Origin of the sequence: Mesorhizobium sp. L103C131B0, from assembly GCF_000502275.1 — a bacterium.
Taxonomy (GTDB): domain Bacteria; phylum Pseudomonadota; class Alphaproteobacteria; order Rhizobiales; family Rhizobiaceae; genus Mesorhizobium.
The window spans coordinates 112944-170614 of sequence record NZ_AYXC01000006.1 but is presented as its reverse complement, the minus strand read 5'-3'; the positions used below and the strand labels follow the sequence as shown (position 1 = coordinate 170614).

General features: G+C 60.4%; 55 protein-coding genes (1 of these 55 only partly in view). 23 read left to right on the top strand and 32 right to left on the bottom strand.

What is annotated here, in order from left to right:
• A protein-coding gene (locus X730_RS150520; protein ID WP_023691366.1) for a glucose 1-dehydrogenase crosses the window boundary here: on the top strand, positions 1-718 show its 3' portion. 68 nt of this gene lie to the left of the window's left edge; the window shows 718 of its 786 coding nt (coding positions 69-786); its start codon lies off the left edge, out of view; its stop codon occupies positions 716-718.
• Between the two features lie 49 nt (positions 719-767).
• Here X730_RS150520 and X730_RS150525 read toward each other — a convergent pair whose 3' ends face one another.
• Both X730_RS150525 and X730_RS150530 read right to left on the bottom strand, forming a co-directional pair.
• Positions 768-1604, bottom strand: a complete 837-nt coding sequence (locus tag X730_RS150525) for an amidohydrolase (RefSeq protein WP_023826419.1) — start codon at positions 1602-1604, stop codon at positions 768-770.
• A 68-nt stretch (positions 1605-1672) separates the two neighbouring features.
• The gene (locus X730_RS150530; protein ID WP_023826418.1) at positions 1673-3202 is read right to left on the bottom strand and encodes an MDR family MFS transporter; all 1530 of its coding nucleotides are present in this window, start codon (positions 3200-3202) and stop codon (positions 1673-1675) included.
• Between the two features lie 117 nt (positions 3203-3319).
• Between X730_RS150530 and X730_RS01000000164470 the strand changes: the two genes are divergently transcribed.
• The gene (locus tag X730_RS01000000164470; RefSeq protein ID WP_023826417.1) at positions 3320-3958 is read left to right on the top strand and encodes a MarR family winged helix-turn-helix transcriptional regulator; all 639 of its coding nucleotides are present in this window, start codon (positions 3320-3322) and stop codon (positions 3956-3958) included.
• A 74-nt stretch (positions 3959-4032) separates the two neighbouring features.
• Here the strand turns inward: X730_RS01000000164470 and X730_RS150535 are convergent, their stop codons facing one another.
• The 5 genes from X730_RS150535 to X730_RS150555 are packed head-to-tail and all read right to left on the bottom strand — an operon-like array spanning position 4033 to position 8964.
• Positions 4033-5235: a mandelate racemase/muconate lactonizing enzyme family protein gene (locus X730_RS150535; RefSeq protein WP_023826416.1), complete on the bottom strand. Its 1203-nt coding sequence runs from the start codon at positions 5233-5235 to the stop codon at positions 4033-4035.
• 8 nt (positions 5236-5243) lie between these two features.
• Positions 5244-5570 carry an NIPSNAP family protein gene (locus X730_RS150540; protein ID WP_023702115.1) on the bottom strand — a complete coding sequence of 109 codons (327 nt, stop codon included), beginning with the start codon at positions 5568-5570 and terminating at the stop codon, positions 5244-5246.
• Between the two features lie 47 nt (positions 5571-5617).
• A complete protein-coding gene (locus X730_RS150545; RefSeq protein WP_023826415.1) occupies positions 5618-6976 on the bottom strand; it encodes a mandelate racemase/muconate lactonizing enzyme family protein in 1359 nt (452 codons plus the stop codon).
• Positions 6977-7032: 56 nt separating this feature from the next.
• Positions 7033-8199: a mandelate racemase/muconate lactonizing enzyme family protein gene (locus X730_RS150550; protein WP_023826414.1), complete on the bottom strand. Its 1167-nt coding sequence runs from the start codon at positions 8197-8199 to the stop codon at positions 7033-7035.
• A gap of 54 nt (positions 8200-8253) precedes the next feature.
• On the bottom strand, positions 8254-8964 hold the full coding sequence (locus X730_RS150555) for a GntR family transcriptional regulator (protein ID WP_031196980.1): 711 nt from the start codon (positions 8962-8964) through the stop codon (positions 8254-8256).
• 205 nt (positions 8965-9169) lie between these two features.
• Here X730_RS150555 and X730_RS150560 point away from each other — a divergent pair, with 205 nt between their 5' ends.
• The 6 genes from X730_RS150560 (at position 9170) to X730_RS150585 (ending at position 15760) form a co-directional block, all read left to right on the top strand.
• Positions 9170-10648, top strand: a complete 1479-nt coding sequence (locus X730_RS150560) for a sugar ABC transporter substrate-binding protein (RefSeq protein ID WP_023712166.1) — start codon at positions 9170-9172, stop codon at positions 10646-10648.
• Positions 10649-10729: 81 nt separating this feature from the next.
• Positions 10730-11689, top strand: coding sequence for a sugar ABC transporter permease (locus X730_RS150565; protein WP_023681191.1), 960 nt, complete (start codon positions 10730-10732; stop codon positions 11687-11689).
• Complete coding sequence (locus X730_RS150570; protein ID WP_023691377.1) at positions 11686-12576, top strand: carbohydrate ABC transporter permease; 891 nt, start codon at positions 11686-11688, stop codon at positions 12574-12576. Before X730_RS150565 ends, X730_RS150570 begins: the two co-directional genes overlap by 4 nt.
• A 124-nt stretch (positions 12577-12700) precedes the next feature.
• On the top strand, positions 12701-13798 hold the full coding sequence (locus X730_RS150575) for an ABC transporter ATP-binding protein (RefSeq protein WP_023733178.1): 1098 nt from the start codon (positions 12701-12703) through the stop codon (positions 13796-13798).
• Positions 13799-13829: 31 nt separating this feature from the next.
• On the top strand, positions 13830-14993 hold the full coding sequence (locus X730_RS150580; RefSeq protein ID WP_023826410.1) for a mandelate racemase/muconate lactonizing enzyme family protein: 1164 nt from the start codon (positions 13830-13832) through the stop codon (positions 14991-14993).
• Positions 14994-15016: 23 nt separating this feature from the next.
• Positions 15017-15760, top strand: a complete 744-nt coding sequence (locus X730_RS150585) for a ribonuclease activity regulator RraA (protein WP_023826409.1) — start codon at positions 15017-15019, stop codon at positions 15758-15760.
• An 83-nt stretch (positions 15761-15843) separates the two neighbouring features.
• Here X730_RS150585 and X730_RS150590 read toward each other — a convergent pair whose 3' ends face one another.
• Positions 15844-16980, bottom strand: coding sequence for a DUF930 domain-containing protein (locus X730_RS150590; protein ID WP_023826408.1), 1137 nt, complete (start codon positions 16978-16980; stop codon positions 15844-15846).
• A 141-nt stretch (positions 16981-17121) separates the two neighbouring features.
• A complete protein-coding gene (locus tag X730_RS150595) occupies positions 17122-17277 on the bottom strand; it encodes a DUF1127 domain-containing protein (RefSeq protein ID WP_023681184.1) in 156 nt (51 codons plus the stop codon).
• Between the two features lie 235 nt (positions 17278-17512).
• Here X730_RS150595 and X730_RS150600 point away from each other — a divergent pair, with 235 nt between their 5' ends.
• The 7 genes from X730_RS150600 to X730_RS1000000169105 all read left to right on the top strand — a co-directional run bounded on the left by X730_RS150600 (position 17513) and on the right by X730_RS1000000169105 (position 23153).
• Complete coding sequence (locus X730_RS150600) at positions 17513-18382, top strand: LysR family transcriptional regulator (RefSeq protein WP_023668092.1); 870 nt, start codon at positions 17513-17515, stop codon at positions 18380-18382.
• A gap of 318 nt (positions 18383-18700) precedes the next feature.
• Positions 18701-19681, top strand: a complete 981-nt coding sequence (ftsZ, locus tag X730_RS150605; protein WP_023702103.1) for a cell division protein FtsZ — start codon at positions 18701-18703, stop codon at positions 19679-19681.
• A gap of 449 nt (positions 19682-20130) precedes the next feature.
• Positions 20131-20772: a hypothetical protein gene (locus tag X730_RS150610; protein WP_023704645.1), complete on the top strand. Its 642-nt coding sequence runs from the start codon at positions 20131-20133 to the stop codon at positions 20770-20772.
• A 183-nt stretch (positions 20773-20955) separates the two neighbouring features.
• Positions 20956-21927: an SDR family oxidoreductase gene (locus tag X730_RS150615; protein ID WP_023668089.1), complete on the top strand. Its 972-nt coding sequence runs from the start codon at positions 20956-20958 to the stop codon at positions 21925-21927.
• A gap of 269 nt (positions 21928-22196) precedes the next feature.
• Entirely contained in the window at positions 22197-22514 is a 318-nt protein-coding gene (locus X730_RS150620) for a hypothetical protein (protein ID WP_023687854.1), read from the top strand.
• A 26-nt stretch (positions 22515-22540) separates the two neighbouring features.
• Entirely contained in the window at positions 22541-22732 is a 192-nt protein-coding gene (locus tag X730_RS150625; RefSeq protein WP_023815879.1) for a hypothetical protein, read from the top strand.
• Positions 22725-23153 carry a GFA family protein gene (locus tag X730_RS1000000169105; protein WP_081726065.1) on the top strand — a complete coding sequence of 143 codons (429 nt, stop codon included), beginning with the start codon at positions 22725-22727 and terminating at the stop codon, positions 23151-23153. Before X730_RS150625 ends, X730_RS1000000169105 begins: the two co-directional genes overlap by 8 nt.
• A gap of 118 nt (positions 23154-23271) precedes the next feature.
• Here the strand turns inward: X730_RS1000000169105 and X730_RS150630 are convergent, their stop codons facing one another.
• From X730_RS150630 to X730_RS1000000165330, 5 genes are all read right to left on the bottom strand, one after another.
• Positions 23272-25308, bottom strand: coding sequence for a response regulator (locus tag X730_RS150630; RefSeq protein WP_245261366.1), 2037 nt, complete (start codon positions 25306-25308; stop codon positions 23272-23274).
• A gap of 49 nt (positions 25309-25357) precedes the next feature.
• On the bottom strand, positions 25358-31069 hold the full coding sequence (locus X730_RS150635) for a HAMP domain-containing protein (RefSeq protein WP_031198412.1): 5712 nt from the start codon (positions 31067-31069) through the stop codon (positions 25358-25360).
• Positions 31070-31515: 446 nt separating this feature from the next.
• On the bottom strand, positions 31516-31791 hold the full coding sequence (locus X730_RS150640; protein ID WP_023725485.1) for a hypothetical protein: 276 nt from the start codon (positions 31789-31791) through the stop codon (positions 31516-31518).
• Between the two features lie 296 nt (positions 31792-32087).
• A complete protein-coding gene (locus tag X730_RS150645; protein ID WP_245261365.1) occupies positions 32088-32708 on the bottom strand; it encodes an isochorismatase family cysteine hydrolase in 621 nt (206 codons plus the stop codon).
• Positions 32690-33241 carry a hypothetical protein gene (locus X730_RS1000000165330; RefSeq protein ID WP_023826405.1) on the bottom strand — a complete coding sequence of 184 codons (552 nt, stop codon included), beginning with the start codon at positions 33239-33241 and terminating at the stop codon, positions 32690-32692. The genes X730_RS150645 and X730_RS1000000165330 overlap by 19 nt, the downstream gene beginning before the upstream one ends.
• A 186-nt stretch (positions 33242-33427) precedes the next feature.
• Here X730_RS1000000165330 and X730_RS150650 point away from each other — a divergent pair, with 186 nt between their 5' ends.
• A complete protein-coding gene (locus tag X730_RS150650; protein ID WP_023826404.1) occupies positions 33428-34255 on the top strand; it encodes a Ku protein in 828 nt (275 codons plus the stop codon).
• Positions 34256-34908: 653 nt separating this feature from the next.
• Here X730_RS150650 and X730_RS150655 read toward each other — a convergent pair.
• The 5 genes from X730_RS150655 to X730_RS0133820 all read right to left on the bottom strand — a co-directional run bounded on the left by X730_RS150655 (position 34909) and on the right by X730_RS0133820 (position 38746).
• A complete protein-coding gene (locus X730_RS150655; protein WP_023826403.1) occupies positions 34909-35955 on the bottom strand; it encodes an ATP-dependent DNA ligase in 1047 nt (348 codons plus the stop codon).
• Positions 35956-36083: 128 nt separating this feature from the next.
• Positions 36084-36590 (bottom strand): ferritin-like domain-containing protein, encoded by a 507-nt coding sequence (locus X730_RS150660; RefSeq protein WP_023826402.1) that lies wholly within the window; start codon positions 36588-36590, stop codon positions 36084-36086.
• 332 nt (positions 36591-36922) lie between these two features.
• Positions 36923-37342, bottom strand: coding sequence for an HD domain-containing protein (locus tag X730_RS150665; RefSeq protein ID WP_023668074.1), 420 nt, complete (start codon positions 37340-37342; stop codon positions 36923-36925).
• A gap of 40 nt (positions 37343-37382) precedes the next feature.
• Positions 37383-37793, bottom strand: a complete 411-nt coding sequence (locus tag X730_RS150670; protein WP_031196961.1) for a DUF427 domain-containing protein — start codon at positions 37791-37793, stop codon at positions 37383-37385.
• A 632-nt stretch (positions 37794-38425) separates the two neighbouring features.
• A complete protein-coding gene (locus X730_RS0133820) occupies positions 38426-38746 on the bottom strand; it encodes a hypothetical protein (protein ID WP_031193045.1) in 321 nt (106 codons plus the stop codon).
• 202 nt (positions 38747-38948) lie between these two features.
• On the opposite strand from X730_RS0133820, the gene X730_RS0133815 reads away from it, so the two are divergent.
• A complete protein-coding gene (locus tag X730_RS0133815; RefSeq protein WP_023826400.1) occupies positions 38949-39527 on the top strand; it encodes a GNAT family N-acetyltransferase in 579 nt (192 codons plus the stop codon).
• 79 nt (positions 39528-39606) lie between these two features.
• Here X730_RS0133815 and X730_RS150675 read toward each other — a convergent pair whose 3' ends face one another.
• The 4 genes from X730_RS150675 to X730_RS0133810 are packed head-to-tail and all read right to left on the bottom strand — an operon-like array spanning position 39607 to position 41979.
• On the bottom strand, positions 39607-39939 hold the full coding sequence (locus X730_RS150675) for a hypothetical protein (protein ID WP_023681169.1): 333 nt from the start codon (positions 39937-39939) through the stop codon (positions 39607-39609).
• A 2-nt stretch (positions 39940-39941) separates the two neighbouring features.
• Positions 39942-40304, bottom strand: coding sequence for a hypothetical protein (locus tag X730_RS150680; RefSeq protein WP_245260251.1), 363 nt, complete (start codon positions 40302-40304; stop codon positions 39942-39944).
• Positions 40301-41521, bottom strand: a complete 1221-nt coding sequence (locus X730_RS150685) for a divalent metal cation transporter (protein ID WP_023826399.1) — start codon at positions 41519-41521, stop codon at positions 40301-40303. Before X730_RS150685 ends, X730_RS150680 begins: the two co-directional genes overlap by 4 nt.
• Complete coding sequence (locus tag X730_RS0133810) at positions 41518-41979, bottom strand: hypothetical protein (RefSeq protein ID WP_050586847.1); 462 nt, start codon at positions 41977-41979, stop codon at positions 41518-41520. Before X730_RS0133810 ends, X730_RS150685 begins: the two co-directional genes overlap by 4 nt.
• Before the next feature lie 529 nt (positions 41980-42508).
• On the opposite strand from X730_RS0133810, the gene X730_RS150690 reads away from it, so the two are divergent.
• A complete protein-coding gene (locus X730_RS150690; protein WP_031193044.1) occupies positions 42509-43294 on the top strand; it encodes an SDR family NAD(P)-dependent oxidoreductase in 786 nt (261 codons plus the stop codon).
• 599 nt (positions 43295-43893) lie between these two features.
• Entirely contained in the window at positions 43894-44631 is a 738-nt protein-coding gene (locus X730_RS1000000165325; RefSeq protein ID WP_196814826.1) for an SDR family NAD(P)-dependent oxidoreductase, read from the top strand.
• Between the two features lie 193 nt (positions 44632-44824).
• Here X730_RS1000000165325 and X730_RS0133800 read toward each other — a convergent pair whose 3' ends face one another.
• A complete protein-coding gene (locus X730_RS0133800) occupies positions 44825-45241 on the bottom strand; it encodes a response regulator (RefSeq protein ID WP_023696326.1) in 417 nt (138 codons plus the stop codon).
• On the bottom strand, positions 45238-48345 hold the full coding sequence (locus X730_RS150695) for a CheR family methyltransferase (RefSeq protein WP_023687842.1): 3108 nt from the start codon (positions 48343-48345) through the stop codon (positions 45238-45240). Before X730_RS150695 ends, X730_RS0133800 begins: the two co-directional genes overlap by 4 nt.
• 146 nt (positions 48346-48491) lie before the next feature.
• On the opposite strand from X730_RS150695, the gene X730_RS150700 reads away from it, so the two are divergent.
• The gene (locus X730_RS150700; protein ID WP_023668059.1) at positions 48492-49058 is read left to right on the top strand and encodes a response regulator; all 567 of its coding nucleotides are present in this window, start codon (positions 48492-48494) and stop codon (positions 49056-49058) included.
• 2 nt (positions 49059-49060) lie between these two features.
• Positions 49061-49351, top strand: a complete 291-nt coding sequence (locus tag X730_RS1000000167540; protein WP_031197822.1) for a hypothetical protein — start codon at positions 49061-49063, stop codon at positions 49349-49351.
• Positions 49352-49575: 224 nt separating this feature from the next.
• On the opposite strand, the gene X730_RS150705 is transcribed toward X730_RS1000000167540, so the two are convergent.
• The 4 genes from X730_RS150705 to X730_RS150715 all read right to left on the bottom strand — a co-directional run bounded on the left by X730_RS150705 (position 49576) and on the right by X730_RS150715 (position 52586).
• On the bottom strand, positions 49576-49839 hold the full coding sequence (locus tag X730_RS150705; RefSeq protein WP_023826397.1) for a hypothetical protein: 264 nt from the start codon (positions 49837-49839) through the stop codon (positions 49576-49578).
• A 339-nt stretch (positions 49840-50178) separates the two neighbouring features.
• Complete coding sequence (locus X730_RS1000000168175) at positions 50179-50343, bottom strand: hypothetical protein (protein ID WP_023681158.1); 165 nt, start codon at positions 50341-50343, stop codon at positions 50179-50181.
• Between the two features lie 244 nt (positions 50344-50587).
• Positions 50588-52075 carry a trehalose-6-phosphate synthase gene (locus tag X730_RS150710; RefSeq protein ID WP_245261363.1) on the bottom strand — a complete coding sequence of 496 codons (1488 nt, stop codon included), beginning with the start codon at positions 52073-52075 and terminating at the stop codon, positions 50588-50590.
• 286 nt (positions 52076-52361) lie between these two features.
• On the bottom strand, positions 52362-52586 hold the full coding sequence (locus tag X730_RS150715; RefSeq protein ID WP_023681156.1) for a hypothetical protein: 225 nt from the start codon (positions 52584-52586) through the stop codon (positions 52362-52364).
• 192 nt (positions 52587-52778) lie between these two features.
• Here X730_RS150715 and X730_RS0133795 point away from each other — a divergent pair, with 192 nt between their 5' ends.
• Together X730_RS0133795 and X730_RS0133790 are read left to right on the top strand one after the other, a co-directional pair.
• Positions 52779-53249, top strand: a complete 471-nt coding sequence (locus X730_RS0133795; RefSeq protein WP_050588111.1) for a GFA family protein — start codon at positions 52779-52781, stop codon at positions 53247-53249.
• 174 nt (positions 53250-53423) lie between these two features.
• A complete protein-coding gene (locus tag X730_RS0133790; RefSeq protein ID WP_031196950.1) occupies positions 53424-54308 on the top strand; it encodes an alpha/beta hydrolase in 885 nt (294 codons plus the stop codon).
• On the opposite strand, the gene ligD is transcribed toward X730_RS0133790, so the two are convergent.
• From ligD to X730_RS1000000167535, 3 genes are all read right to left on the bottom strand, one after another.
• Positions 54288-56930 (bottom strand): DNA ligase D, encoded by a 2643-nt coding sequence (gene ligD, locus X730_RS150720; protein WP_023826394.1) that lies wholly within the window; start codon positions 56928-56930, stop codon positions 54288-54290. The two genes, X730_RS0133790 and ligD, sit on opposite strands and share 21 nt — an antisense overlap.
• Before the next feature lie 162 nt (positions 56931-57092).
• The gene (locus X730_RS150725) at positions 57093-57386 is read right to left on the bottom strand and encodes a hypothetical protein (protein ID WP_023739550.1); all 294 of its coding nucleotides are present in this window, start codon (positions 57384-57386) and stop codon (positions 57093-57095) included.
• Positions 57383-57607: a hypothetical protein gene (locus X730_RS1000000167535; protein WP_155921617.1), complete on the bottom strand. Its 225-nt coding sequence runs from the start codon at positions 57605-57607 to the stop codon at positions 57383-57385. The genes X730_RS150725 and X730_RS1000000167535 overlap by 4 nt, the downstream gene beginning before the upstream one ends.
• Positions 57608-57671: the final 64 nt, after the last annotated feature.

Genomic DNA, 57671 nt, shown 5'->3' with positions numbered 1-57671 from the left:
ACGCCTTGCGGCCGGTGGCGCCGCAATCATCGCCTGCGGCATCGACCGCGCCGCCAACGCGGCGATGAAAGCGCAACTAGAAAGTGCTGGTGCCGCGGTGCTGGTCATCGACACCGATGTGTCCGTCTCCGATCAGGTGCGCGACGCGGTCGCGGCTGGCGTCGCGAAGTTCGGCGGCCTGGATGTCATCGTCAATTCAGCCGCCGTCCATCCCTATGGCACGGCGACGACCACCGACTGGGAAACCTGGAACCGAACGATGACGGTCAATGTCGGCTCGATCTACCTGACCGCGCATTTCGGCATTCCGGAAATGATCAAGCGCGGAGGCGGCGCCATCGTCAACGTCGCCTCGGTGCAGGGCTTTGCCTGCCAGCAGAACGTCGCCGCCTATGCCACGACCAAGGGCGCCATCCACACGCTGACGCGCTCGCTGGCGCTCGACTACGCGGCATCAGGCATCCGCGTCAATTCGGTCAGCCCGGGCTCGATCCGCACGCCGATCCTGGAGAAGGCTGCGCGCGGTGACGGCGGCAGCGATGCCGATGTCGAAGAGGCCTACAAGCGCTTCGGCGCGGCGCATCCGCTCGGCCGTATCGGCGAACCGGAGGAAGTGGCGGAACTCATCGCCTTCCTGTGCTCGTCGAAGGCCGGTTTCTGCACCGGCGCGGACTACAGGATCGATGGCGGCCTGACGGCAGGTATTGGCGTGAAGTAGCGCTATCATGGCGTTCTGCGCGCTTGCAGGCAATCGGTGTCCGACCGCGCTACAGCTTCCACATCCGCTTGGCATTGCCCGACAGCAGTTTCGTTCTCTCCTCAGGACTTGCTCCAGCGATCAACGCATGCGTCGCCGCCACCCAGGTCGCAAGGCCACCGCCAAGCGTGCACACCGGCCAGTCGCTGCCCCACACGACGCGGTCCCAGCCGAAGCAGCCGATCGTGTGCTCGACATAGGGGCGCAAGGTCTCGACTGTCCATGAGCCGGCATCGGCATAGGCGACGACGCCGGAGATCTTGCCGATGACATTGGGACGCCGCGCGATCTCGGTCATATGCTCGCGCCACGGATGTTCCGCACTGGCCTTGATGTCGGGCACGCCGCAATGGTCGAGCACGAACTGCACATCCGGCGCCAGATCGGCGAGCGCAACCGCCCTTGGAATCTGATGCGGCAGGACGACGAAGTCGAAGGTCAGGCCTGTGCCGGCAAGCCGCTTGATGTTTTCGCGAAACAGCGCGCTGTCCGAAAGCTCGTCCGGCATGACATGCAGCACGCGGCGGAACCCCTTGACGAAGGGATCGGCTTGCTGGCGCTCGAGACAGGCGGCGAAGCCGGCCTCCTCCGGACGGCAGGAGGCGATCGCCCCGCGCAACAGCGTGCCCTTTTCCAGCGACTGCGCCTTCACATGGCTGGTCTCGGCCTGGATGTCGGCTTCATCGACGTCGACCTCCATATGCAGCGCGGCCTCGATGCCGGCGCGGCGGGCCTGGATCGCATATTCTGCGTGCGGGAAATCGCGGTTGAGCGCCGGCTCGCGGCTGAGCCAGGGATAGCGCAGCGCCGACAGGTCGATCAGGTGCAGATGAGTGTCGATGATCATGGCTGTCCTCCTCGGTGATTTCAGATCATCGCCAAATGCCTAAACCCAGCGCATGGACATACTCTGGCTCAGCCCCGCTTCGGGATCTCTTTGTCCTCGAGCAGCAGCGTCAGCCCCATGGCGACGAAATAGAGCGCCGCCACCCAGATGAACATCACGTTGAAGCCACTGGAGTAATGGTCGAGCACCACTTCGCGGATCGCGCCCGGCAGGCTCGATGCGAGGTGCGGCGTCAACCCGTTCAGGCCACCCGGCAGCAGGGCGGCGGCGTCTGCAGGAAGCTCGGCTGTCTGCCGGTTCAGCGCCCAGATCATCACCGCGCCGTTCAGCGCCAGACCCAGCGATGCTCCGAGCGTCCGCGCCTGGGTGATCAGCGACGTCACCGCGCCGATATCCTGCAGGGGTGCTGCCGCCTGGATCGCCACGATCAGCACCTGGAACTGCAGGCCCATGCTGATGCCGAACACAGCCATCATCGTTGCCAGCACCCAGATCGGCGTGTGCTGGTTGGTGAGGACAAAGCCCAGCATCAGAAACCCGCCAATACCCATGGCGACCACCGGCATCCATTTGTAGCGTCCGGTTGCGGCAATTACCCGCCCGGCGACGATCGAGATGACCATCGATGTCAGCGACGCCGGCAGGAACAGGAAGCCGACTTCGGCCGGGCTGAGACCCGTCAGCGTCTGCATGTAGAGGGCGAAATAGAAGAACATGCCCAGCGTCACCGTTCCGGCGACCAGCGACACGCCCGAGACGATGCTGACCGTCGAATTGCCGAACAGCCGCAACGGCACGATCGGCTCTTCGGCCCGCCGCTCGACCATGACGAACAAGGTGATGGCGACTAGTGCCAGCAGCGGCAGCGCGAAGGTGATGAGGTCCGGTCCGCTGGGGTCGAGCACGTGGTAGCCCCAATAAACGATCGCCGTCGTGCCGGTGGCGAGCAGCACGCCGCCGAGATAGTCGATGCGGTGCCGCTTTTCGTTGAACCGGCTGCGCATGGCGAAGGCCAGCACCGCCAGCACGATGATCCCTATCGGCAAATTGACCAGGAACACCCAACGCCAGCCGAACACGCTGGTGATGTAGCCGCCGGCCAGCGGGCCGAGCACCGACGACAGCGCGAACACCGCCGAACTGTAGCCCTGATATTTGGCGCGGTCGCGCGGCGAAAACAGTTCGCCGATCATGGCGAAGGCCGAAACCATCAACCCACCCCCGCCGATACCCTGCAGCACGCGCGCGGCGATCAAGCTCTCCATCGACCATGCCATGCCGCAGACCAGCGAGCCCAGCAGGAACAGGCCGATCGCCGTCAGCACGACATTCTTGCGGCCATACATGTCGCCAAGCTTGCCGTAGAATGGCGAGACCGCGGCGGTCGAGAGCAGGTAGGCGGCACCGACCCAGCCGAACAAATGCAGATTGCCGAGTTCGCCGGCAATGGTGGGCAAGGCGGTGACGACGATCTGCATGTCGATGGTTGCCATGAACATGGCGATCAGCGCGCCGAAATAGACGATCAAGGTCGTAAGGTCGGGCCTGACTTGGGCCTCCACGGGCGCTGTGTCCGGCAGCGTCTGCTCGACAGTCATCGGTGTCTCCGTAGCTTGGGGCGCGATTTATGTCCCCACAACCAAGAGGTGTCAATCAGATATGTGCGCGTAGCATATAATTGACATCAGCATATATTCTTGCTAACGCGCTATGGGATGAGCAGCAACGCATCCGGCAGTCCGGACCGATTTCCAGCCCTGTTCCAGACGCGCGGCGACCGGGATCTCGCCGATCTGGCGCGCGGCAGCGGCCTGTCCGAACCGGCGGCCGAGGCCGTGGCCGCCATCGATGCGGTAATGAGCAAGGTGCGCCGCTCGATCAAGCGCCGCGACTTCGGCCGCATGATCCTGGCGCGCGTAGACCCTTCGCTGGAAGTGAGCCATCTCGATGCGATCAGCGCCATCGCGAACAATCCGTTTTTCAGCGCTACCCAGCAGGATGAGGTGACGGTTGGCGTCATCGCCGAGCGCCTCGAGATCGATCCGTCGCGCGCCAGCCGCATCGCGGCCGACCTCGTCGAACGCGGCTATGCCTGCCGTGTCGCATCGCAACGCGATGCCCGCCGCATCTGCCTCAAACTCACCGCCAAGGGTGAGCGCCTCGTGGCGGCGGTGCGCCAGACCAAATGGCGGATTTTCGCCGGATCGCTGGCACAGTGGGATGAGCAGGACCTAGTAAGGTTCGCCACCTTGCTGGAACGCTTCGCCGGTTGGGCCATGGACGAAGCCGGGATGAAAAGATCCGCCAAGGCCGTCAAGCAGTTGATGGACGAGATGCTGCCCGAAACGAAATAGGCGGCACGGCGTGGACGCTCACCCATGTGTGCGAGCCGTTCGATAGCCCTTGACGCTCAGGTCGCGTCGGATCGTTATCGGTCGAAGAAACCGGCGTCCTCTTCCGCCAGGTATTTCTTCGCTGCCTTGGCGTCGATGTCGAGGCCGAGTCCCGGGGCTTCGAGCAGATCCACCATGCTGTCCCTGACGATCTGCCCCTTGGGCAGGCCGATGACGATGTCCTCCCACCAGGGGTCGGAGGCGCTGGGATATTCGAAGGCGATGTAGTTGGCCGGCAGCGTGGCGCAGACATTGATCAGCGCACCGAGGCCCAGCAGACCGTTCGCCGTGCCGTGCGGCGCCATCATGATCGAGTGCATGTAGGCGTGCTCGGCCACCCATTTGAGCTCGGCGATGCCGCCGATGTCGGCGGGATCCGGACCGATGACGCGAACCGCCTGCGTCTCGATCAGTTCCTTGAAATTATGACGCAGATAGATCTGCTCTCCGGTGTGGATGGGCGTGGACGTCGATGTGGTGAGTTCGCGGTAGGCTTGCGGGTTGACCCACGGCACATAGTCGCCGGTCAACATGTCCTCCAGCCACATCAGATTGTATTTTTCGACGGCCCGCGCGAAGCGGATGGCGTCGGGCAGGAACCAGCCGGGGCCGCAATCCAGCGCCAGTGAGACCGTGTCGCCGAGCACCTCCTTCATGGCGATGACGCATTCGATCATATGCGCCATGCCGCGCTCGCTGATCTGCCCCTGGTCCATCGCGCCGTGATAGGTCGGCGGCTGACGCACGCCGTAGTGGAAGTCGGGGACGCTGGTCTTCATGTTGGAATGAAAGCTGATGCCTTGCTTGACCATGAAGAAGTTTTCCGGCCGCTCCATCATCCATTTGACGTCGGCCGCGTAATCCTCCGGCCTGTCGCCGGTGCGCTTCTTGCGGATGGAACCGTTATAGACCCGAACCTTGTCGCGCACCTTGCCGCCAAGCAGCTTGTAGACCGGGACGCCGGCGGCCTTGCCGGCGATGTCCCACAGAGCGTGCTCGATGGCGCTGACGGCGGCGCCATAGGGCTTGAACGAACCGCGCTGACGGATCTTCAGCATGCAACGTTCCACATCCGTCGGATCCTCGCCGATCAGCGCGTCGCGGAAATGCAGCACCCAGGGTTTCAGATAAGGCTTGGTGTACTCGACCTCGCCGAGGCCATGGAGGCCTTCGTCGGTGACGATGCGCACGATGGGGTGCCTGCCGATGACGGCGCACCTGAGATCGGTGATCTTCATGATGTCCTCTATTTCACCGACGAGAAGGCGGTTGGCGCGAGAAACTGGCTGGAAATATTGGCCAGGATCGGGCCATCGCGCTCAGACTCGTCGCGGGCCTCGAGCCATGCCCGATCGGTGGTGAAGGCCTTCCATTTCACTTCGCGCTCGGCAAGGGATTCCCAGGCGATGAAATAGGTCAGTCGATTGCTGCTTTCGCCGACCACCGTGGTGAAGAACCCGGCTTGGCGGATGCCGTGCTTGTCCCACAGCGCCAAGGTATGGTCGTTGAAACGCTTGAGCAGCGCCGGCAGCTGGCCCGGCACGCAGTCGTAAATGCGAAGTTCGTAGATCATGGTCCATCCTTCTGTTCACCTCTCCCTCCGAGGAGAGAAGTGTAGAGTCAGCTCCAGGTGCGGTCCCAGGAGTATTCGTCGTCCCAGTGATCGGTCGGTTGCCAGATGCCGGTGACGCCGGGCTGCAGGTGCTGGCTGATCATTTCGTCGACGATGTCGTCGATGCCCAGACCAGGCTTGTCGGGCACGGTGATGAAGCCGTCCTTGACCAGCGGCTTGGGCAGGCCGGTGACGATATCGTCCCACCAGTCGACTTCGACGCTGTGATATTCGAGCGCCATGAAGTTTTCCGTGGCTACAGCGACATGCGCGGCGGCCATTGCCGCGATCGGACTTTCCGCCATGTGAATGGCCATGGCGACGCCATGCTCCTGCGCTGCGTCGCCGATCTTCTTGGTCTCGAGAATGCCGCCGCTGGTCAGCAGATCCGGATGGATGACCGAGATGCCGGCGTTGAGCAGCGGCTGGAATGCTTCCTTGAGGTAGATGTCTTCACCGGTGCAGATCGGCACGGAGGTCGCCTGCTGCAACTGCCGATACTGCTCGGTGTACTGCCAGGGGATCACGTCCTCGAGCCAGGCCGGTGCATACTTCTCGATCCGCCGGGCCAGACGGATGCCGTCCTGCAGCGAGATGTGGCCGACATGGTCGATGGCGAGCGGGACCTCGTAGCCGATCACCTCGCGGACCTCGTGAATATATTGATCGAGCAGGTCGAGGCCCTTTTCGGTGAAATGGAGGCTGGTGAAGGGATGCGGCACGTTCTGCGCATCATAGGCGGCGTTGCGCCCCCGGCGCTCGTCCAGCGTGCGTGCCGGACCGCGCGCGGCATGGCTGCGGAAACCGTCGAGCACGCCGGCCGGCGCCACCACTGCGCCCGATATGTGCGCGATCTGCGCCAGACCGAGATCCATCTTGAGGAAGGTGAAGCCAAGATCCATCCGCGCCTTGAGCCGCTTGCCGGTCTCGGTGCCGCTGGGCTTGTCCGCGTCGGTGTCGCAATAGACCCGCACCTTGTCGCGGAACCGTCCGCCAAGCATCTGGTAGACCGGCACGCCGTAGGCCTTGCCAGCGAGATCCCACAGCGCGATCTCGACTGCCGAGACACCACCACCTTGCCGTCCATGGCCGCCAAATTGCTTGATGCGGCGGAACAGCCGGTCGACGTCGCAAGGGTTCTCGCCCAGCAACCGGCTCTTGAGCATCAGCGCATAGGTCGCGCTGGCGCCGTCGCGCACTTCGCCCAGGCCGACAATGCCCTGGTTGGTGTAGATCTTGACCAGCGCCGAGGTGAACGGTGCGCCGACGATTTCGGCGACGCGCAGGTCGGTGATGCGCAGGTCGCTCGGCCTGGAGTTCGTATTTACCCGATTGAGCGCCTCGCCGGCGCTACCCGTCTTTGCCATGGCTTATCCTCGTTCTGACTGGTGGCGCCCCGCACGCCCGGCCGGCATGAGCGTTGCTAGCCAAGCTCTATCTCGTGGGCCTGCAGGTAGTCGCGGTTCATCTCGACGCCCAGACCCGGCTTCGACGTCAGCTTGAGGCTGCCGTTCGAAACGTCGAGCGGTCTGTCGATGAGGTGATTGTATTTATCAAGGTTCCACTCGGACGTTTCGAGCTTGTAGAAGTTGGGAACCGTCATCATCACCTGCGCTCCCGCAACCACGTTGATCGGTCCGGCGGCGTCATGGGGCGAGACCGGGATGTAATAGGCTTCGCACAGGGCGGAAATCTTCTTCAGTTCGGTAATGCCGCCGGTCCAGGTGACGTCCGGCATGATGTAGTCGGCAAGCCTGTTCTCGAGCACCGGCACGAAATCCCACTTGGTGTGGCCGCGCTCGCCCCACGAGATAGGGGCGCTGACCTTCTCGCGCACTTGCTTCAGGGCATTGAGGCTCTCGGGCGGGCAAGGCTCCTCGAACCAGTCGATCTGGCCGGCTTCCTCGAGGCTTCGGCAGAGGCGAATGGCGGTGGGGACGTCGAAGCGGCCATGCGCGTCGATGAGAATGTCGACATCGGGCCCCGCCGTTTCACGGATCAAAGCCGTTAGTTCGGCAGCCTCGCGCTCGTCCTTGCGGGTCATGCCGCCATCGAGGTAGCCGTCCCGCTGTTCGCGCGCCAAGCCATCGGCGATGCGGCCCTGGTGGGGGAAAGGATCGAACTTCAGCCCGGTGTGTCCGGATTCGACGATGTCTCGAATTTCGCGGACCACAGCCTCCTTGCTGTTAAACTTGGCCTGGTTGGGATGGGTATAGAGCGCGATTTCATCGCGCACCGGTCCGCCCAGCAGCTCGTAGATCGGCTTGCCTAGAACTTTGCCGCGAATGTCCCAGAGCGCTATGTCGATAGCGCTCACGCATTCGACTGCGGCGCCGCGGCTGCCCATATAGGTGAAGCTGCGGAAAATCTTGTGCCAGAGATGCTCGATGCGCGCCGGATCCTCACCTTTGACGGCAACACCGATCTGCCGCAGGATCGTGCACAGCGCGCGGTTGGCGAGCCTTGTGGTGGTGGTGATTTCCCCCCAGCCACTCACCCCTTCGTCGGTCGTCACCTCGACGAACAGGAACTCCCCCCAATAGGAAGCATCGGACTTGATCAGCCACGGCCGAACGCTCGTGATTTTCATCTCTCAACTACCTCTGTCTGATGGCCGGACCAATGATTTTCTGGGCTGGAAGTTCTATCCGGCCCGAGCGGCGTTGCGCGCACGCATCTGTTCGAGAACGTGCCGGCCGGAACCCTCGACATGGCGGGCAATGAGTTCGGCCGCCTCGTCGGCATTTCCGGCTTTGATATGCGCGATGAGCTCGCGGTGTTCACGCATGATGGCGGCCCGCCGCGCGAGCGTGAAATTGAAACGCCGGCTCACGGCTCGCAGCACTTCGCGATGCTTCCACCAAAGCTCGGCGGCATGGCGGTTGTAGTGGCGCTGGTACATTACGGTGTGGAAGGCGGTATCCAGTTCACTGTGCCGCAATGTGTCGGTGAAGTTGTTCTCTTCGATCAGAGCCTGGATGCGTTCGAGTTCGGCGATGTCCTGGCCGGTCGCCATGTTCACGAACCATCGCGTCAGGGCCGGCTCGATCAGGACTCCGATCTCGTAGATATCCCGGACAAAATCCTGGTCTATGGGCCGGACGCGCGCGCCACGGTTGGCGACAAAGGTGACGAAGCCCTCCCCTCGCAACAGCTGCAGCGCCTCGCGTACGGGGTTGGTCGAGGTGCCGTGACGCCGGGCGAGATCGGTAACCACAAGTCGTTCGTTGGCGGCGAGCCGTCCCTCGATGATGTCTTCCCGGATCAGTTCATAAAGCGAGGCGCCCTCGCTGGACGCCCCGATGGGATCAATCCCCACGGGTGGCTCTGCTTTGAAATCGCTTGTTTCGGCCAAAGCCGGCTCCCCCGATTAGTACATCACATGCTCGATATCATACACGGGTTTTGCAAACAATGTACGATCGGGTGCGTTGACAGGCAATCCACGATCTGAAAACGTACCAGATGATCGAAGGGATACATTGAGCAGAAGGACGCATCCCGCACGGTCGAACGAGCCCCTTGGCGCACAGCGGCATGGGAGAATCTGGGAGGATACTATGACGAGGATTACACTCGGCGGTGCCGTCCTGCGCGGCACTGTCGCCACTGCTTTGATGGCGTCGCTCATGTCGGGATCGGCGCTGGGTTCGCCGCCAGTCGATTTGAGCAAGTGGTCGCCGGAATATGTGCGCTCCATCGCCGGCACACAGGATTTCGACACGGCCGCCGATTGCGGCAAGGTCACTCCGCTCGACTACAAGGGGCGACTGACGTTCTGGTATCAGGGCGTGTTCGAGGGCGACCCCGACCTGCTGCGTCAGTACTACAAGGATTTCTTCGAGACCTTCCGCAAGACCTATCCGAACATCCAGCTCGAGGATCAGGCCCTCACCTACAACGACCTTCTCGACAAGTTCCGCACGGCGCTGCTGGGCAATGCCGCGCCGATGGCGGTCCGCCTGCAAATCCTGGGTGGAACCGAGTTCGCCTCGAAGGGTTATCTGCAGCCGCTCAAGCCGGAAGATGTGGGCTATCCCACGGAGGATTTCTGGCCCGGCGCCATGAAGGCGGTAACCTGGGATGGCGTGACCTACGGCATTCCCACCAACAATGAGACGATGGCGTTCATCTGGAACGCCGACATCTTCAAGCGTGCGGGCCTCGATCCGGACAAGGCTCCGGCGACCTGGGACGACGTCGTCAAATATTCCAAGCAGATCCATGACAAGCTCGGCATTGCCGGCTACGGCCTCGTGGCGCGAAAGAACGCCGGCAACACGCCGTACCGCTTCATGCCGCAACTATGGGCCTATGGCGGCGGTGTCTTCGACGAAGCCTCCGCGAACCCGACCTATAAGGAGGTCGAACTCAATAGCCCGCAAAGCAAGGCGGCGTTGCAAGCCTCCTACGACATGTATGTTCGCGACAAGTCGGTTCCGGTTTCGGCGCTCACCAACCAGCAGGCCGATAACCAGCCCCTGTTCGTCGCCGGCCAACTCGGCATGATGGTCTCGCACCCGTCCGACTATAACGTCATGCTCGACCTGCAGAAGAAGGCAACGGGCGCCGACAAGGAGAAGGCGCAGACCGTCATCGACAACATGCGCTACGGCCTGATCCCGACCGGCCCCGACGGCAAGCGCGCTGTCGTGTTTGGCGGCTCGAACATTCACATCCTGAAGCCCGAATATGTCGAGGGCGGCAAGGTGGACGAGCCGGCCGCAAAGGCCATCATCTGCATGTGGACGAGCCCTGAATGGTCGCTGAAGATGGCGTATGCCGGCTCGAACCCGGGCAACCTCAACGGCTTCAAGACCAAATGGATGAAGGAACGTCTGGACAACATCAAGTTCCTCGATGTCACCACCTCGATGTTGCCATACGGCATTCCGTTCCCGGCGCTGCCGCAATCCCCCGAGATCATGAATATCATCGTCCCGGACATGCTGCAGAACGCCCTGACCGGAGCGATGACCGTCGACCAGGCAGCGGACGACGCGGCCGAGAAGGTGAAAAACCTGATGGACGGACTCTAGTCCGGGCCTGACCTGCGATCCGACCGGCTGCGCCGATAGTGCGTGCAGCCGGTTTGCTCCGAACAATAAGGGCACGCCATCGTGACGATCGTGACCGGCAAGGCCGAGGCTCGCCGAAGATTGCAACCCGGTAGCTCCGGCGTGCTGCGGAATATCTGGGAGCATCGCGCCGACTACGCTTACGTGCTTCCAGCGATCGCCGTGATGCTCATCGTCATCGCCTATCCGATCTACTACACGGTCGAGCTGTCGTTCTTTAAAACGCCGCCTGGCCTGCAGCTCCGCGACAAGACCTTCATCGGATTGGACAACTACACGGCCATCCTCACCAGTCAGGTGTTCTGGAAAGTCACCTTGAACACCCTGATCTGGACGATCGCATCCACCTTCGTTGCCTTTGCCTTGGGATTTGCCGCTGCGCTGGCCCTCCACCGCGAGTTTATCGGCCGGGGTGTCCTGCGCGCTATCCTGATCATTCCCTGGGTCATCAGCGCGGTTGCCGCCTCCTATATCTGGAAGTGGATCTACCATTCGGACTTCGGCATCATCGGCGCGGTGCTGGTCGGCCTCGGATTGGCCGACCGGCCGCCGAACTTCATCGACAACGTCAGCACGGTGCTGCCCTCCTTGATCGTCGTCAATATCTGGCGCGAGTTTCCGTTTGCCATGATCATGATGATGGCCGGTTTGCAGACGGTCCCCGACCAGTTGCTGCGCGCCGCGGAAGTCGACGGGGCCAATGCATGGCAGCGTTTCTGGCACGTCACCTTCCCGCATCTGCGCAACGTCTCGACGGTGACGATCCTGCTGCTCGCAGTGGCCAATTTCAATTCCTTCATCATCCCGTGGATCATGACCGGTGGCGGGCCGTCGAACGCTTCGCACATCTGGATCACCCACATTTATGAGCTCGCCTTCGGCCGGCAGCGATGGGGCGTCGCATCGGCCTATTCGGTACTCCTGTTCCTCATGCTGATGGTGCTGGGCTACTTCTACGTTCGTGCGCTGGCCGGCAACGAGCGCAAAGAGGGGAGCGCATGAGCACGATCGTCGAGACAGCCCCTCGAGGTCCGGCCCGGCGCCGCATGCGCATCGACGGATGGCGTTGGGCCGGGCGCGTCTTCCTCGTGTTCATGCTGCTTTACACCGCGTTGCCGATGATCTGGATGCTGATCACATCGATCAAGTCCGGGTTCGCGGCGATGCAGTTCCCGCCGCAATGGTGGCCGGAAGAGCCTACCCTGGCCAGCTACCAAAAGCTGCTCGATCCGCAAAACAGCGTCGGCCAGGACTTCCTGCGTTTTTTCTGGAACAGCCTCTACGTGTCCACGGTCACCACAATCCTTTCGGTGATCGTGGCCGTTCCTGCGGCCTACGCGTTTTCGCGCTTTCGTTTCCCCGGACGAAACTTCCTGTTCTTCACCGTGCTTTTGCGCAACATGTTCCCGGCGGTGATCTTTCTCGTGCCCCTCTTCATCCTGATGCGCGCGATCGGGCTGGTGAACACGCATGGCTCGCTCATTCTCACCTATCTCACCTTCGGCCTGCCGCTGGCGATCTGGCTGCTCAAGGGCTTTTACGACAACATTCCGGTGCAGCTCGAGCAGGCGGCGCGGATCGATGGGGCGACCCGGTTCCAGGCCTTCATCCTGATCGTGATGCCTCTGTCGACGCCCGGTATCATCGCCACCGCGATCTATTCCTTCATTGGCGCCTGGAACGAGTACATCTATGCCTACACCTTCCTTTCCAAGAACGAGCAGTTGACCCTGCCGGTCGGCATACAGCGTTTCTTCTCGGAGAATACGACGGACTTTCCGGGCCTGATGGCGGCCAGCTTCATGATGAGCGTGCCCGTCGTGGTGCTGTTCCTCCTCCTGCAACGATACTTCGTACGCGCCCTTACAGAAGGCGCGGTCAAACACTAGAGCCGGATGATTTCAGGTCTGTTCGACCTGAAATCTGAAGGCGCCTCTAAATCAAAGAGATAGAGCATGATGTCGTCCGAAAACCGCTTCACACTTTTCGGCATCATGCCGTAGGGAGTTGCCGATGGCCCACGTGGTCCTGAGAGATCTCGTCAAGACCTATGGCGGCTTCAAAGCTGTCAACGACGTTTCGCTGACGGTCAATGACGGCGAGTTCGTTGCGCTCGTCGGCCCTTCGGGCTGCGGCAAGACAACCACGCTCAATCTTGTCGCGGGATTGATCCCGGTCACATCGGGCGACATCGTCATCGGCGACCGCGTGGTGAACGACCTCGACCCCAAGGACCGGGATATCGCGATGGTGTTCCAGAACTACGCGCTCTACCCGCAGAAATCGGTCTACAAGAACCTGGCGTTCCCGCTGCAGATGCGCAAGCTGCCCAGGGACGAGATCGACAGGAAGGTCAAGGAAGCGGCGCGCGTGCTCGACATGACGCACCTGCTCGAGCGCAAGCCGCGCGAACTTTCAGGCGGGCAGCAGCAACGTGTCGCCTTGGGGCGCGCCCTCGTCCGCGACCCTGCCGTTTTCCTCATGGACGAGCCGCTCTCCAACCTCGACGCCAAACTGCGGGTCCAGATGCGCTCGGAGATCAAGCGCTTCCACCAGGACCTCAAGGCGACCATCATCTATGTCACGCACGACCAGCTCGAAGCCGTGACCATGGCCGACAAGATGGCGGTGATGAACGGCGGCTACCTGTTGCAATACGATTCTCCGGCGCAGGTCTTTGCCCATCCGGTGAACATGTTCGTCGCCAGCTTCATCGGCAGCCCGGCGATGAGCCTTGTTCCACTGGAGGCATCGACAGCAAACGGCAACACTGCGTTGACCGGCGCGGAGGGCTGGAGCCTTGAGCTCTCGCCGCTCAACGCCCGGAAGGTTGCGAAGGCAACGTCGAGGAAAGTCGTGCTCGGCGCACGTCACTCGACCATCAGGCTCCACAAGAGCGCGGTGCCAGGCAGCGTCCCGGCCAGGGCCTATACAGTGGAGCCGACCGGAGATGTCACCTTCGTGCAGGCGTTGCTGTCAGGCGCCATCGTCAACATCAGCGTGTCCCCCAACATCGTCGTCGCACCTGACGAGCAGATCTGGCTCGAGTTCGACCAGGAGCGGCTGCATCTGTTCGATGGCGAAACTGAACTGGCCCTCAAGGCCGGCTGAGACAAGACGGGGTTCATTGGGAACGTTGGGGATGACTGAAAAGCTTAAGATCACCGCGATCAAACCCTATCCTGTATGGGTTGGAACGCGTAATCAGATGCTCGTCAAGATCGAGACCGACCAGGGCGTCTTCGGCTGGGGCGAGAGCGGCTTGAGCGGGCGCGAAAAGGCCGTTGCCGGCGCGGTCGAGCATTATCGCGAGTTTCTCATCGGCCGCGACCCGATGCAGATCGGGCGGATCTGGCAGGAGGCATATCGCAGCCAGTACTTCGAGGGCGGGCGCGTTCTGCAGGCGGCGATTTCCGCCATCGACATCGCCCTGCACGACATCAAGGGCAAGGCGCTGGGGGTGCCTGTCTACGAACTGCTGGGCGGCAAGCAGCGCGACTGCATCCCCACCTTCGCCTCGACCGGAGACGAGGCCGAGGGCGACGTCGCCATCGAACGAGCCCGGGAGCTGCGCGCACGGGGGTGGCAGGCGATCCGCTTCTTCCCCGCAGGGCAAAGCAGCAGGGACATCTTCGAACCCCGCGAGTCGATCGGCGCTACCGCGAGCATGCTGAACAAGGCGCGCGAGGCGCTTGGCGACGACGTCGTTCTCGGCATCGACTATCATCATCGGCTGTCGGTGGCAGAGGCGGCGAGCTTCTGCAACAAGCTCGGCCGCGGCGTGCTTGATTTTCTCGAGGAGCCGATCCGCGACGAGACACCTGAAGCCTACGAATCCCTGCGCAGGATGACCGACATTCCCTTTGCCATCGGCGAGGAATTTGCCAGCAAGTGGCAGTTCCTGCCCTACATCGAGCGCGGCATCCATCAGTTCAACCGTCTCGATGTCTGCAATGTCGGCGGGCTCACCGAGGCGATGAAAGTCGCCGGCTGGAGCGAGGCGCACTATGTCGACCTGATGCCGCACAATCCGCTTGGTCCGGTGTGCACGGCCGCGACCCTGCATCTCGCCGCCGCCGTACCCAACTTCGCGTGGCTCGAGACCAGGGAACCCGAGACGAAGCTGGGCTTCGACAATTCCGACTTCTTCCCCGTGCAGCCACGGCTCGACGGTGCCGACTATCCGGTCAGCGACCTGCCGGGGCTCGGCGTCGAGGTCAACGAAGCGGCGGTCCGGGCGGAGGCTTTTCGTTTCTGGGAAGCGCCTCACCTCAGGCGCCGCGACGGGTCTGTTACGAACTGGTAGTCCCAATTGAACCGGAGTCCACAATGACGCATACCCCTGACATCACGCGGCCGCCCAAAGACCTCATTGACGCCCTGAGGGAAATCGGCGCCGCGACGGTTGCCGGCACGCTTGGCCATATGGGTTTCCGCAATCCCCACATGGTCGGTCCGGTGGCGCAGAACCGTGGGAAGTCGATCGTCGGGCCGGCGCTGACGCTGCAGTTCCTGCCGCAGCGGCCGGACCTCTTCAGCGAGGGAGAATACGCCGACCCGGAAACGCAACTGCACCGGCACGTGCTCTATCACGCGCAGGAAGGCGATGTGGTCGTCGTCGACGCGCGCGGCGACATGAGCTCGGGCGTCTTCGGCGATATGATGTCGACATATTTCAAGGGCAGAGGCGGCGGGGGCATCGTCATCGACGGCTGCATGCGCGACCGGCCCAATGTCGAGAAGCTCGATCTGCCCCTATGGCTGCGCGGCTGGACGCCCAACTACCATGTGCAAACCAGCATCTATCCGAACGCCGTCAACGTTCCGATCGCCTGCGGCGGTGTCACGGTGATCCCCGGCGACATCATAGTGGCGGACGACGACGGGGCGGTTGTGCTTCCCGTCGCAATGGCCGCAAAGGTGATCGAGGAATCCCAGAAGCATCACGATTGGGAAGAGTTCTCGCGAGAGAAGCTGATGCAGGGCGCACCGCTGCAGCGCTACTATCCGCTGCATGACGATGCCCGCGGCGAATATGAGGAGTGGCGCAAGGCCAACCGCCCGGCGGATTGAGATGCAACCACGCGGCACCCAATCACAGCGCCTTGGTGCTACATAAACCAGTCGCCCAGCGCGTGGGCATGATAACGCGCAGGCTATCCCCCCGAATGCTGCCGGCGAAGTTCCTGTTCAAGCTGAGCGCTTTCGGCTGGCGAGGCGGCAGACCCGACACGAGAGTCGAAGGACAACACTCGCGTCGCGTCGGTGTCGACCTCACACCGGAAGCTCACATGGTACCATCCGATCGTTGCGCGAAAGGCCGCATCCGGATCTATAACAATATTGCCCGACTTCAGCGGTCTCATTGGTAGCCACTCGGGAGAAAACTCGGCGCCCTTCAGCTCCTCGGCCAACACGTTGGCGCAAAGTGTGGCAACGCGCTCACCGCGAGACATGCCGTCGGTCGCGGTGGTGCCGAATGCATTGCCGGTAGCGCCGTGCGAGAAGAGCTCGCGGACGCCCGGAAGGCCCGAGTAAGCCCCGGCTGAGGCCACCTCCGTGGAGCTAGGCTTCCTGGCGCCTCCGCCTCCAGGCTTCGAGACCTTTGCAGGGCTGCGCTTCGGCGCGTTTTCGGGCCTGGCCTTCGGCGCCTGGGCCGATGCAGGAAGCTCGATCTCACCATCATCGCCGGGGGTGGCCAACGGCGTCGCGGCTGCCTGCTTGTCAGCATCTTGCGGCTCTCGTTTGTCTGCTCCCTGCTTGCTCGCGTCCTCGGTTGCCTGCTTCTCCTGGGTCGGCTCGGAGGCTGCGGTTGCCGGCTTCTCCTCGGTCTTGGTCGTACCCGCCGGCTCCCCGGAGTCTGGCGACGCGGCGGGTTTGCTCTCGACGTCCTTCGGCTCACCTGGCGGCTTCGTATCCTTGTCCTTGACCGGTGTCGGCGAATTATCCTGCGCGCTGGCTCCATCCAGGGATTTCCTGGGGCCGGTATCCTTGTCGCCGAACTGGAATACAGGTTTCAGCACCTCGAGCGCCGGCGGCTTTTCCGCTACAGGCTTTTCTACTTTCGGTTCCGGTTGCTTTTGCGCTTCAGGCTTTGGAGGCGGCGGGGGCTCAGGCTTCGGCGGTTCGGGTGGCGGGACGAGTGCGACATTGACCGGTTCCTCCTCCTGCGGCTGCTGGGCAGGAACGGGCAGGCCATAGACCAGGAACGCGGTGATGAGCGCATGCAGGACCAGCGATGCGGGCAAGGCCCACAGCAAAGTCCGCCGCCGCTCGGATGTCTCGGTCTTCATCCCTCACGATGTGGAGCGAAACTGCGGCGGCATCAAGCGTGGCAACCGTATTGGCGCATTCAGCCGCAGCTCAGCAGTGAGGAGACGACGCATGATTGCTTCTCGCCGCCGGCTCCATTCTCTGCATGCCCGCCTCCAATCTCAGCGACGCAGGCTGGCGTCGCGGGCACGCTCGCGGAGCTCTTCGCGAGAAAGGCCCGCATCCGCCAATATGCTGTCTGGAAGCCGCCTCAAGCTCGCAAGCGTCTGGCGATAGGCAAGCCAGCGGGCGAAACGGTGTCGAAGTTCATGCAACATGATCGTCTCCTTGGCGAGCGGGATACCCACGCTCTTGGATTGGTCGAAAACGCAAAGCAATCGCGCCAAGCGTATGCACGATCGAACGGATTGCGCTGACTGCCTGGCCAACCGAGGTGCCTGTCATTTTCCCGCCAGGGCAGAATTATCAAGCGCTTCCAATGCCTATATACTTGCGCGTGATGGCCGCTTCGCGCTACAGCCACGGTCGCAAGGAGTTTTTCATTTCTGCAAAATGGATATTGGCTGGGACGATCTGAGGTTGTTTCTCGACGTTGCGCGGCTGGGTGGGCTGAGCGCGGCGACGGCAACCACGCGCCTCAGCGCAGCCACACTCGGACGACGCGTCACCGCGCTCGAAAAGCAGATCGGCGAAGCGCTGTTCGTACGTCAGCAGACCGGCTACCGACTAACCCCGGTCGGTGAAGAACTGCTGCGGCGCGCCGAAGACGTCGAAGCAGCAATGCAGTCGCTAACCCGCTGGCGCGAGGGAAACCTGCCCGACCGCATTGTCCGCGTCTCGGCCGGGCCATGGACCTCGGCCTTCGTTTCCACCCATATCGGCGAAATCTGGACCGTCGATGACGGCATCAGGGTGGAACTCGTCACCACCACCGACCGGGTCGACATCGGTCGCCGCGCCGCCGATATCGGCATCCGCAGCGAGCGCCCGACCGAACAGTGGCTGGCCGGCCGTCAGAGCGGCAAGGTCGCGTATGCCATCTATTCCGGACGCCACCTGATCAACGGCATCGCCGCCGGGTTGTTCGTCGGCGTCACCGGCGAAGGGGCAAACATTGCCTCGGCGCGCTGGCTGCAAGCCCATCACGGCGATCGCATCGCCGTGCGCGGCAACAACACCCATTCAGTGCGCGAATTGGTGGCCGCAGGCGCCGGCCTTTCGATCTTTCCGTGCTTCGTCGGTGACAGCGATCCGCGGCTGGTTCGCGTCGCTCATCCTATCCCAGAACTCGAAACCGACCAGTGGATCGTCACCCACCATGAGGAACGCCACTCCCCGCCGGTACGAAAGATTGCCGACCGGATTGCCGCTCTGATGCGGGCCCATCAGCCGTTGTTTCGCGGCAAGATGCCGATCCGCTAAGCGTCAGGCGTCGATCGGCCGCCAGATTCTCAAGGTTCTGGCGCGTGAGGCGGGCGCGTGAAGCTTGAAGGGGTTGGATCCCGGATTGTGGATTTTCGCTGGCCAGAAGCCGGGCCAATTCCGGAAATTGGCTGGAGACTCGTCCAAAAGGTCGGCTCGTTCAGGCGTATATGGTACAAGTCCCACATCTTGTCTTGCCGCAAAGTTCACCCTCTGATTCCCTGTGCCAAGGCGATAGAACCTGATTCTTGCACCTGGCGTGTTCAAGCGGCGCGTTCCGGGAACTTTTTTGTCGATCAATTCCAAGGAGACAAGACGATGAGCACCGCGGCAAGGCCCGTCATCTCGGAAATGCGGCCGAAGATAACCGTCATTGGTGTGGGCGGTGGCGGCGGCAACGCGGTCAACAACATGATTGCCGAAAATCTGCAGGGTGCGGAGTTCATCGTCGCCAACACCGATGCCCAGGCACTGACCATGTCGAAAGCATCGCGGCTGATCCAGCTGGGTGCCCATGTCACGGAAGGCCTGGGCGCCGGGTCGCTGCCCGCGGTCGGCCGCGCGGCAGCCGAGGAATCGATCGACGAGATCAGGGACCACCTTGCGGGAACCCATATGTGCTTCGTGACCGCCGGCATGGGAGGCGGAACTGGAACCGGTGCCGCGCCCGTCATAGCGAACGCTGCACGGGCAGCCGGCATCCTGACCGTGGCCGTCGTCACCAAGCCGTTCACCTTCGAAGGGAAGCGCCGCATGCAAGCCGCCGAAGAGGGCATCGAGCAGCTTCGCGAATGCGCCGATACCGTGATCGTTATTCCGAACCAGAACCTCTTCAGGATCGCCGACGCAAAGACGACTTTCGCGGACGCCTTCGCCATGGCTGATCGCGTCCTTTATTCCGGCGTCGGCTGCATAACCGATCTCATCGTCAAGGAGGGGCTGATCAATCTCGACTTCGCCGACGTGAAGTCGGTGATGCGCGACATGGGTCGCGCAATGATGGGTACCGGGGAAGCCACGGGCGAGGACCGCGCCAGGAAGGCCGCCGAAGCGGCGATAGCAAACCCGCTTCTCGACGAAGCCTCGATGATCGGCGCCAAGGGCGTCCTGGTCTCGATCTCGGGCGGCATGGACATGACGCTGTTCGAAGTCGATGAGGCCGCCACCCGCATCCGCGAGGAGGTCGACGCCGACGCCGACATCATCGTCGGCGCCATATTCGACCGGGCACTCGCCGGAAAATTCAGGGTCTCAGTCGTCGCGACAGGATTGCGGCAGGGCCTGGAGATACCGCAGTAGGCAGGATCCGGGCTGCTGATTTATGGTGGACCGTGGTCATGGGCTTCGCCACCGAAAAGTCGGCCCGCAAGCCCGCACCATTGAACTTGCCGGTGAATTCGCGTTGCCGGCCTAGAGACCGAATTTGTTTCGAGGCCGCTGCCACGAATGCGCGAACTCGCATCAGCGCCGCCGCGGAACCGCTCCCAACTGCAACCGCGCCGCGAATGCGCTTCGACCCGGATCCCCAACAGGAGGCCATACAGATTGACCGCGGCAGACATTTCGCCTGCGATATGGCCAGCGTCTGCTGACCACATGATCGGCCCTTTCTGATCGGTGATGCGGGCTCGCTGGATATGGCACAATAAAACCGGCATGGGTCAGACGTCGGGAGCGTCCAGTGGCGGCCAGCCTCGCAAGCGCTATATCGAAGAAAAACTCAGGTCGACCCGACAGGAGCATACTCCATGGCTGACACGCCGACACCCGATGCTTCGTTTCTCGCGGCCCTGACGACAGAGCATTTCGTGCAGCAGACAGCGATCAGCACGTCCATAAGTGAAATGGCGTCGCGGACGACCATCTACATTATGGCTCTGTCGAGCGCTCTGGTGGCAACGGGCTTTGTTACGCAGTCCTCCGAGTTCTTCCTGCCGTTTGTCGCGGTTGTGCTGCCATCGGTCTTTTTACTGGGTGCCTTTACCGTCTTGAGGTTGGTCGACATCGCCGCTGAGAACATGCAGGCCCATATCGGCATTGCCCGGATCAGAGCCTACTATCGAACTTTGGGCGACGAGGCTGCCTTCCAGTTTTCCAAGGAATTCGGTCGCTGGCCCGAAAATGACGCCGAACCTTCTCTTCGTACTGGGCCTCTCCTGGCGTACCTGACCACTGCAGCTACTATGATCGCATTCATAAATGCCATCGTCGCTGCGGCGGGCGTTACTCTGCTTGCGTTTGGTGTCGGTGCAGAACTATTGCTCGCGCTGTGTCTTGGTGCTGGAGCAGCAATCGGCTTGATGACGATTTTCTATTTATACCAGCGCCTTCGGACGAAAGGCATGGTCCGCATTGCCAAACCCTATGGCTCTGAAAAGAGCGTGCTTTGAGCGGGTAATGAATGTGGTGTTTGTGTGAACGGCACCGGCATGGCAATTCCGATCTTATTGACGACCAATGCTCCACGCCCCTCGCAGGCTGTTCGCAATGGCGAGCCCTTTCGGGATCGAGATATTTGCGCAAACTTTTTTGCCCGGCATGCGTTGTTCGTTCTCCGAGCACAGGAGAAAGCCATGCAGACTAAGTCGCAGACTTCAGCCGAAGCCGCCAAGCAACGCCATATCCAGCGTGGTATCGACGCCAAAGACGAGACGAAGAGCATTGGCAAAATGCAACAAGCGATGCAAGCCGGCGCCCGCAAATATCCCGAGCCACCTTTTCCCGAGCAGCATCAACCCAAACCGGGGCATGAATGGGCGATCGAGCCCGCTCCGCTCTACGATGCGCCTTACTACCTCGGATCGAAAAAACTCGATGACAAGGTAGCGCTTATCACGGGTGGTGATTCCGGCATCGGCCGTTCGGTGGCAGTCTTGTTCGCCCGCGAGGGCGCCGACATTGCGATCGTATACTTGAGTGAAGACAGGGACGCCGAAGCGACCAAAAACGCCGTCGAAAAGGAAGGCCGGCGTTGCATACTGATAAAAGCCGATGTCAGTGAACGCGAGCATTGCCGCAACGCCGTGGCGCTGACGGTCGAAAAATTCGGCAGGATCGACGTGCTGGTCAACAACGCCGCTTTCCAAATCCATTCCAGTGACTTCAACGACCTGACCGAGGAACATTTCGACACGACGCTGAAGACCAATCTTTACGGCTATTTTCATATGGCGCAGGAGAGCGTGCCGCACATGGAGCCGGGCTCCGCGATCATCAATACCGGTTCGGTGACCGGCATCGACGGTTCCAAGCAACTGGTTGACTATTCGATGACCAAGGGCGGCATTCATGCCTTCACGCGAGCGCTTTCGGGCAATCTGGTCGGCAAGGGCATCCGGGTAAACGCGGTCGCGCCAGGTCCGGTGTGGACGCCGCTCAACCCTTCGGACAAGGAAGCCGACGACGTCTCGAAATTCGGCGCGGATACGCCGATGAAACGGCCAGCGCAACCGGAAGAACTTGCCCCGGCTTACGTGTTCCTCGCCTCGTCGCATTGCTCGAGTTACATCACGGGAGAGATCCTGCCGGTGGTCGGTGGCTACTGAGGTCGCGGAACGTATTTCGTTGCATTGGGCTACCGAGTAGACGGCACGCGGAGACGTCGTCTCCAGGGAGACGCTTGCCGCGCTCGATCGCTTCAAGAAACGCGTGATCGGTGCCGTGCGCCGCCGCTACACGGCACCCGCCACGGCTCCGGAGCAATAACGCTCCGTGTTGGTCGAAATCCTCGCTCGCGTTTTCAATTTTCTGAATTTCCGCTTGGAACTCTCCCGCCGGCATACCGTTCAAACATCATTGAGCCAGGAGAACGACCATGCCACGAGGCGACAAATCGAAATACAGCGACAAACAGGAACGCAAAGCCGACCACATTGCCGCAGGCTATGAGAAGCGCGGTGTTTCCGAGAAGGAATCCGAGCGCCGGGCATGGGCGACCGTCAACAAGGACGATGGCGGCGGCAAGAAAGAAGGCGGCTCGGGTCGTGGTAAACACACCGGACACCCCGCGGCCCACAAGGGTGGGAAAAGCGGCGGCAAGGCATCGGCTTCACGGTCAGCCGCAAGCCGATCGGAATCGGCAAAGAAGGCAGCGGCAACACGCAAGCGGAATGCCGAGCACCATGCCCATTAACTGCCCCGCAACAGGTTCGGAACGCCATGAAACCCAAGCTCGTCAATCAGGTCAGCGGGCAAAGAATTTTCGTCGTGGTGCTCGACCTCGGTGACGAAGGCTTCGCCGCGCTGACCGCCTTCGCAACCGACAAGAACATCGCCGACAAGAACATCGGCAGTGCCTCTTTGACTGCGATCGGAGCGTTCGGCGCCGCCTTGATCGATCTTAATGCGTGAGGTTGGCAAGCGCCTACCCGGCTCCTTGGCCATCAAGGGCGGATGTCTCTGTGGCAGGATCCGATTCAGCGCCGGGATCGAACCGAGGGTTCACTACTGCCACTGCGATATGTGCAGACGAGCGACCGGCAGCGCGTTTGCAGTTCTTGCCTGGATGCCCTGCCAAAGCCTGACCTGGAATTCCGGAACGCCAACATATCGAAGGTCTTCGCCGATCGCGCAAAGAGGCTTCTGCCCAGAATGCGGATCGCCGCTCAGCCTTTGCTACGACGCGTCGCCAACCGAGATCGCGCTGCACGTCGGTACCTTCGATGATCCGGCTCACCTGATGCCTCGGTACAACTACGGTTCAGCGCAGCGCCTTGGTTGGGTGTGCTGCGGAATAGACCTACCGGACCGCGACACCGAGGAACGCTGGTAGTGCCGCGAACGACCCAGATTGCCGATCAGGAATGCGGCCCTTGTCGCCGTGCCCCGAAAGTGCGGTCTCGATCTGCCCGTCCTGCCGACGTCGCCAGACCGTCGACAATCCCTAAGCGCTAGCCGGTTTTGATCCTTTGGGGGGCCGCATTCTCTATCGCGAAGAAAATCGCTTCGAACAGATCCTCGTCGCGGAAGGGCTTGCCGAGCAAGGGCACGTCGGCTGGCCGATCGGCAATCTCCCGGGCATCGGCATAGCCCGTGATCATGACCGCTGGCCAGTCCGAGCGCAAATTGCGCGCGAAGCGGATCACGTCGACGCCGGATACGAGTGGCATGGCGAAGTCGGTGATAATGACGTCGAACTTGTCGGGAGTGCGCTCCATCATGGCCAGCGCCTCCGCCCCTCCTCCCGCGCAGGTCACCTCGAAACCGCGCTGGCGAAGGGACTCGGCGGTCAATTGCCGCAAAACATGGCTGTCGTCGATCAGGAGGATTGATGGGTGCTCCATTCCGGCATCGGCGAACGCTCGTTCAATGTCGGGTTCCACCGCAGGATCCACCGGCTGTTCGGTCGAACGTGGCAGCCAGAGTTGCATGGTAGTTCCGCGGTTGACGACGCTTTCTATGCGAAGTGTCCCACCTGACTGCTTCATGAAGCCGTAGACCGTGCTGAGGCCGAGGCCCGTTCCCTTACCGACCGGCTTGGTGGTGAAGAACGGTTCGACGACTTTGGCGACAAGATCGGGGGGTATGCCGGATCCGGTGTCCTTGACGGCGATCAGGACATAGTCGCCCGGCGGAATATCCTCTGTTTGCGTCACGATCGATCGATTCTGCGCATGCACGGTTATTGTCCCGCCAGAGGGCATGGCGTCACGCGCGTTGAAAACCAGATTCATCAGGGCCAATTCAAGTTGGCCTGCATCGACATGCACCGGCCAGATCGTGTCATCGATCTGCCAGTCGAAACGGATCAACCCCCCCAGTACGGGCGCCACCAATCCATTCATCGTGTCGCCCAGCGCAGCAAGGCGCACCGCTTCCGGCTTCAGGGTCTGGCGCCGCGAGAATGCCAGCATTCGCGCCACAAGGTCAGCGCCTTGTTTTGCAGAACGCCGCGTCAGGTCGAGTACCTGTTGCGCCTGATCATCCAACGTGGCTCGGCGTTCAAGCAGCCCTAACCCACTGAGAATTGCGGCGAGCAGGTTGTTGAAATCATGCGCCAGGCCGCCGGTTAGCTTGCCGATAGCGTCGATGCGCTGGGATTGAAGCAGCTGATCCTCAAGACCGCGCCGCTCGGTGATGTCAAGCAATGTGCCGATGATTTCCGGTTCACGGCCATCTGAGCCGTCCGACATCACCCCCTGGTCGAGAAAGATGCGATACTCGCCATTGGCGCATTGCCAGCGGAACTCGCACGTATAGGAGCCGGTGGTTTTTGCCGCCAGCAGCGCTTCCCTCAATCGCGGCAGGTCGTCCGGATGAACGCGGCTGAGACCGAACTCTGGATCCGATGTCAGGTATTCAGGCGCAAAGCCGGTCAAGCGCTCGACGCCCTCCGTAACAAAGCGCGCCGCAAAGGGCGGCTCGGCTGCCCGAGCATGAAAGCAGACCGGCAACGAATTCAGGATGGCGTCCTGCCGTTGCTCGGCGCTGCGCAGCGCGCGTTCGGCCTGAAGCTTGTCCTTGTGCGCCTGCAACGCCTGCGCCAATAGTCCCTGCTCGACCTCCGCCTTGCGCTGGATCTCGAGCGTCTTCTCGTGGAGTTCGACGAAAACCGCGACTTTCGAACGCAGCATGATCGGATCGAATGGCTTGAACACATAGTCGACTGCGCCGGCGTCGTAGCCGCGCAGCATATGCGCATCCTCCTTGTTGATGGCGGTCAAGAAGATGATTGGGGTGCGCTTGGATTGCTCGCGCTGGCGGATAAGTGCGGCCGTTTCATACCCGTCCAACCCTGGCATGAGGACATCCAGGAGAATGACGGCGAACTCCTCTTTCAGCAGAAAGCGCAGAGCCTCTTCGCCCGATTGGGCGCAGATGACCTCTCCGATAGTCGCGAGCACTTCGCTGATCGCCAGCAGATTGCGCTCATCGTCGTCCACCGCCAGGATGCGGGCTCTTGCCGGCCCTTCGGCAAGAGCTGCCACCTCAAGTTTCCTTACCCTGTTTCTTGCCAGCTTTTGCATCGAACGGCCGTCAGTTCGCTGCCAGGAGAATTTTTTCCGGGCTCTCGACACGGGATCGGGCACGCCCGATCCAGACACGAAGCAGCGCCAGCAGGAGATCCAGGTCGACGGGTTTGGCGATGTAGTCGGAAGCCCCGGCATCCAGACATTTTTGCCGATCCCCCTTCATCGCCTTTGCGGTGACGGAAATCAGCGGGATATGAGCAATCGCCGGTGTGCCGCGAATCCGCCGCATCGTCTCGTAGCCGTCCATCTCCGGCATCATGATATCGATCAATGCCACGTCGACATCGGGCGCCTGTTCAAGCAGCGCGATGCCATCACGGCCCCGCTCGGCATGCAGAACCTGTATGTCATAGGTCTCCAGAACACTGGTGAGCGAATAGATGTTGCGAATGTCGTCGTCGACGATGAGAACTTTCGCCCCGGCGAGATCGGACTTGCCGTTGTGTTCAGTTCCTGCCCAGGCCTCTTGGCGACCTTCTCCCGGCAGCGTTGCCGAAATATGCAGCGCCAATTGAGCGAAGTTCTCCGCCCGCGGTGCTTCCGCCAAGGCCGGATTCAATGCCAGCACCTGTTCAAGCGCGTCCGGGTGAGGCGTAAAGAACAGCAGCTGCGGCAAGGCTTCGCCGAATTGGCCGGTGATCTCGTCCAGCGCCTTTGCGTTGTCCTTGGCGGAGCGTCCAAAGCCGAGCACGACGGCATCATAGGAGGCGAGGCCAACGTCTTCTGCATTTGCCGCAACACGACCGATCGCGGTGACCGACGTTACGCCGTCGCGGATTGCCTCGACCAGCGCCAGACGCCGCTCCGGGTCAGGGTCCACGACCAGAACGCGGCGCTGAACGCGGAGCTTCTTCGAGTGGATATCCTGAAACACCTTCATCAGCTCGTCCGAGGAAACGGGCTTGGTGGAAATGCTGGACGCCCCCTTGCGTGCGAGACTGTCGATGTCTTCGGCACCCGAGATGACATGGATGGGAATTCCCCTCGTCTTCTGGTCATGCCGCAGCAGATCGAAAAGCACCCAGCCATCGATATCCGAAAGTCCGAGATCAAGTGTGATTGCGTCGGGAACGAGCTTGCGGGCCAATGCCAGCGTGCCGGAACCTGCAGTCGACAGAACGCCTTTCAGCCCGGCCGACCGGGCGAGGCCAAGCAGCAACCCGCCAAAGGTCGGATCGTCTTCGACGATCAACACGATCCGATCGGTGGGTAGGATTGAATCGCGGTCGTCGATCAGCTCTGCCGAGGGCGGACTGCTGAGCAGAGCTGTCGCAGCAACCGCCTCCGCCGCCGGAGCCAAGGTCGACTGTACTGTCGTTACGCGGGGGCCGTCGAACGGGATGATGAGGGTAAATGTCGACCCCTTGCCCGGCGTGCTTTCGACCCGCAATTCGCCGCCAAGCAAGCGAGCGATCTCGCGGCTGATCGAGAGCCCAAGGCCGGTGCCACCATACTTGCGGCTGGTGGTGCCGTCGGCCTGCTGGAAGGCCTCGAAAATCAGCTTCTGTTTGTCTTCTGGAATGCCAATGCCGGTATCGGTGACGGCGATCGCGAGAGCCTTCACCGGCTGCGTCGCGCCATTGCGGCGGCCGGCCTTCTCAACCCGGAAGTTCAGGCTGACCTCGCCTTCCGAGGTGAATTTGAATGCGTTGGAAAGCAGGTTGAGGACAATCTGCTGCAAGCGTTTCTCATCTGTGCGGACCGTGTCGGGAAGCGCCGGATCGACCTTGATGGTGAAGCCAAGTCCCTTGTCGGCTGCCAGCTGACGAAAAGTTCGTTCCATATGCTGGCGAAGATGCGTCACCGGCATATCGTTGATGTCGATGGAAACAGTGCCCGACTCGATCTTCGACAGATCGAGGATATCGTTGATGAGGCTGAGAAGATCGGTTCCTGCCGAATTGATGGTGCGGGCGAACTCTACCTGTTTTTCGTTGAGGTTGCCGTGCTGGTTGGTCGCCAGCAGGTTTGACAAAATGAGCAGCGAATTGAGCGGCGTGCGCAGTTCGTGGCTCATATTGGCCAGGAACTCGGACTTGTATTTCGACGTGAGTGCCAGTTGCTCGGCTTTCTCCTCCAGCGCGCGTCGCGCCATCTCGATTTCGAGATTCTTGTTTTCGACCTGCTTCTTTTCGTTCTCGAGCAGCTGCGCCTTTTCCTGCAGCTCCTCGTTCGTCGCATGCAGCTCTTCCTGCTTTTTTGTCAGCTCGGTTTGACGCGCTTGCAATTCCGACGTCAGCAGTTGCGACTGCTTGAGCAGGCCCTCCGTGCGCATCGTCGCAGCGATGGTGTTGAGAACGATGCCGACGGATTCCATGAGCTGGTTGAGGAACGACTGGTGTGTGTCACGAAACTCGCCGAACGAGGCGAGCTCGATGACGGCTTTGACTTCATCCTCGAACAGGGCAGGCAGGATGATGACATTGGCTGGCGAGGCGCTGCCAAGACCAGATGTGACCCGAAGGAATTCTGGCGGCACATTGTCCAGCATGATGGCGCGCTTGTCGGCGGCACTTTGCCCAACCAGGCCCTCTCGCAGATCAAGCCGCTGCTTGATGGCAGCTTTGCTCTCGGCGCCATAGGAAGCCGCCAGCTCAAGATAGGATTCCTCCTCGTCGCGATTGGTGACGTAGAACACCCCATACTGGGCGTTCACCAGAGGAGCGAGTTCGGACATGATGAGCCGCGAGACGGTGGCAAGGTCGCGCTCGCCTTGCAGCATGCGCGAAAACCGGGCGAGATTGGTCTTCAACCAGTCCTGCTCGGCATTCTTCAGCGTCTGATCCTTCAGATTGCGGATCATTTCGTTGATGTTGTCTTTTAGCGCGGCGACCTCGCCGGACGCTTCGACGCTGATCGAACGGGTAAGATCGCCCTTGGTCACCGCCGTCGAAACCTCGGCGATGGCACGCACCTGGGTGGTCAGATTGGCAGCGAGTTGATTGACGTTGTCGGTGAGGTCGCGCCAGAGGCCGGCGGCACCTGGCACACGCGCCTGACCGCCGAGCTTGCCCTCGATCCCCACCTCACGGGCGACGTTGGTCACCTGGTCGGCAAAGGTGGCAAGCGTCTCGATCATGCCGTTGATGGTGTCGGCCAGCAGGGCGATCTCTCCCTTCGCGTCGACCGTCAGTTTGCGCCTGAGATTGCCTTGCGCGACCGCCGTCACGACATCGGCGATGCCGCGCACCTGATTGGTCAAGTTCGTCGCCATCAGGTTGACGTTGTCGGTCAGGTCCTTCCAGGTACCGGCAACACCTTCGACGCGCGCCTGGCCACCAAGCTTGCCCTCGGTGCCAACCTCACGCGCGACTCGGGTGACCTCGCCGGCGAAGGAGTTCAACTGGTCCACCATGGTGTTGATGGTCGACTTGAGCTCCAGGATTTCGCCCTTCACATCGACGGTGATCTTCTTCGACAGGTCGCCGCGCGCCACGGCGGTCGTGACTTCGGCGATGTTGCGCACCTGGCCGGTCAGATTCTCGGCCATCGAGTTCACATTGTCTGTGAGATCCTTCCACGTGCCGGCAACGCCGCGCACCTGCGCCTGGCCTCCCAACTTGCCTTCCGTGCCGACCTCGCGTGCCACGCGCGTGACTTCCGAAGCGAAGGAATTAAGCTGGTCCACCATTGTGTTGATGGTGTCCTTCAGCTCCAGGATCTCGCCGCGGACATCGACGGTGATCTTCTTCGAAAGGTCCCCGAGCGCCACGGCGGTGGTTACCTCGGCGATGTTGCGCACCTGGCCGGTGAGGTTGGCCGCCATGGCGTTGACGTTTTCGGTCAGATCCTTCCACGTGCCGCCGATGCCGCGCACCTGGGCCTGGCCGCCGAGCTTGCCATCGGAGCCGACCTCGCGCGCCACACGTGTCACTTCCGAAGCGAAGGAATTGAGCTGGTCGACCATCGTGTTGATGACGTCCTTGATCTGCAAGATCTCGCCCAGCGCGTCGACGGTGATCTTCTGGGTCAAGTCGCCGGTCGCGATGGCCGTTGCCACCTTGGACACGTCGCGCAATTGCACCGTCAAATTGCCGGCCATGGCGTTGACGTTGTCGGTCAGATCCTTCCAGGTGCCACCGACGCCTTCGACATGCGCCTGGCCACCAAGCTTGCCTTCCGATCCCACTTCGCGGGCCACACGCGTGACCTCAGAGGCGAAGGAGTTCAGTTGGTCGACCATCGTGTTGACGGTGTCCTTGAGCTCCAGGATCTCGCCTTTGACGTCGACGGTGATCTTCTTCGACAGGTCGCCGCGCGCCACGGCGGTGGTGACTTCTGCGATGTTTCGAACCTGGCCAGTCAGGTTGGCGGCCATGAGATTGACGTTGTCGGTCAAATCCTTCCATGTGCCGCCGACGCCCCTCACCTCTGCCTGGCCGCCCAGCTTGCCTTCGGTGCCGACCTCGCGTGCCACGCGCGTCACTTCCGAGGCAAAGGAGTTCAGTTGGTCGACCATCGTGTTGATGGTGTCCTTGAGTTCCAGGATTTCGCCTTGCACGGCGACCGTGATCTTCTTGGACAGATCGCCCGACGCGACCGCCGTGGTCACCTCGGCGATATTGCGCACCTGACCGGTCAGGTTCTCGGCCATCGAGTTGACGTTGTCGGTGAGGTCCTTCCAGGTGCCGGCGACGCCGCGCACCTGCGCCTGGCCGCCAAGCTTGCCTTCGGTGCCAACCTCGCGTGCCACGCGCGTGACCTCGCCCGCGAATGAATTCAGCTGGTCCACCATCGTGTTTATCGTGGATTTCAGCTCGAGAATCTCGCCCTTCACGTCCACCGTAATCTTCTTCGACAGGTCGCCCAAAGCCACCGCGGTCGTCACTTCGGCGATGTTGCGCACCTGGCCAGTCAGGTTCTCGGCCATGGAATTCACATTGTCGGTCAAATCCTTCCACGTACCACCAACACCCTCAACGCGCGCCTGGCCGCCAAGCTTGCCTTCAGTGCCGACCTCGCGCGCCACGCGCGTCACTTCCGAAGCGAAGGAATTGAGCTGGTCCACCATCGTGTTGATGGTGTTCTTCAGTTCTAGGATTTCGCCCTTGACATCGACTGTGATCTTCTTCGACAGGTCGCCCGACGCGACCGCCGTCGTAACCTCCGCGATGTTGCGCACTTGCCCGGTCAGGTTCGTGGCCATCGCGTTGACGTTGTCGGTCAGATCTTTCCACGTGCCGGCGACGCCCTTGACCCGGGCTTGGCCGCCGAGCTTGCCTTCCGTACCGACCTCGCGCGCCACGCGCGTCACCTCGGAGGCGAAGGAGGCCAACTGGCCGACCATGGTGTTGACGATCTTGCCGATGCGCAGGAATTCGCCGCGCAGCGGTCGGCCGTCAATTTCGACCATCATGGTCTGCGACAGGTCACCCTTGGCGACGGCGCCGATAACGCGCGCAACCTCAGCCGTTGGCTGAACCATGTCTTCTATGAGATCATTGACTGAACGGACACTGGATTCCCAACTGCCGGTGGCATTGCGAACCCGGCCGCGCTCGCCTATCCGCCCTTCCTTGCCGACGACCCGGCTCAAGCGCTCGAACTCGCGCGTCACTTGGTCGTTGAGATCAGCGATCTCATTGAAAGTCTCAGCTATCTCGGAATCGAGGCCTTCATAAACATTGTCGATGCGGACGGAGAAATCGCCGCGCCGGAAGGCTTTCAGAGAATTCAGGATGCTTCGACGGTCCAATTGCTTCTTGGATGCCTGCACGGTCACAGCGCCACTCCCAGCCCTATGGATTTATACGGATAAAATTGCCCCCGCGGCCAATGGTGGATCGCGCCGCGAGACCCCAAACGCGGCATTTTCCATTTTGTTCCATCGTGCCGTGAATTCCAGGCCGACGATTGCGCCTTCGTTTGAACGCCGGATTTTATGATGCGGTTGTGGATTTATCGGGCTTTAGCCGACCACGACACGTCATCGCCGTTTGCCATTGCCAGAGAGGCATGAATTGCGTTGCGCAACTCGGAAGGCGAGGCAGGCTTTGCGACCCATGTCCCTTAAAGGAAAATCGGATCGTGAAAACCCGAATTGGCGTAGCTTGCCGAATGGACGACAAAGGGGATGTTTCGGGCGTCAAGCAACGTAGCTATTCGTTCGAGCGCGATAAACGCCTCGTCTTCCAAAATCGCAACGGACCTATGGTGGTCCAATTATCGCAGTCCTTTGCTCTCCGAAGCGATCGGCAGCGCAGCACGCCGCCTGACCGGTTCCACCCGGTGGTCGAAGCTCACGGCAATTTTCTTACCGGACATGGCATGGACCATAAGCCCGACCAATTCCTCGTCGTCGCAGCGACACTCAGGAAACCTTGCGCGGATTTCATCGACCGCAAACGCCGTCGAGATAATGTCGTCAGCGCGATAGCCAGAGATCACCGCGTAGACTGCGCTATAGGTTTCAAGGTCAATGACTTCGGTTTTCAGCACATCATCCTCCCTGCGGAAGGCCGACGGCAGAGGCGCCGGATGTCTCGCAAAGATTGCTAGATGCCGGCATCGAGTCTTCGGCGCTGTATCCTGTTCATTCTATGACGGTTGGCCGCGCTGTCGATAGCTCTGCAAGGCTTTGTACGCTTCCAGACACTGATTCACGCGAGCGACCAGATCAGGCAATCGTGCCGTTCATATACGTTTTCCGGTTCACTGTAGTGCCGTCCGCCAACTGAAACAGTCCGCCCGACCAGAATGACGATTGTCGGCCCTTTCACTTGAAGCCCTCCAGATCAGCGAGTGAGTTGCGGCCAACACTCCAAAACCTCCGCCATGCTGGCCGCCTCAATCTGCTCACTGAAGCGGGAATGGTAGACTTCCATCAGCGCGTCATGGGTCTGGTCGGCAGAGCTGCAGATGGCATCGGTGACGAGAATGACGCGAAAGCCACGATCGATGGCGCCAAGCACAGTCGCGAGAACGCAAACGTCGGTTTCGCCACCGGTGATCACGAGCGCGCGCACGCCGGAGCCAGTCAGCAGCGCGTCGAGCCGCCCCTCGGTCCAAGGCGAATAGACGTGTTTGTCGACCACCGTCGCCGGTGGCACGAATCGTGCGAGTTGAGGCATCAGGTCGATCAGGTGCGGATCGATGTTGGATAGGGTTACTTCCGCCCACCGACGATAGTAGTTAGCCCACATGCCCGGCGCCTCGCCCGGGCGGTCGGCAGGAATGAAGCGTGTGAACAAAGTACGCCTGGCATGTCTGGCGACCAGTACCTCAATCGCCGGCACCACCTTTTCAGCCCACGGCACGGGCCAGGGTCCACCTGGCGCAAACAGGCGCTGCATGTCGACGCACAGATGCAGGCCATTTTCGCCTATTGGTCCGTGAATCAATCCTTGGGCGGCCACTGCTGGATTCCATCGGGTTTAGATAACTGGCTTGCCTGCCGCGCTGCATCGGCCTCAGCCACGTCAACAGTGCAAAGCAAGTCACCGTTTTCGTTGGATACCCTCACGAGCCAGCCGGACAGAGCGTCCGTGCCAGGCTGCAGGTCGGCGAGAAGATCGATTGCGCAGCGGATAGCTTCGGACCGGGCTGCGTCAAGGCTCGCCATCCTCGATGGCGGTATGCGTCGGCTGGTTTCGCCATCGCGACACTCAAAGACATATACGCCGCCGGCGCCGTCGCTTGCAGAGGTCATCGCTACCTCGTCGAAATTGCCGTTGCTGCTCGCGTCATATTCATTGGCCGCGAGACCAAAAGTCGCGGTCTGTATCAGGATTTCCCTTGCGCGGGCAAGCACCTCATCTTCAGCTTGTATCCCGACGTTTGCCATGTCCACGGTGACGCAGTCGCCGCCCTCGCCGCAAAACACGACGCGGCGAATCGATTGGTCGTGCGACGCCTTGACATTCAACACTTCGGTTCGAACAACCTGCATGACATCTCCTGGCTTTGTCTCACAATGTTCATGGCGCGGTTCGGTTCCTGCGGATGCAGGGCGTCGGCCCGGCTGTCGAGACTGACAGGACTTCCCCACCGGACATTCACGGTGCACCGAGCCCCCGCCGCAGGAACAATTCGAACGGAAACGCGTTGCCCTAGCTGGAAACGGGATAAGCGCAAAATGGCCGCGCCACGTGCTGCCTGGAAGGGCTTCTTGAAGGTTGGTTCGGTTACCTGCGGCGTGAAGATTGTCGGCGCCACCAGCGAAGCATCCAAGATCCATTTCAAGATTTTGAACCGCAAGGACGGTCTGCCGGTCAGGAGCGTCTACGCCGACGAGGAGACCGGAAAGCTGGTGGATGCAGCGGATCAGGTGAAGGGTTTCGAGATCGAAAAAGACGAATTTCTCCAGATCGAACCTGATGACATAAAGGCATTGAAGCTGACGTCGAAGCATACGCTCGAGGTCGGCGAATTCGTGTCGCTTGACGATATCGACACCCGTTACCTCGAGAAGCCCTATTACCTGATCCCCGCCGACGGTGCCGCCATCGAAGCTTACGGCGTCATCCGCGACGCCATGAAGAACAAGGGCGTCGCCGCCCGCTCCTGCGTGGTGCTCTACCAGCGCGGCCGTGAAGTCTTGATTCAGCCCTATGGCAAGGGCATGGTGATGACCGAGCTCCGCAACCACAACGAAATGGTTTCGGAAAGTACTGTGTTCGATGGATTGACCAAGCAGAAATACGATCCCGATCTGCTCGAAATCGCCGGCATGCTTATTGACAAAAAAGTGACGACCTTCGATCCCTCGAAATTTGAAGACACCTATGAAGACGCGCTGATCGCCATGATCGATGCAAAGCGCAAAGGCAAGAAGCTGCCGAAGCCCGCACCAAGGCCACAGGAGAATGTCATCAACCTCGCTGAGGTGCTGAAGAAGAGCCTCAAACAGGAAGGGCTGGCGAGATCCACAAAGAGAGCCTCACCGAAACGCAAGACAGCATAGTTGATAACTGCCCAGCCAGAAGGTCCGCACAGCAGCCCCAGCCGCCCCTAAATCGTTTGGAACAATTCTCGCGGTTGCCCGTTGGCCACCAAGGACGATGCCTTACGGCCGAGATCAAGAACGTCGACAGGGCAGTCCTCAAAGAGCCAGATGCAGCGGATGCCAACATTGCGCTCAAAGGAGCCGGAACGCAGGACTCTGATCGAGCGCCGACAAGCCCCAGGACCGCCGGCCATCGGTAAAAATACATGGGGTGTGAAAAGACCCTTTCGCCTCCAGACGCGGCGACGCGCGACCTGTGGCGGCCGAACCCACGCCCAAGCGAAACCCGGAGAATAGATGTGCCCCCCAAACCAGAGCCAACCGAAGAGCCGCCAGTGGATGCGCCGACGTGGACGCCGGACATACGCGAGCCTGAGCCGGATCTTCTTCCCGACGAAGTGCCAGTTCCTAATCCGGACGAGAACCGTGATCCGCCAAAGCGAGGCGTGGTGACAGACTGAACAACGGGTTTGGTCCGGCATCCTCCTGCAAAGGCGTTTATCTCGCCGCCGGGTTCATGATCGCCAGTGAAATGCGACTGGATTTGGCTGCGCCGAATGCTTGACGGATTTGGTCTCGATAGTGTGGACCTATCGACGCTTCGCCAAGCCTCATTTTCCAAGTATCTGTTCGAACGTGCATTGCTTCGGGCTTTTGTCAGGACGCCATCGCAGAAATTTGGTGCCATGACGGAAACGATCGCCGGTGACATGATCGAACCGCACCTCCGCCACCAGTTCGGGCCGCAATGGCTCCCATTGTCCGCTTCTTTCCGTGCTCCACCGACTGGGACCGCCCGGCGCTTTTCCCGTGAAGCCAGGAGCCGATCGCAAAGCTTCAAGTTGTCGCGTAAGCTTGGCCCTGTCCTCCCGGGCAATCGTCGAAGTGAACCCGACATGGTCGAGTTGCCCCTGGTCATTGTACAGGCCAAGCAACAGGGAGCCGACTTCACGCGAATTCGCCAGGTAGCGGAACCCTCCGACGACACAATCGGCCGTGCGCAGGCGCTTGACTTTGACCATGGCGCGCTCGCCGGGCCGATATTCATCATCGAGAAGCTTGGCAACGACCCCGTCGGTCGAACCTTGTCCGGATTGGCCAAGCCATCTGCCTGCCGCCGCCAAATCACGCGTTGCCCGAGACAGTTCGAGATCCTTTCGCCCGGCCGACTTCACGAACAGTTCGAGTGCAGCGCGCCGAACCGAGAGCGGCTGCTGCATCAAGGCGCCCTCGGAGGTCGCCAACATGTCAAAGAGGATCAGCTTTGCCGGCGTCGCGACCGACAGTTTCCGGATCCTGCTTTCCGCCGGATGCAGCCGCATCTGCAAGGCGTCGAAAGAAAGAGAGCCTGCAATTTCGATGACGATCTCACCATCGACCACGAACTCTTTTGTTTTCAGTTCATGCAACATCGCGACGACTTCCGGGAAATACCGCCCTAACGGCTTGCCGGATTTTGCACGCAACTCCACGGCCGCGCCGGCTTTAAAGGCCAGGCAGCGGAACCCGTCCCATTTGGGTTCGTATTGCCATCGGCCAGCATCGGCCGGCAACGTGTCGGCAGCCTTTGCTTCCATCGGCGCCGTGCTCAACGCCACGCCGAAAGACGATTTTACACTCGTCGGCAGATCGCGAGAGATGGCAGATTCGCCCGTCATGAAAGTTCCGTGGACAACGATGGAGATCGACTCAACGCAGCACTGGTGCCGGTTTTGGAAAAATCATGCTTCAACAGGGTTAGGTCATGATGAGATTTCAACCAGATCTCATCATGACCTCGGACGGTCTACTCGGCAGCCTGCATGTTGATCTTGCTTTCCGCCATTTCGGTGAGCTTGCGATCGGTCGCCTGCTCTTCTTTCAGGTTCTTGGCCAACACGTTGGCGCAGTCGCTGCGGCCAAGCTGCTTGGCCCAGGCGATGAGCGTGCCATATCTGGTCATCTCATAATGTTCGACCGCCTGCGCCGACGCTATCAGTGCCGCGTCTAGGACCTCCTTGTCGTCAACGTCGCCGCTCACATCGTCGGCTTCTTCGAGAATGCCGTCTATCGCCGGGCAGTTGACCTCCTTGGCCTTGACGCCATGCAATTCGAACACCTGTTCGACGCGCTCGATATGGCCTTTGGTCTGCTCGAGGTGTTTTTCGAATCCGGCCTTCAATTGCGGATCGGTTGCCTTGCCGATCATCTTCGGCAGCGCTTTCTCGATCTGCTTTTCGGCGTAATAGACGTCGCGCAGCGTGTGCACGAAGAGATCGTCGAGTGTCTTGATGTCCTTCGAAAAGAAGCCCATGGCCTTACCTTTCATTGTGCAGAAGTTCGGGTTTGGCGGCGGCTTGCCCGCCACCCGCGGAGGCCGGGAACTCGTCCCGGCTTGCTGGTCAACGCGCCGGTGCCGGAGGAGTTCCTGATTCCGAGCCGGGCCGTTACTCCTTTTCGAGACGCTGCGATCCATCTCCGGAGGAGCTTTGACCCGATCACACGTTCCATGGTCCAGACGACGACCCCCAGGCGCACGCCGGCGCGGAAAAACTGGCGGCCAGGAGAGCCGAAACGTGCTGTGCGCCGCAAGCTCTCGCAGGCGATGGCTGCCTCGGCAGATGTAATGCCAGCGTCGGGCGCGCACTATTGTCGGGAGAACTCTTGGTCAGGTATGCGAAGGCCCTCTTCATATTTGGCCGCCGACGCTCCGACCTGCCTCGACTGCCAGATGTTGTCCTCCAGATCGGCGCGTTTTACGGGGAGCGCCACTGGGTTCGACGCAGCCCGCCGGACAAAGGCGAAATACTCCTCATCCGGCCTGCGCGACATGGCATCGACCGCCGCGGCAATTGTCGGTCCGAAGCCTGCTTCTTCGAGCTTGGCGCGGGTCCAGCCTTCGCCTTTCTCCAGAACGTCATGAAGGTAGGCAACAGTCTTCTGATCGATTGTCTCGACAGCGTCGACGACACGGCGGCAATGCTCGATGTAGGGCCGCCCGGTCTTATCGCGCTGCGACGCGTGAACCTCCTCCGCAATCTTTGCCGCCTGGTAGAAACTGCTCATCGCGCCTGTCGTTACCGTGATTGTCTCTGCCTGATGAAACCTATTCGACGATATGTGGCGTGTGTCGCTTGTCCTCGGCAGGGTCGACATCGATACGGGCCTTTTCCGGATCGAAAGCGGCGTGACCTGCAATAGCCAGAGCGGCCGCATCGGGCGTTTCGTAGGCCCACATGAAATCGTCGGAAGAACTGCCGACGGCGTGGACACGCCAGTAGCTTGCAGTGCCTTTGAGCGGGCACCGGGTGGTGGTGTCGGTCTTTTCGAAAAGATCGAAATAGATGTCCTCGAAGGGGATATAGAAAACGGGCTCGTGCCCGTCTTCACGCAGGACCTTCGCCAGCTCCGTAGCTGCGACGATGGCGTCGGAAAACCGCACCGTCACCGTGCCGGAAAACGGTTCTATGGCCAATCGGCCAAGGTTTTGCTGTGAAGTTGCGCCTGAAGTTTGCATCTGATTTCTCCCTGGCGATTGCCGCAAGATCGGTCATGCCTGGAGACGAAATGCGCGGCGGCGCTTCAGGTTCCGGCATGTCCGATGAACCTGAATGGCGGGCCTGACTTAAAGCGCCTCCCGCTTGCCGTATCCAGCAGTTCTCATTGGTAAGGCGCGGTGAAATGCTCGTCCAACCCATTCGAAGACTTTAGAAGGACGACACGGTCGTCGCTTCCGTGGAGCGTCAGGGCTGGCACCGAAATGATCTTCGCCGCTACTTGCCGGCGGGCGAGTTCGTGGCTGGAGATGCTCCAGCTGTTTGGCCGTCGTCAGCTGCCGCCTCATGTACGGGCTCCGGGGCGGCCTCAGTTGCGGCCAAGTGGGCCGCAAGGTCCCTATAGACCTTGTCCCTGCCGCCATCGTGTTTAGCGATCAGGCCAAGTAAGTCATGACGGCTTAGCTTTGCAATCTTCATTAGGAATTCAAATTCGTGCTTCGGAATGGAGGCTGCTAAGCGATCGAGTTTGGCCCGCCGGGTCTCTTTGGACACATGTGCTCCTATGTATCCAGCCATGCGAGGCACGTACTCGGAGGCCCGCCATTGTCTTGATGGCGGGCCTTCGGGCGGCCGAAGCCGCTAGGTCCATCGGCTACTTGTTGCAATTTTGCACGGTCGAGGTCGTTGTGCCACTTGCAGTGTTGTTATCGATGTCATTGCCTGCGGCGTCCTTGCAACGGTCGGTCATGCCGTTCGATTTTGTAGTCGAGTTTGTGGAATTCGGATCGGTTGGCACGGCCGCATTCCCGCTGCCAGTGCCATTGCCAGCGGCGCCGCCGCTGCCAACAGTTCCAGTACCAGTTCCATTACCCGTGCCAGCCGTGCCGCCAGCACCCGTTCCATTTGTCTGCGCCAAGGCGGAACCGGCCAAGGCAATAGTTAGCACCGACGCGGCTAGAATTTTCTTCAACATTGGAGTCTCCGTGTTTGAATCGCCGAATTGCGATCGCTTTCCCAACGACAGGTTTTTCTCATTGTTCCCGGCGTAATGGATTGTGATCCGCAGCAGCCTTCGTCGAGGTGGACACTCTTGACGGCGCACGAATTGTGATGAGACCTGACAAGGGCAGGATGGGCTTTGTTCAACACCAAAGCGATATGTTGGGCGCGGCTGCATGCATCCGACGCGGATCGCGATGCGGAATGTGGGCAAGACGGGTTACAACAGAAGCGGCGGCGATCAGAGCTGCGAGCGAACCGGCCGCCTTGATGTTAATCTGACGGTTGAATCTCAAGACCATTCCGACGCAGGAGCAGAACGCATGCCGGCTCGATCCGAAGGATTTACAATCGCTCTGGCTCACAACGGGGATGCACGAACGCAGGCGGCCGCTGCGCTCTATCGACACAACATCGAACAAACCGGAATCGATGACCGGGCAGTGATCGGCGCGGAGCTTACCGACCCCTCCGGAAAGATCTGGGGTGGAATTTGGGGCAGAACGGAACTGGGGCTCCTGTTTCTCGACATGTTCTTCTTGCCTGAAAAATTGCGTGGCCGATCCTATGGATCACAGCTTCTTATGGCGATCGAGGAGGAAGCCGTTAGGCGTGGATGCAAGAGAGCCGTCGTCGAGACGAGCAGTTTCCAAGCGCCTCAATTTTACCGGCATCATGGGTTTGAGGAATTCGGCAAGGTCGAATTCGTTTTTCCAGGACACGCCCGCATCTTCCTTCGCAAGAACCTGCAGTGATCTTTGCGGAGGCGCCATCTGCACGAACGGCTGTTCGCCGGCAAAACGCCGGCGCCTTAGCCCTCCCAGCCGTAGCCATCTACTCCCGAAGGTCCTTTTGCCCTTTCCATCCGGGAAGCTCGGTCATCGGGCATAGCAGCCGCGGTCGCGCCGGATCGGAGATATCGAGTTTATCCCAGGGAATGCGGTACAGGCCGTCGCGACGGCGCAGCCGAAACAGGTCGAGCATCGCGATGCCGATGGTCGAAGCCGACAGACGCTCGAACGCGGCGTAGATGCCAACGTGGAATTCAGTAACGACGAGCTCGTCGCCACGCTGTTCGGCGAGAATCTCTTCGATGTGACCTATGCTCTTTCCACGCTGCGAGAGCACGCGTCGCCCGGCAAGATGTTCGAGGTTGACTGTCCTCATCATCACGCTCCTGGGATGCGCCCGATGACATGATCGCGCAACCAGTCCTGCCAGGCGAAAATCGACGTCTCGCCCACCTCGATGTCACATTCGATGTCGAGCCCGTTGTCCTGCACCTTTTTCCACGCAATCCTGTGTGGCTCGGCGTGGCGTTTGCCACCCACCCTCGTCGCCAGTTGCGCCATCCATTCCCCGGGCCGCGCGCCAAGGCGGCGCGCCAAAGTGATGGAGCCGAGTTCTATCGCGACAATCCTTGGTGGTTTGCCCCGCCGCAACTCGGCCACCACTCCGTCGACCTTGCCGATCTTGACCCGCCGGCGGTCGAACACCTGCTTGTCCAGGAGATCACGCATCAATTCCATCATGTGCCTCCGAATATCTGCAGCGGAATCGTCACCACGGCGAGCACGAAGGCAAGCGCGATAATGAAGACAACGGCGGCATTCGAAATGATGCCGTTGCGATGTTCGCCGACATAGCGTTCGTCATTCAGCAGGAAGAGAAATGGAACTACCGTCAGCGGAAGGCTCGCCGCCGTTACCGCCATGGAAAAGATGGTCAGCCTCAGTGGGTCGAGGCCAAGCACGATCGGAATGGCGGCCAAAAACAATGATGCCGTATAGACGGCACTGAAGCCCGGATCATCGCGCGGCTTGCGATCCTCACCCCACGTCCAGCCAAAGCCCTGTGCCACCAGATATGCCTGTTGCAACCCGACTTCGAGTGCGGCGCCGAAACAGGCAATGGCTAGCGAGGCAACGAATAGAACGAACCCCCAGAAGCCGAATATCGGGATCAGCATCAACGGCAGTTGGTGATAGTCGTCCACCTGGTCGATGCCGTGCGTCGCGAGAACGAGAGCAGCGACGATCAACACGGCGATCGAAATGGTCCCACCGAAGGTCATGCCCAGCCCGGCGATGGCACGATTGGCTCCAAGGTGGCTTTCATCCCATTTGTCCTCGATAGCTCCCGAGGAATAGAACATGAAAAGATAAGGCGATATCGACGCGCCGAGAATGCTGGCCGCCATGAACCAGTAATTGATGGCATCGTGAGCCGGCAGCGAAGGCACGGCGCTGCCAGCGACCGCTGTCCAGTCGGGCTTTAACAACACCGCACCAACCACGAAGCACAGCGTCACGAGGCCGAGGACCGAAACGCCTTTCTCGATAAAGCCAAACGTGCCTTTCCATAGCAGCAGCCATGCCAGCAACGCCACCGGCAGTGCCCACCACTGGAAGCCTATGCCGGTGGCAAGTTCGAGTGCGATGGCCACACCGCCGATCTCAGCGGACAGCACCATGAAATTGACGAGAAGGACGACGAGCAACGGCCATAGGAAGACGTTGAACCCAAATCTTTCACGAATGCCCTCTGAGATCGTGTGATGGCTCATCGCGGCGAACCGACCGGCCATTTCAACCAAAAAGATGATGCATATGGTGCCGAGAACTATGGCCCAGATTAGCTGGAATCCGAAGGCGGCACCCGCCTGCGCCGCCGTAGCCATCGACCCGACTTCGAGGAAACCTCCGACACTGGTGACGACGCCAAGCGATATTTCCAGAAGCTTCTTCACGGCTTTGGTCCGAAAGCGCTGGTGTAAGCGGCGGCGAGCGAGCGCATGGCCGCCCGAAGATCCTGTTGTGCGCTTTCCACCTCAGTGCGATTGTTCACCCGCAATCCCGCCTCGGCATGCGCCACCGCCACCGACAAACTGTTGACTGCTGCCGTCAGTCCTGCTCGCCCGGCTGGTTCAGCGGTCTCGGCCGATCGAATTTGCGCCTCGACATCGGCCAGCGTTTTTCCGACCGAGTGCAGTGCGGCCGTGGCATAGGCGGACGGTGCCGCTCCCTCCACCCAGGCATCCAGCACCATCGATACGGTCTGTGCCGCGGAGGCCGCTGTTCGTGATTGCTGCGCCACCTGATTGGAAGACGAGCATCCGGCCAACCCGGCTAGAATCAGAAGCAAGCACAGGCAGCCAACCGGAAAATGACGGTCGTTATGGGGTACAGCGCGCGTTGGATGCGCCACGCGGATTTCCTCCCCGGCCCGAACCAACTGCGTCCGGCATCAATGATCTAGAGCGCTCGGAGAGCTCGTCAAACGAAACCGACGACGAGCCTGTGAGGTCGGCTAGTCCCACGTAACAAAACGCTCCATCCCGGACAGCCGTGAAAGCGCGGGGGCCCGCGCTTCTCTTTGGCGCGGAGAAGCGCGGGCAGATCGGGCTGAGGGGATGACCCGATCGCGCAGCATCAACATGGGAGGGCAACAACGCTGCACGGTTCGAACTTCCAACCGGGCCACTTGTTCCAACTTCAACTGATCCGTTCTGAGTACTCAATCCATGCGTTCGGGGGGCCTTTTTTTGAAGGTAGGCCATCGCGAGTTCTCATGGCGTAGAACGGTTTTTGTCGCAACGGCTCTCTATGAATGCGCGCAAGGACCGCGACGACGACCGTCGCCTGACCGTCATGACAGCGCACGATCAATCCAGCCCAAACGCCGCGGAACAATTGTGCCCGCTCGTGGTTCCGATGGCACGAAGATGGAGGATATGATGACGGACGCCAAACTCGCTGTGGTGACCGGCGCCTCGAGTGGCATCGGAAGGGAACTCGCAAAGCTGTGCGCTAAAGACGGTTACGACCTGATCATCGCCGCCGACGAGCCGGCTATCCGGCAGGCGGCAGAGGCACTTGAGACCCACAATGTAACGGTCGAAGCCATTGAGGCCGATCTGGCGACCGTCGAGGGCGCCGATCGGTTGATCTCCCAGATCGGCGATCGCGATATCGACCTGTTGTTTCTCAATGCGGGACGCGGGCTCGGCAACGGCTTCGTCGACCAGGACTGGCGAAAAGTCCGCCGGATCATCGACACCAATGTGACCGGAACGGTCTATCTGGCGCATGAACTCGGCGCCAAGATGGCCCGGCGAGGTCGCGGACGCATCCTGTTCACCGGGTCGATCGCCGGCTTCATGCCCGGCACATTCCAGGCCGTCTACAACGGCACGAAGGCGTTCATCGATTCCTTCTCGATCGCGCTCCGCCATGAGCTGAAAGATAGCGGCGTGACGGTCACCGTGCTGATGCCCGGCCCCACGCAGACGCGATTCTTCGAGCGCGCTGAAATGATGGATACCAAGGTCGGCTCCGATGAAAAGGACAATCCGGCCGATGTCGCCAAGACGGGTTACGAGGCGATGATGGCCGGTGATGAACAGGTCGTCAGCGGTTGGAAAAACAAGCTGCAGGTCGCCGCCGCGCATGTCACGCCGGCAGGCACCTTGGCCGAACAGCACCGTAGGATGGCCGAGCCTGGGTCGGCGTCCAGCGACTGAGCCAATATTCGCGTCAAAGGGCTGGCATTCCCAAGGCCGCATGTGCTGCGCGAGGCAATCTATCGCTGCCGCAGGGGCGGCACCATCTCGGTTGCCGGCCTCTATGTTGGTCTGGTCGATCACATCCCGTTTGGCGGCGATGAATAAGGGACCGGCTTTCCGGATGGGCCAGACGCATACGCAACGCTACCTGGAACCTTTATTGGCCATGGTCCAGAACGGCGCAATCGATCCCTCCTTGTGATTACCCCCGGGCCGATCTGAAAGCAGGGCCGGATCCCTACAAGACGTTCCGCGACAAGCAGGATGGCTGTATCAAAGTCGTGACGCGGCCTCACAGCTAAGACGGGCAAGGCGACCGACACTCACTGCAATCACAAGGGAACATTCGCGTCGACGGCCGGTTAGGTGCCACTTCCGTAACGGTCACCTGCCGTCAAAGCGAGCCCATGATGAACCACGACCAGCATGACTATGTACCAGACGCAGCGCGCAGACTTGTCGTCGGAAGCATGGCGGGAGGAATTCTCGCCGCTTATGCTTCCACGGCGTCAGCCGATACGGGAACAGTGCCTGCTAAAGCAGGCCCTGCGAGCCCGATGCTAAAACAGAATCCGGTGACGCAATATCACCAGCCGCCTTTCAAGCCACAGGAACAGAAGTGGCCGGGTTTGGCCAGCAAGATGGTGCCGCGCCCGGATCACGGCGAAACAACCTACAAAGGATCAGGCAGGCTTGCCGGCCGCAAAGCGCTGATAACCGGCGGCGATTCCGGTATTGGTCGTGCGGCGGCGATTGCATTCGCGCGCGAGCGTGCGGACGTTGCTTTCGGCTACCTCCCCGAAGAACAGGAAGACGCCGACGAACTGGTGGACCTAATAAAAGCGGCAGGTCAAAAGGCTTGCCGGCATATCCGCAATGAGGCCTTTTGCAGAAAGCTGGTCGATGAAGCAGCAACGCCCCTCGGCGGTCTCGACATCCTGGTCAGCAACGCTGCCCGCCTCACTCGAGTCCACGGTCCTCAAAAAGGGCCGCCAAGGCCACCGCTCCTTAGGCGTGGTGGGCTTTCAGACTGTCTACAGGAGGAACCAATGGCTGGCGATGAAATAGAAAGAAGGCGACTGCAGATGTTGATCGAACAATATCTGGAGACCCGTAAGCGACGGCACGATTTCGTGTCGATCGCGAATGCCGAACTCGCGATCAAGGCGGTCATGCCGCATTGCCCGGTGTCGAGCGCAGCGTTGGCAGAGATGATTGCCGCTGGCGCCGTCACTTACGGCCTTGGCGTCCTATTCGACGCGAGGCAAACCGAGGGCGAACTGCCCGTTGTTTGATAGGCTCATCGCCTGACCAATCGTCGCGCGGTCGCCAAGTTTCGCCCAGCGCTGGAATACGCCAGACCGGGAGCATGTCAATCGTGCCGGCCGGATCGCAGGGGCACCTGCCGGCGACGCCGTCTCGGGCCTGGACCCGAATGTCGTCGCATATCTGGTGAAAAACCAGTGTCTTTGTCCCACGAGAAGTGCGTTACCGGGCTTCTCGTTGGGTTGGCACCGTTCCGCTGTCCTGGTGTCTTGCCAAAGACGTCGGTTGAACACCGAGCATATTTCGCACGGCCTCGACCAGCGCAGCAGCCCATACGGGTTTTGACAGCATCTTGTGATGACGCAAATCTTGCGGGATGTCGGATGCCGTGTACCCACTGACGAAAACAAACGGAATTCCGCGTTGCGCTAGAAGAGGGACAAGGGCAGCGCTGGTCTCGCCGCCGAGACCAATGTCCAGGACCGCGGCAGATATGACTTCACTCTCGATCAGCTTTTTCGCGCGAGCAACGGACGGCACTGGCCCGGCGATGGCGAAGCCGGCCTCTTCCAGAATTGCGCGGTGCTCCTCCGCGACCAGCCATTCATCTTCGACGATAAGGATACGAGATGCAGTCACGTTTCGCTCTCCCGATGATCAAACGGAAACTCAATCCGCAAGCTCAAACCATCGGAACCGAAAGATGTTTCAAAATTTCCGCCAAGCCGATACTCAATTTCGCCTTTTACCAGCGAAAGACCAAATCCCGTCTTCTCAGGTGGAGTGACAGCGGGACCGCCGCTTTCTAACCATTCGAGCTGAAAACCGTGATCCGACGCCGACCAAGTCACGGACACCACGCCGTTTGGCACGGACAAGGCGCCATATTTTCCAGCATTCGTGGCAAGTTCATGGATCACCATGCCAAGCGACAGGCCCTGCTGAGGCTTGAGCCGAATGTCCTCGCCTGTGGTGTTGATGCGTTCCAGCCCGAACGGCTCGACTTCCTGCCGCACGATTTCCTCTACCGAGACCTCTTTCCAGCTTTCGCGCGAGAGCACTCCGTAGGCCCGCGCCATGGCGCGCAGGCGACCGATGAGCGCTTCGGCGAAAGCCTCCGAAGAGGGAGCATTTTTCAGGGTCTGACTGGCAATGCTGACCGTAACGGCCAGCATGTTCTTGACCCGATGATTGAGTTCCGAGATCAATACCCGCTGGTGGGCTTCGGCTTCAGCCATGGTCGTCACATCGACAAAGGTCACCACCACACCTTGGATTTTCCGCACGCTGTCGCGGTAGGGGATCAGCCGCACGAGATAGTGGATGCCGTCGCTATCGCGCGGTAGCTGGTGCTCGATCATCTCGCCGGCCCTGAAAACCTGCGCGATATGGTCGCGCAGGTGCGGATAATCGAGCCGGCTGGCAAGATCGGTAAGCGGTCTTCCGATGTCGGTCGGCAGCAAATTGAAGAACGAAGACGCCGCCGGCGTGAAGCTGCGGATAACCAGCTTGGTATCGAGAAAAACAGTCGCGATCTGTGTGCTCTCGAACAGGTTCTTCAGATCGCTGTTGGCCCGATCGAGATCCTCGATCTTGGAAACCAGTTCGGCATTGATGGTGTTCAATTCCTCATTGAGGGACTGCATTTCTTCCTTGGAGGCCTCAAGCTCCTCATTGGAGGACTGGGCTTCTTCGTTGACCGAGACGAGTTCCTCATTGGAAGATTTCAACTCCTCCAATGCGGTCTCATATTCTTCGATCGTCGATTGCAGGCGCTCGCGCGTATCGCGGAGTTCGCGCTCGAAATCAGCAATCCCGGATGGCTGACGAACCTTTAGAGCCTCCAGCCGCGGCTGCGGCTGGCCCACCGGTTCGAACAGGACGAGAAACAGCGGCTCGCCGCTGCCGCGATCAACCAAGGGCTCGATCGTCAATGTGACGAACTGGACCCGATCTTCATCTTCTTCAATGGCTATCGCTTCGCGCACAACCGTGCGCCGGCCTTCGGCCGCTTCCCGCAAAGCGCCGCGCAGTTCCAGACGCAGGCCGCTGCGTGCCATTGTGAGCAATTGTCTGCTCGGCACCCCTTGCGGCGGCTCGAGATATTTGCCGGTTCTGACCGAGTAATAGACGACATCTCCATCACCATTGATGACGACATGGGCCGGAGCGTAGCGTTCGAGAACATGGGCTTCAACGGTTTGCCTTAGGGAATAAGACAAGCCGCGGCGGGCATGAGTGTCATTGGCGCTGGAAAAGTTGCTTGCAGGCGCAGCATTCAACAAGATCGGCAGCCGCGGCGGCGCCGTATGTTCTCGTGCCTTGAATATCCGTTGTTTCTTGTCGACCGGTGCAAACAGATCGGCATGCTGGCTTATGCTCTCGGAGGTGCCAAGGAACAGATAGCCGCCGGGCTTCAGCGAATAGTGGAAGGTCGGAATAACCTGCTTTTGCACATCGGGGCCGAAATAGATCAGCAGGTTCCGGCACGACACCATGTCCATGCGCGAGAAGGGTGGATCGCGGATGACGCTGTGCGCCGAGAAGATGCAGAGATCACGTACGCTCTTGCTCAAGATGAAACTTGTGCCGTCATTGCTGAAGAAGCGTTCGCGACGTTCAGGCGAAACGCCCGCAAGCAATGACTCCGGATAGCGCGCCGAACGTGCGATGCCCAACGCCGCGTCATCGATGTCCGTGGCGAAAATCTGGATGCGCGGCACAGCCGAAAGTGTATCCATATGCTCGCGCATCAGCATTCCGATCGAGAAGACTTCCTCGCCGGTTGCGCAGCCGGGCACCCAGACGCGGATCGTATCGTTGGCGTCCTTGCCTTCGAAAAGTTTGGGGATGACGGTTTCTTCCAGGGTCTTGAAAGCGTCCGTATCGCGGAAGAAATTTGTCACGTTGATCAGCAGGTCGCGAAACAGCGACCGCACTTCCTCCGCATTTGAACGAAGCAACTCTATATAGGCATCGATCGCGGTGTTCTGTGTTATTTGCATGCGTCGCCTGACGCGGCGCAAGAACGTCTTGGCCTTGTAGCCCGAGAAATCATGTCCCGAATGGCTGCGCAGGATCGCGTAGATTTCTTCCTGGCCCTTGCGGAGTTTCAAAGCACTGGCCTTGCCATCGTCAGCTTCAAGCTCGTCGAGCAGTTCAAAGCTGTGGGCAAATTCCATGAGTTTCGCACCCATCTCATCGGCCGGGATGGCGATATCGATCAGACCGGAACTGATCGCGCTGCGCGGCATGTCGGGATTGCTCGGACCCGACTCGTCGGAGAGTTGCGCCAGCGTCAGGCCGCCATGCTCCTTGATTGCCTTGATGCCCAACGTACCGTCGGAATCGCCGCCCGACAGGACGACGCCGACGGCGTATTCGCCCTGATCCTCGGCCAGCGCGCTGAAAAAGATATCGATGGGCTTGCGCTCCCTGGACACCGAATTCGGTTGGCGCAGCTTTAGGCTGGAATTTTCGATGGTGAGGATCGCGTTGTGCGGCATCACATAGACGGTGTCAGGATGGATATCCATTGCATCTTCAGCGACACGAACCGGAATTCCGGTGTAAAGCGCAATCACTTCGTGCAGCAGACTTTCCCGTTCCGGGCTGAGATGCGTGACGATCACGAACGCCATCCCGCTCGAAGACGGCATCCCGCGAAAAAATCCCTCCATGGCGGCAATGCCGCCCGCAGAGGCGCCAATACCGACTATGGGGAACCTCGGCAGCTTTTGCATCAATTGTCCTGCTTCAGTGAAATGCAACGCGGCAGCGCTGATTTCGATCCAATGTATAAACCGTTCCTGGTCGAATTCCCATCCCGCACCGCCGATAGCCACGGAACCGATGGACGCGACCGCCGTTTAAAGCCCGGAGGGCTGCTATGTTATTAGGCATGCGAATTCTGCTCGTCGAGGACGAATTCTTGCTGGCAAGCGAACTTGCCTCTTATTTCAGCGATTGTGGGGCGACCGTTTTGGGGCCGGTGTCGTCAGTCAGCCGGGCTCGACGATATATCGATTCAGCGGACGGGGCGGTGCTGGACATCGATCTTAACGGTGAGACTGTTTTTCCCCTCGCCGATGAGCTGACGGACAGAGGCATCCCGTTCGTATTCTTCTCCGGAAACGATCAGATCACCCTGCCGGAGCGGTTCCGGTACACCCAAAACCTCTCCAAGCCGGCCGGGTTCAGGACGGTTGCCGGGATCCTCGCCGCGCAATCAACAGCGCTTGGTGAAGACAATGTCTTCCGCGCTCTTCCAAAACTGAGGCTGTCCGCGCGGCTGCTGCTGGGCGACCCACAGGCGGCCGATCGCCTCGTGGAACGCACATTGAAGGCGGCGCTGGAGGAGCGGTTGTCGACGCGGCATGACCTTCCCTTGAGCGAATGGCTCAATACACTCATGGAGGAGGTGCTCCGCAACGACAGGTCTGGCATCATGAATTAAGATTGTCCGATAGTTTGCCGCAGGCCGCCCTGTCGACCGCCCCCGCTACGGTACCCCTCCCCAAGAGCGCTTCGCTTCGTCTTGCAAATACGGCCGCATTCCTGCTAGAAATCCTCGTGGCCAAACCTCCGCAAACCAAACCTGACTCATTCCGCGATCCTGTTGAAGGCGACGCACTCGCAGCGCTGCTCGACGAAATCGCGGAAGAGGAAACACCTGAACGGCTGTTGAAGCTCGCCCTTGAGCTGCAGCAGCAACTGCTGTTGTCAAAGCAGCTGAAAAATCCCAACTGAACGGCCTGCAGCTAGGCATCTTGATTGCCTCGAGTTCCACGATGGCGTCATCGCCTCGTTCGCCAGACCGATGCTGCTGCGGTAATCTTTCTGCGCTCGATGTGGGCGAAACCCCAGTCTCAATAGCTCAGCGGTTCCTGCGCCCAGAAGGCCCTGATCCCATCATGACGCCGATGAGACGACCAGGAAGATCAGGGCCAACTTGGGTCGCAGCTCAAGGTCGATCACTGCTGCCCTGGCATCTCGGTATTTTCTTGCGGGTTCTTTTTAACGCCGGGCGCGGGTGATGTCTCAGCGGGGGCATTACCGCCTTGGTTCTGTTCCGGGGTGCGCTTTACTGGCGATGTCTGCCACGATCCGCCTGAAAGGGGTATGAACACAAAGAAGGCTAGCAGGGCGACGAAGATCACAGCCGCAATGATGACGCCCCACCCGAGTACATTTCGGGTGCCACGCTGTTCTTCCTTCCGGGACACATGCTCCGTCATCACTGGACTCCTTTGTGTCATTCGACGAGGTACAAATTTATCGTGCAGATCGACCGCACGGTCTGCTCTTCCCCGACGCGTGCCGCCGGCACAGCCGAAGAAGCTGAAGCTAATCTTCTCCAGCTTTTCGGCTGCCTGGTTTGGCGGCCCGCTTTGGGGCTTTCGGCACTGCCGGTTTCCGCTCGGGTGCAGGCGGATTGATCGCCTCGTGCGCCAAACGGGCTTTGCGCAATCGCGCCGTTTTCTCTTCCCGCGCCTTGCGCTCGGCTTCCATTACGCCTTGTGCGTAGAGGGTGGCTCGTGCGTCTCTGTCGTTTGCGGATCCACTGGCCGCCATAGTCAGCCCTCCGCCTTGTAATTTCTTGCTTCCTTCTTGGCGCCGTCTTTGCCGTGCTCGGCTGCAAGCTCTTTGGCCTGCCCGGGTGACACGTCGGTGGCTTCGGCCAACTTGATTGCCTCTTGTTCAGAGAGATCTCTGTCCTTTCGCGTGGGGTTCTTTGTCATCGCAGATCTCCTATCAGAGCCCAAACGACCGGACCGGCGGTGTGTTCCCTGGAGCCTTCGATAGTCCACCGATTGAGGCGGGCTATCGCGCTTCCGTCAATGAGCGAAAAGTTTTGATGCGGACGACAAGATACATGATCAGCTTCAAGGCCTTTCGAACTGCTCCGGCCAGCCGGGTTAGGGCCGGGCTATGGCCGCGTGGGACGCGTGACACACGGACGGATTCAGGCATCGATGCCAGGCGCTAGTTCTCGCCCGCGAGCGTGGCGAGAAATGACCGCCGCCATTCTGCTGCGTCATTGCGCGTGATGCGCTTGAGCAGTGCACTATGCCTTGCAATTCTTTCCTCAAGCGGCATCGCGAGCGCTTTTGCGATCGCGTCAGCAACCTCGTCGACCGCATACGGGTTCACGATCAAGGATTCGGCAAGTTCTTCGGCCGCACCCGCAAAACGCGACAATACCAGCACTCCGGGATCGGCTTCGTCCTGCGCGGCTATGTATTCCTTGGCGACGAGGTTCATTCCGTCACGCAGGGGCGTGACCAATCCGACCTGGCTAGCGCGCAACAGGCCAGCAAGCCGAGAGCGTGATACGGCACGGTGGATGTAGCGGATCGGGGTCCAAGCCAAATCCGCGTATCTTCCGTTGACCGCGCCGGCGGTTGCCTCAAGCTGGGCCCGGATGTCGGCATAGGCGCTGACCTCCTCGCGCGTCGGCGACGCAATCTGCAAATATGTTGCCGCCCGCTCGTGTTCCGGATGCCTTTCCAAAAGACGCGCGAAAGCCTGCATGCGGCCGGGGAGACCCTTGGAGTAGTCCAGCCGATCGACGCCGATGATTTGCTTGAGGCCCAGAATCTGGCGGCGCATGGAATCAATCTGCACATCCTCCGCCGCCTCATTGGCCATGCGTGCGATTGAATCGACGTCGATGCCTATCGGAAAACACCTCGATAACACCGTGCGGCCGTTCATCTCAGCCGAACCATTGATATCAAAAGTAATGGAGTTGGCCGCCTGCACTGAGCGCCGGAAATTCCCCACGTCCGTTTCGGTCTGGAATCCCACGACGTCATACTGAAGCAGATCATCGATGAGTTCTTCATGGTCGGGCGTGGCTACAAACAGGTCAGGCGGCGGGAAGGGTATGTGAAGAAAGAAACCGATCCGATTCCGGACTCCCAGCCGCCGCAACTGGGCGGCCAAGGGGATAAGGTGGTAGTCGTGAACCCACACCAGGTCGTCGTTGCCCGACAGCAGTCCTGCGAGCGCCTTCGCGAACCGCGCATTGATCTGCCGGTAGGCGTGTAGAAACTCTGCCCGGTGGTTCACCAGGTCGAGTCGGTAATGAAAAAGCGGCCACAGCGTGCTGTTGGCATAGCCATTGTAATAGAGCGAATACTCCTCATACGGCAGGGTAAGCGCAGCCGTCTCGATCTTTCCCACGCGTTCCAAGCGGATTAGCGGTTCGTCGCTCGCGGCGTAGTCCTGATACTCGGCGCTTGCTCCTAGCCACAGGCCTCCACGCTCGGCCAACGCATCCCCGATGCCTACAGCAAGTCCGCCGGCTTGCGACAGATCGCGAATGTTCCCCAGCCTGTTCGAGACGACAACCAGACGACGCGGGATGGCGCGATCGCCAGTTGGCTCCCCACCTACTGCGTCGCGCTCAAGAGGGTCACCAACCGTTTGCGAAGCCTCGTTGAGAATTTCATCCGGTCGCTGCAACAAGAGCAAATCCTGAGCGTGAAGATCGCTTGGGGAACGGTCCGCGCGTGCGATTGTTCCCGACGTAAGTGTCCAGCCGGATTCGCTGGTTCTCGGCCCGCTCGGGCGCCTTTTTCAGCGGCTCTCGCAGGATCATCGTCGGACACACCGGTGATGAGACCCCGATCCAGCACGCCGAGCAGCCGCTTTGGCGACGGCCGGACTTACCGCTTTGGTATTCATGCTGCCGGATCCCCTGCCCTGTCATATCAACTCCCCACCTTGGCAAAAGCCCCAAGTGACCAAACCGTCAGTCCACCTCGATTACCTTGCGCGTCGGCTTTCGTTGGCGGGGCGGCTGCTTTGCGGCTACGGGCGCGGGCGGGGTCTGCGCTATCGATGCCTCCAACAACTGTCGCTGTTCTCTAAGCCGCGCCGTCTTGGCTTCCCTGGCATGCCGCTCCGCTTCCAACAGCAACTTGGCTTCTCGATCCGCCCTCTCGATCTTTTCCCTGTCGACGCGTCGTGTTTTCAAGGTCGCCTCCTTTGGTCAGACGGCGAACAAAGTGCGGACCTGAAAAAATGTTCCCAACAAATTAAGGCCTGATCTGCCTCAAATGATATTGACCAGCAGCCCGCCGGTTGCGCGCATCTGCGGCTCTGTGACGTCCAAAGGAACTGCTTGCCGTCCGCGGCGTTACGCCACCACGCCGGCCGGAAGATTACCATGGACGACAAACCCCGAACGACGATCAGAAAACCGGCCCGGATTGATCGAGGGCATTGCTTTTGCGGAGCCATCACAGCTGAATTCAGTGGCGATCCCTTTTGGATTTGTTTCGACCATGACGATGACTGCCGACGAGCGATCGGCAGCCCACTGACGATCTGGATTGGCTATCGTCCAGATCAGGTCGATTGGCTCGGCTCCAAACCAAAAACATTTTCGAAAACCAGGGGGGTCGTGCGCTCCTTCTGTTCGGAATGTGGCACCTCGATTGGGTACACCGATGAAGGCTTGCCAAATGAGTTCTACATCTCGATCGGATTCATGGACGCGCCCGAGAAGTTCCATCCCCAAGCTCAAGCCTATTGGGAAATGCGACTGCCGTTTATCAGGATGGATGACGGTTTGCCTCGCGTCGAGGGCTACACCCGAGCGCGCGACCCCACCCTGGGCAATCCCAGAGACCGGTGAGGCAGGAGGTTGGATCCGGGCGTCAGCGCCAGGGCTGGCGGATCCTGAACGGCGGCCGAACCATTGGAATGAGAGAAATGTCCAAACGGACAAATGCCCGAAACCAATTTCACCGGGGTGGGTTGAAGATGGACATGCGGGACTTGTTTTCACAGTCTGACGACAAAGAAGCGGATGTTTGAAGGATTCAAGCTAGAGACCGTGGATCTGCCCGAGTCCTCACTGAGAGTCAGGTATGGAGGTTCAGGCCCGCCGCTTCTTTTGCTGCATGGCCATCCTCGGACGCACGTTACCTGGCACCGGGTAGCCCCACTTCTCGCCGCCGACCACACAGTTGTCTGCCCCGATCTGAGGGGCTTTGGCCGGTCCTCGGTACCGGCGGACGCCGTGGACCATGCTGGATCCTCCAAGCGTGCCAAAGCCAGGGACTGCATCGCTCTCATGCGACATCTCGGCTTTGGCCGGTTTGCGATCGCAGGCCATGACCGCGGCAGCTACACAGCGTTCCGAGCAGCGATGGATCACCCGTCAGCGATCAGCCATCTGATCGTTATGGATAGCGTCCCTATCCTGGAAGCCCTCGAACGCTGCGACGCCCGCTTTGCGAAGCTCTGGTGGCACTGGTTCTTTTTTGCACAGCCGGACAAGCCCGAACGCGCAATCATGGCCGATCCTGACGCGTGGTATGGCGGCTCAGCCGAGTCCATGGGGGCTGAGGCCTATGTCGACTACAAGGACGCAATCCACGATCCGAATGTTGGTCACGGCATGCTTGAAGACTATCGGGCAGGTCTGGCCATCGATCAATTGCACGATACCGATGACAGGAAAGCTGGTCGCCGGGTCGCGTGCCCGACCTTGGCGCTCTGGTCCGCCCGCGATGATCTTGAGGCACTTTACGGCAACGTGCTGGATGTTTGGCGACCCTGGACCACCGAACTGAAGGGCCAACGGATCGATAGCGGACATCATATGGCCGAAGAAGCAGCCGACGCGGTAGCCGCAGCTGTCATGGCGTTCTTGCGCGAACCGACGTCGTCATGCGGCGAGCTTTGCTGAACCGATCCGTTTGATGGCGATGCTGATCGACCGTTCGCCATCGTCGTAGTCGGCCCAGGCGACGGTCTTTTTCAGGTGGCCCGGAACCGTGCGAACGGTGTATTTTTTCGGATCGAGATCCGCCTTCACCTGACTCCAGGTCAGCGGCATGGATACAGTCGCGCCTTCCCTGGCGCGAGGGGAGAGAGGGGCGACGGCTGTCGCCATGCGATCATTCCTGAGATAGTCGAGAAAAATCCGGGATGTCCGCAGCTTCTTGGCCATGTTGACGAGGTAGAGATCCGGGCTGTCTGCCGCCATCTGGATGCAGACGGCCTTTGCGAAGGCCTTGGCCTCGGCCCATGTCGTCTTGCTGCGTTGGGCCGCCAATGGCGTCACGACATGCAAGCCTTTGCCGCCCGTGGTTTTGCAGAAGCTCACCAAGCCCAGATCTTCGAGACGATCGCGCATTTCCTTGGCAGCCGCGACCACCTTCGCAAAAGGGACTTCCGGACCAGGGTCAAGGTCGAAGACAAGTCGGCCAGGTATTTCGGGATGACCCGGCTGGCAATTCCAGGGGTGAAGCTCAAGGCCGCCTATCTGGGCGATCGCGGCCAGACCCTCGACGCGGTCGATTTGCAGATACGGTTTGTGATCGCCGAAGACTTTCACCAGTTCCAGCAGATTGGATGTGCCTGGCATTGCGTGGCGCTGGAAAAACTGCTCGCCGGCGTAGCCATCCGGCGCGCGCACGAGTGAACAGGGACGACCTTTGATATGTCTGATCATCCAGGGGCCAACGGTCTCGAAATATTCTGCAAGATCGAGCTTGTCGACGGGCTGACCGTCGCCGGCATTCGGCCAAAGCGGCTTGTCCGGCTTGGAAATGATGACGCCCATGACAACCGGGCTTTTTCCTGTCTTGCCAGTCACCTTGGCAGGGTCGGCAATCGGCGTCTCTTGAGGATCAGCTGGACGCTCGGCCTCGACGTCTTTTGCGGGCTTGTCTTCACGCAGGCCTTTGAAGGCGGCCTGCCGGATATTGCCACCCCCGGTCCAGCCGGCGAACTCGATTTCCGCGACCAATTCCGGCTTCGTCCAGAAGACGGTTGAATTCCTTTTCGGTGCGCCATCGCCGGTAAACGGCGACGTCGCGGCTTTCATCTCCTGCAGCCTGGGCATCAGCTGCTTGACCTTTGCCTCGCTGAACCCGGTCCCCACACGGCCGATATAGGCGAAATGTTCACCGCGATTGACGCCGACGAGCAATGACCGGAATTTGCCGTTGGTCGTCGACCAGCCGCCGATGACCACCTCATGCCCGGCGCGGCATTTCGATTTTGCCCAGGTGTCGGTCCTCCCCGAAACATAGGTTGCATCGGCCTTTTTGGAGACAATCCCCTCAAGCGACAGGCGACAGGCAGAACGCAGCACCGCGTCGCCGCCATTGCTGAAGTGCTCGACATAGCGGATGAGATTTTGCGCGCCGCGATCGACTTCGCCGAGCATCTCGCTCAGACGTTCCTTCCGTTGTGAGAGAGGCATCTTTCGCAGATCGACGCCATTAGCGAAGAGCAGGTCAAAAGCAAAGTAGATCAGGTCTTTCGTCCGGCGCTCCGACAGCGCCGCCTGCAGTGCGGCAAAATCGGGCGCGCCGTTCTCGTCAAGCGCTACGATTTCGCCGTCGATGATGACGTTGGGGAGGCTGGCGGCCTCCTTTGCGATGGCGCCAAATTTCTCCGTCCAGTCAAGACCCTTGCGGGTCTTAAGGGCGATGTCCTTGTCTTCCACGCGCAACTGGACGCGATAACCGTCAAACTTGATTTCGTGAACCCAGTTCGTCCCGGCCGGCGGCCGGGAAAGCGTTGCGCAAAGCTGTGGTGGGATGAAGTCGGGCATCTTCGCCGCTGAGGCACCAGCGGCTCGCTTCGGCCGCGGAGCAGGCTTTGCCGACTTGGCGGCGCGCTTGTCGGCATGGCCGCGCTTGCTGTCCCAAACGGCATCCGCATCGGCCAACGATGAACCTTTCATCATGAACGGCTTCGGACCTGCCCCCTTCCCCGCTGCAATCCTCTCCATGCTCCGACCCGAGGCGACGGATCGATCCTGAGCCAGCACCGCATCGCCATTGCCCTCTGTCGCGTATTTGTCGCGGTGTTTTATCAGCAGCCAGTTGGTCCGCTTCCCGCCATTGCGGTCATGCTTCATGCGCACGAGGACGAAGCTTCCATGCAGGCGCTTGCCCTGCAGCGTGAATTTCAGGTCGCCTTTTTCCAACGACTTTTCGGGAGACATGGCGCCTTCCGGTTCCCAATATCCGCGATCCCACAACTGCACCGTGCCGCCACCATATTGTCCTTTGGGAATCGTGCCTTCGAAGTCGCCGTACTCCAGCGGGTGATCCTCAACCTCCACGGCAAGTCGTTTGTCGTGAGGATCCAGTGATGGACCTTTGGTCACAGCCCATGATTTGAAGACCCCGCCAAGCTCGAGGCGAAGATCATAGTGCAGCCGCGTGGCCGCGTGTTTTTGGATGACGAACCGGAGTCGGTTCGAACCCGCAATCGAGCTTTCGCCGCTGGGCTCTTTCGTCTTCGCGAAATCCCTTTTGGCCCGGTAGGTTGAAAGCTCGCCCGTTTTCATGGAAGTGCCCCGACTAATGACGCAACGCCGGGACTCAACGCAGTGGGTGAGATTTGGTTCGGTTCATAGCCGAGACGACGCCGATGCTGCTTTTCCGCTTCAGAGTGGCATCGGCGTCAAATGAGGCCTTCACGGAGACTACAGGTGTCGTCACCGCTGACGTTAAGGTTCCTTGGTTTGCCCAACCATTTTTGCAAGCTCTGAAAATGGTGGGATGTCCAGTTCGCCTTGCGCGTTGTTTGCGATCTGCAGAAGCCGGATCGGGAAGCAGATCGCGTCACGGTTGGCCGGTGTCATGTCTTCGTAGGTCCGCTCGTCACTTGTCATGGACGCCTCTGCCTTTCGCAGGGCGGTATCGATCTCGTCAATTGACAGCAGACCTTTGTGAACGAGCAGATTGTTGATTGACGCGACCGCCATCATCAACCCTTCAAGCTGAAGATTGGCAACGTTCATGGCTTGACCGTGTTTCCGCCGCCCGGCCTCGCCGGGGCGTTCTGGCCATCGGATTGGTGCGTCTTGTCATCCACTTCATTGACTGGCCGCGTCAGACCGACCCCACTCTTGGGTTTCTTGTTGCCGGCCGCATCCTGAGAGAACGCATCCGAAGGATCAGGACCTGTTCTAGCCGGGTACTTCGTTGCGCCGGTCTCGCGACGGTTTTCATTATCAGGCATTTTTGATCACTCCAATCGGATGACCGATAACCATTACGAGCCCGGCGAGTTCCGGCGCCGCATG

Coding starts and splice junctions, on each gene's coding strand:
- X730_RS150725 (WP_023739550.1), bottom strand. CDS start 57,386: ATGAACGTTGCCAATCTTCAGCTTGAAGGGTTGATGATGGCGGTCGCG.
- X730_RS0133790 (WP_031196950.1), top strand. CDS start 53,424: ATGTTTGAAGGATTCAAGCTAGAGACCGTGGATCTGCCCGAGTCCTCA.
- X730_RS1000000167535 (WP_155921617.1), bottom strand. CDS start 57,607: ATGCCTGATAATGAAAACCGTCGCGAGACCGGCGCAACGAAGTACCCG.
- X730_RS150535 (WP_023826416.1), bottom strand. CDS start 5,235: ATGAAGATCACCGATCTCAGGTGCGCCGTCATCGGCAGGCACCCCATC.
- X730_RS150570 (WP_023691377.1), top strand. CDS start 11,686: ATGAGCACGATCGTCGAGACAGCCCCTCGAGGTCCGGCCCGGCGCCGC.
- X730_RS0133820 (WP_031193045.1), bottom strand. CDS start 38,746: ATGTTGAAGAAAATTCTAGCCGCGTCGGTGCTAACTATTGCCTTGGCC.
- X730_RS1000000168175 (WP_023681158.1), bottom strand. CDS start 50,343: ATGACAAAGAACCCCACGCGAAAGGACAGAGATCTCTCTGAACAAGAG.
- X730_RS150540 (WP_023702115.1), bottom strand. CDS start 5,570: ATGATCTACGAACTTCGCATTTACGACTGCGTGCCGGGCCAGCTGCCG.
- X730_RS150585 (WP_023826409.1), top strand. CDS start 15,017: ATGACGCATACCCCTGACATCACGCGGCCGCCCAAAGACCTCATTGAC.
- X730_RS150600 (WP_023668092.1), top strand. CDS start 17,513: ATGGATATTGGCTGGGACGATCTGAGGTTGTTTCTCGACGTTGCGCGG.
- X730_RS01000000164470 (WP_023826417.1), top strand. CDS start 3,320: ATGAGCAGCAACGCATCCGGCAGTCCGGACCGATTTCCAGCCCTGTTC.
- X730_RS0133795 (WP_050588111.1), top strand. CDS start 52,779: ATGGACGACAAACCCCGAACGACGATCAGAAAACCGGCCCGGATTGAT.
- X730_RS150690 (WP_031193044.1), top strand. CDS start 42,509: ATGACGGACGCCAAACTCGCTGTGGTGACCGGCGCCTCGAGTGGCATC.
- ligD (WP_023826394.1), bottom strand. CDS start 56,930: ATGAAAACGGGCGAGCTTTCAACCTACCGGGCCAAAAGGGATTTCGCG.
- X730_RS150705 (WP_023826397.1), bottom strand. CDS start 49,839: ATGACGGAGCATGTGTCCCGGAAGGAAGAACAGCGTGGCACCCGAAAT.
- X730_RS150650 (WP_023826404.1), top strand. CDS start 33,428: ATGGCCGCGCCACGTGCTGCCTGGAAGGGCTTCTTGAAGGTTGGTTCG.
- X730_RS150700 (WP_023668059.1), top strand. CDS start 48,492: ATGTTATTAGGCATGCGAATTCTGCTCGTCGAGGACGAATTCTTGCTG.
- X730_RS150695 (WP_023687842.1), bottom strand. CDS start 48,345: ATGCAAAAGCTGCCGAGGTTCCCCATAGTCGGTATTGGCGCCTCTGCG.
- X730_RS150625 (WP_023815879.1), top strand. CDS start 22,541: ATGAAACCCAAGCTCGTCAATCAGGTCAGCGGGCAAAGAATTTTCGTC.
- X730_RS150550 (WP_023826414.1), bottom strand. CDS start 8,199: ATGAAAATCACGAGCGTTCGGCCGTGGCTGATCAAGTCCGATGCTTCC.
- X730_RS150545 (WP_023826415.1), bottom strand. CDS start 6,976: ATGGCAAAGACGGGTAGCGCCGGCGAGGCGCTCAATCGGGTAAATACG.
- X730_RS150580 (WP_023826410.1), top strand. CDS start 13,830: ATGACTGAAAAGCTTAAGATCACCGCGATCAAACCCTATCCTGTATGG.
- X730_RS1000000165330 (WP_023826405.1), bottom strand. CDS start 33,241: ATGCAGGTTGTTCGAACCGAAGTGTTGAATGTCAAGGCGTCGCACGAC.
- X730_RS150655 (WP_023826403.1), bottom strand. CDS start 35,955: ATGACGGGCGAATCTGCCATCTCTCGCGATCTGCCGACGAGTGTAAAA.
- X730_RS150610 (WP_023704645.1), top strand. CDS start 20,131: ATGGCTGACACGCCGACACCCGATGCTTCGTTTCTCGCGGCCCTGACG.
- X730_RS150675 (WP_023681169.1), bottom strand. CDS start 39,939: ATGAGGACAGTCAACCTCGAACATCTTGCCGGGCGACGCGTGCTCTCG.
- X730_RS150525 (WP_023826419.1), bottom strand. CDS start 1,604: ATGATCATCGACACTCATCTGCACCTGATCGACCTGTCGGCGCTGCGC.
- X730_RS150665 (WP_023668074.1), bottom strand. CDS start 37,342: ATGAGCAGTTTCTACCAGGCGGCAAAGATTGCGGAGGAGGTTCACGCG.
- X730_RS150595 (WP_023681184.1), bottom strand. CDS start 17,277: ATGTTGCATGAACTTCGACACCGTTTCGCCCGCTGGCTTGCCTATCGC.
- ftsZ (WP_023702103.1), top strand. CDS start 18,701: ATGAGCACCGCGGCAAGGCCCGTCATCTCGGAAATGCGGCCGAAGATA.
- X730_RS0133815 (WP_023826400.1), top strand. CDS start 38,949: ATGCATCCGACGCGGATCGCGATGCGGAATGTGGGCAAGACGGGTTAC.
- X730_RS150560 (WP_023712166.1), top strand. CDS start 9,170: ATGACGAGGATTACACTCGGCGGTGCCGTCCTGCGCGGCACTGTCGCC.
- X730_RS150670 (WP_031196961.1), bottom strand. CDS start 37,793: ATGCAAACTTCAGGCGCAACTTCACAGCAAAACCTTGGCCGATTGGCC.
- X730_RS150615 (WP_023668089.1), top strand. CDS start 20,956: ATGCAGACTAAGTCGCAGACTTCAGCCGAAGCCGCCAAGCAACGCCAT.
- X730_RS1000000165325 (WP_196814826.1), top strand. CDS start 43,894: ATGCTAAAACAGAATCCGGTGACGCAATATCACCAGCCGCCTTTCAAG.
- X730_RS150660 (WP_023826402.1), bottom strand. CDS start 36,590: ATGGGCTTCTTTTCGAAGGACATCAAGACACTCGACGATCTCTTCGTG.
- X730_RS1000000169105 (WP_081726065.1), top strand. CDS start 22,725: ATGCGTGAGGTTGGCAAGCGCCTACCCGGCTCCTTGGCCATCAAGGGC.
- X730_RS150530 (WP_023826418.1), bottom strand. CDS start 3,202: ATGACTGTCGAGCAGACGCTGCCGGACACAGCGCCCGTGGAGGCCCAA.
- X730_RS150575 (WP_023733178.1), top strand. CDS start 12,701: ATGGCCCACGTGGTCCTGAGAGATCTCGTCAAGACCTATGGCGGCTTC.
- X730_RS150680 (WP_245260251.1), bottom strand. CDS start 40,304: ATGATGGAATTGATGCGTGATCTCCTGGACAAGCAGGTGTTCGACCGC.
- X730_RS150590 (WP_023826408.1), bottom strand. CDS start 16,980: ATGAAGACCGAGACATCCGAGCGGCGGCGGACTTTGCTGTGGGCCTTG.
- X730_RS150620 (WP_023687854.1), top strand. CDS start 22,197: ATGCCACGAGGCGACAAATCGAAATACAGCGACAAACAGGAACGCAAA.